55 protein-coding genes and 3 tRNA genes (2 of these 58 cut by a window edge) are annotated in these 57671 nt (G+C 38.0%); 22 read left to right on the plus strand and 36 right to left on the minus strand.

Going from position 1 to position 57671, the window contains the following annotated elements; all coding sequences use genetic code 11:
- A protein-coding gene (locus A7A69_RS02115; protein ID WP_152876110.1) for an AraC family transcriptional regulator crosses the window boundary here: on the plus strand, positions 1 to 602 show its 3' portion. The gene continues 286 nt to the left of window position 1, outside the view; 602 of the gene's 888 nt are visible here — the last part of the coding sequence; the start codon falls outside the window, past its left edge; it ends in the stop codon at positions 600 to 602.
- 345 nt (positions 603 to 947) lie between these two features.
- Here A7A69_RS02115 and glyA read toward each other — a convergent pair whose 3' ends face one another.
- On the minus strand, positions 948 to 2201 hold the full coding sequence (gene glyA / locus A7A69_RS02120) for a serine hydroxymethyltransferase (protein ID WP_120369570.1): 1254 nt from the start codon (positions 2199 to 2201) through the stop codon (positions 948 to 950).
- 154 nt (positions 2202 to 2355) lie between these two features.
- A complete protein-coding gene (locus A7A69_RS02125; protein ID WP_152876111.1) occupies positions 2356 to 3591 on the minus strand; it encodes an alpha/beta hydrolase in 1236 nt (411 codons plus the stop codon).
- Positions 3592 to 3791: 200 nt separating this feature from the next.
- Here A7A69_RS02125 and A7A69_RS02130 point away from each other — a divergent pair, with 200 nt between their 5' ends.
- The 3 genes from A7A69_RS02130 to gltP all read left to right on the plus strand — a co-directional run bounded on the left by A7A69_RS02130 (position 3792) and on the right by gltP (position 7730).
- Positions 3792 to 4481 carry a putative quorum-sensing-regulated virulence factor gene (locus tag A7A69_RS02130; protein WP_152876112.1) on the plus strand — a complete coding sequence of 230 codons (690 nt, stop codon included), beginning with the start codon at positions 3792 to 3794 and terminating at the stop codon, positions 4479 to 4481.
- Positions 4482 to 4571: 90 nt separating this feature from the next.
- Positions 4572 to 5192 (plus strand): hypothetical protein, encoded by a 621-nt coding sequence (locus A7A69_RS02135; RefSeq protein ID WP_152876113.1) that lies wholly within the window; start codon positions 4572 to 4574, stop codon positions 5190 to 5192.
- A 1245-nt stretch (positions 5193 to 6437) separates the two neighbouring features.
- The gene (gene gltP, locus A7A69_RS02140; RefSeq protein ID WP_152876114.1) at positions 6438 to 7730 is read left to right on the plus strand and encodes a glutamate/aspartate:proton symporter GltP; all 1293 of its coding nucleotides are present in this window, start codon (positions 6438 to 6440) and stop codon (positions 7728 to 7730) included.
- Between the two features lie 100 nt (positions 7731 to 7830).
- Here the strand turns inward: gltP and A7A69_RS02145 are convergent, their stop codons facing one another.
- The 5 genes from A7A69_RS02145 to A7A69_RS02165 all read right to left on the minus strand — a co-directional run bounded on the left by A7A69_RS02145 (position 7831) and on the right by A7A69_RS02165 (position 13021).
- On the minus strand, positions 7831 to 9171 hold the full coding sequence (locus A7A69_RS02145) for an alpha/beta hydrolase (protein WP_152876115.1): 1341 nt from the start codon (positions 9169 to 9171) through the stop codon (positions 7831 to 7833).
- Between the two features lie 168 nt (positions 9172 to 9339).
- Entirely contained in the window at positions 9340 to 10197 is an 858-nt protein-coding gene (locus A7A69_RS02150; RefSeq protein WP_152876116.1) for a hypothetical protein, read from the minus strand.
- Between the two features lie 116 nt (positions 10198 to 10313).
- Positions 10314 to 11483, minus strand: coding sequence for a helix-turn-helix transcriptional regulator (locus tag A7A69_RS02155; RefSeq protein ID WP_152876117.1), 1170 nt, complete (start codon positions 11481 to 11483; stop codon positions 10314 to 10316).
- A 149-nt stretch (positions 11484 to 11632) separates the two neighbouring features.
- Entirely contained in the window at positions 11633 to 12514 is an 882-nt protein-coding gene (gene ubiA / locus A7A69_RS02160; RefSeq protein ID WP_120369563.1) for a 4-hydroxybenzoate octaprenyltransferase, read from the minus strand.
- Between the two features lie 3 nt (positions 12515 to 12517).
- Entirely contained in the window at positions 12518 to 13021 is a 504-nt protein-coding gene (locus tag A7A69_RS02165) for a chorismate--pyruvate lyase family protein (protein WP_152876118.1), read from the minus strand.
- A gap of 171 nt (positions 13022 to 13192) precedes the next feature.
- Between A7A69_RS02165 and A7A69_RS02170 the strand changes: the two genes are divergently transcribed.
- On the plus strand, positions 13193 to 13405 hold the full coding sequence (locus A7A69_RS02170) for a hypothetical protein (protein ID WP_241675196.1): 213 nt from the start codon (positions 13193 to 13195) through the stop codon (positions 13403 to 13405).
- A gap of 66 nt (positions 13406 to 13471) precedes the next feature.
- On the opposite strand, the gene A7A69_RS02175 is transcribed toward A7A69_RS02170, so the two are convergent.
- The 10 genes from A7A69_RS02175 to A7A69_RS02220 all read right to left on the minus strand — a co-directional run bounded on the left by A7A69_RS02175 (position 13472) and on the right by A7A69_RS02220 (position 21336).
- Positions 13472 to 14134, minus strand: a complete 663-nt coding sequence (locus A7A69_RS02175) for a MiaE family protein (protein WP_120369560.1) — start codon at positions 14132 to 14134, stop codon at positions 13472 to 13474.
- Positions 14135 to 14144: 10 nt separating this feature from the next.
- Positions 14145 to 14870 carry a pyridoxine 5'-phosphate synthase gene (gene pdxJ, locus A7A69_RS02180; RefSeq protein ID WP_152876119.1) on the minus strand — a complete coding sequence of 242 codons (726 nt, stop codon included), beginning with the start codon at positions 14868 to 14870 and terminating at the stop codon, positions 14145 to 14147.
- Positions 14871 to 14893: 23 nt separating this feature from the next.
- Entirely contained in the window at positions 14894 to 15604 is a 711-nt protein-coding gene (gene recO, locus A7A69_RS02185; RefSeq protein ID WP_152876120.1) for a DNA repair protein RecO, read from the minus strand.
- 8 nt (positions 15605 to 15612) lie between these two features.
- On the minus strand, positions 15613 to 15810 hold the full coding sequence (locus A7A69_RS02190; protein WP_152876121.1) for an NF038104 family lipoprotein: 198 nt from the start codon (positions 15808 to 15810) through the stop codon (positions 15613 to 15615).
- A 24-nt stretch (positions 15811 to 15834) separates the two neighbouring features.
- Positions 15835 to 16878: a GTPase Era gene (gene era / locus A7A69_RS02195; protein ID WP_152876186.1), complete on the minus strand. Its 1044-nt coding sequence runs from the start codon at positions 16876 to 16878 to the stop codon at positions 15835 to 15837.
- An 11-nt stretch (positions 16879 to 16889) separates the two neighbouring features.
- A complete protein-coding gene (gene rnc / locus A7A69_RS02200; RefSeq protein WP_120369556.1) occupies positions 16890 to 17582 on the minus strand; it encodes a ribonuclease III in 693 nt (230 codons plus the stop codon).
- On the minus strand, positions 17554 to 17928 hold the full coding sequence (locus A7A69_RS02205) for a DUF4845 domain-containing protein (RefSeq protein ID WP_120369555.1): 375 nt from the start codon (positions 17926 to 17928) through the stop codon (positions 17554 to 17556). The genes rnc and A7A69_RS02205 overlap by 29 nt, the downstream gene beginning before the upstream one ends.
- A gap of 23 nt (positions 17929 to 17951) precedes the next feature.
- Positions 17952 to 18779: a signal peptidase I gene (gene lepB, locus A7A69_RS02210; protein WP_120369554.1), complete on the minus strand. Its 828-nt coding sequence runs from the start codon at positions 18777 to 18779 to the stop codon at positions 17952 to 17954.
- A 62-nt stretch (positions 18780 to 18841) separates the two neighbouring features.
- Positions 18842 to 20659, minus strand: coding sequence for a translation elongation factor 4 (lepA, locus tag A7A69_RS02215; RefSeq protein WP_120369553.1), 1818 nt, complete (start codon positions 20657 to 20659; stop codon positions 18842 to 18844).
- A gap of 227 nt (positions 20660 to 20886) precedes the next feature.
- Entirely contained in the window at positions 20887 to 21336 is a 450-nt protein-coding gene (locus A7A69_RS02220) for an acyl-CoA thioesterase (RefSeq protein WP_152876122.1), read from the minus strand.
- A gap of 105 nt (positions 21337 to 21441) precedes the next feature.
- Between A7A69_RS02220 and A7A69_RS02225 the strand changes: the two genes are divergently transcribed.
- Positions 21442 to 22869 (plus strand): glutamine synthetase family protein, encoded by a 1428-nt coding sequence (locus A7A69_RS02225; protein WP_171500763.1) that lies wholly within the window; start codon positions 21442 to 21444, stop codon positions 22867 to 22869.
- A gap of 92 nt (positions 22870 to 22961) precedes the next feature.
- Here A7A69_RS02225 and A7A69_RS02230 read toward each other — a convergent pair whose 3' ends face one another.
- Positions 22962 to 24344, minus strand: a complete 1383-nt coding sequence (locus A7A69_RS02230; protein WP_151981044.1) for a Do family serine endopeptidase — start codon at positions 24342 to 24344, stop codon at positions 22962 to 22964.
- Between the two features lie 256 nt (positions 24345 to 24600).
- On the opposite strand from A7A69_RS02230, the gene nadB reads away from it, so the two are divergent.
- Complete coding sequence (gene nadB, locus A7A69_RS02235) at positions 24601 to 26241, plus strand: L-aspartate oxidase (RefSeq protein ID WP_152876124.1); 1641 nt, start codon at positions 24601 to 24603, stop codon at positions 26239 to 26241.
- A gap of 70 nt (positions 26242 to 26311) precedes the next feature.
- Here the strand turns inward: nadB and tmk are convergent, their stop codons facing one another.
- The 3 genes from tmk to pabC are packed head-to-tail and all read right to left on the minus strand — an operon-like array spanning position 26312 to position 28805.
- On the minus strand, positions 26312 to 26911 hold the full coding sequence (gene tmk, locus A7A69_RS02240) for a dTMP kinase (RefSeq protein ID WP_152876125.1): 600 nt from the start codon (positions 26909 to 26911) through the stop codon (positions 26312 to 26314).
- 9 nt (positions 26912 to 26920) lie between these two features.
- Positions 26921 to 27991: an endolytic transglycosylase MltG gene (gene mltG, locus A7A69_RS02245; RefSeq protein WP_152876126.1), complete on the minus strand. Its 1071-nt coding sequence runs from the start codon at positions 27989 to 27991 to the stop codon at positions 26921 to 26923.
- A gap of 1 nt (position 27992) precedes the next feature.
- Positions 27993 to 28805: an aminodeoxychorismate lyase gene (gene pabC, locus A7A69_RS02250; protein ID WP_151981040.1), complete on the minus strand. Its 813-nt coding sequence runs from the start codon at positions 28803 to 28805 to the stop codon at positions 27993 to 27995.
- A 165-nt stretch (positions 28806 to 28970) separates the two neighbouring features.
- On the opposite strand from pabC, the gene A7A69_RS02255 reads away from it, so the two are divergent.
- From A7A69_RS02255 to A7A69_RS02280, 6 genes are all read left to right on the plus strand, one after another.
- Positions 28971 to 29972, plus strand: coding sequence for a sulfate ABC transporter substrate-binding protein (locus tag A7A69_RS02255; RefSeq protein ID WP_120369545.1), 1002 nt, complete (start codon positions 28971 to 28973; stop codon positions 29970 to 29972).
- 29 nt (positions 29973 to 30001) lie between these two features.
- Positions 30002 to 30607, plus strand: coding sequence for an alpha/beta hydrolase (locus A7A69_RS02260; protein ID WP_152876127.1), 606 nt, complete (start codon positions 30002 to 30004; stop codon positions 30605 to 30607).
- Between the two features lie 68 nt (positions 30608 to 30675).
- Complete coding sequence (gene cysT / locus A7A69_RS02265; RefSeq protein WP_120369543.1) at positions 30676 to 31509, plus strand: sulfate ABC transporter permease subunit CysT; 834 nt, start codon at positions 30676 to 30678, stop codon at positions 31507 to 31509.
- The gene (cysW, locus tag A7A69_RS02270; RefSeq protein ID WP_151981038.1) at positions 31506 to 32396 is read left to right on the plus strand and encodes a sulfate ABC transporter permease subunit CysW; all 891 of its coding nucleotides are present in this window, start codon (positions 31506 to 31508) and stop codon (positions 32394 to 32396) included. The genes cysT and cysW overlap by 4 nt, the downstream gene beginning before the upstream one ends.
- Positions 32397 to 32406: 10 nt before the next feature.
- On the plus strand, positions 32407 to 33468 hold the full coding sequence (locus A7A69_RS02275; protein WP_151981037.1) for a sulfate/molybdate ABC transporter ATP-binding protein: 1062 nt from the start codon (positions 32407 to 32409) through the stop codon (positions 33466 to 33468).
- Positions 33469 to 33514: 46 nt separating this feature from the next.
- Positions 33515 to 34438 (plus strand): CysB family HTH-type transcriptional regulator, encoded by a 924-nt coding sequence (locus tag A7A69_RS02280; protein WP_120369540.1) that lies wholly within the window; start codon positions 33515 to 33517, stop codon positions 34436 to 34438.
- Positions 34439 to 34544: 106 nt separating this feature from the next.
- Here A7A69_RS02280 and rpmE read toward each other — a convergent pair whose 3' ends face one another.
- The 3 genes from rpmE to A7A69_RS02295 all read right to left on the minus strand — a co-directional run bounded on the left by rpmE (position 34545) and on the right by A7A69_RS02295 (position 38444).
- Entirely contained in the window at positions 34545 to 34769 is a 225-nt protein-coding gene (gene rpmE, locus A7A69_RS02285; RefSeq protein ID WP_120369539.1) for a 50S ribosomal protein L31, read from the minus strand.
- A gap of 231 nt (positions 34770 to 35000) precedes the next feature.
- Complete coding sequence (locus tag A7A69_RS02290) at positions 35001 to 35999, minus strand: bile acid:sodium symporter family protein (protein ID WP_120369538.1); 999 nt, start codon at positions 35997 to 35999, stop codon at positions 35001 to 35003.
- Between the two features lie 255 nt (positions 36000 to 36254).
- Positions 36255 to 38444, minus strand: a complete 2190-nt coding sequence (locus A7A69_RS02295) for an AmpG family muropeptide MFS transporter (RefSeq protein ID WP_421721576.1) — start codon at positions 38442 to 38444, stop codon at positions 36255 to 36257.
- Between the two features lie 187 nt (positions 38445 to 38631).
- Here A7A69_RS02295 and A7A69_RS02300 point away from each other — a divergent pair, with 187 nt between their 5' ends.
- Positions 38632 to 41229, plus strand: a complete 2598-nt coding sequence (locus tag A7A69_RS02300) for a Lon protease family protein (RefSeq protein WP_152876188.1) — start codon at positions 38632 to 38634, stop codon at positions 41227 to 41229.
- Between the two features lie 52 nt (positions 41230 to 41281).
- On the opposite strand, the gene A7A69_RS02305 is transcribed toward A7A69_RS02300, so the two are convergent.
- Positions 41282 to 42466 (minus strand): trypsin-like peptidase domain-containing protein, encoded by a 1185-nt coding sequence (locus A7A69_RS02305; RefSeq protein WP_120369535.1) that lies wholly within the window; start codon positions 42464 to 42466, stop codon positions 41282 to 41284.
- A gap of 172 nt (positions 42467 to 42638) precedes the next feature.
- Between A7A69_RS02305 and A7A69_RS02310 the strand changes: the two genes are divergently transcribed.
- The 4 genes from A7A69_RS02310 (at position 42639) to A7A69_RS02325 (ending at position 44526) form a co-directional block, all read left to right on the plus strand.
- The gene (locus A7A69_RS02310; protein WP_152876129.1) at positions 42639 to 43397 is read left to right on the plus strand and encodes a Nif3-like dinuclear metal center hexameric protein; all 759 of its coding nucleotides are present in this window, start codon (positions 42639 to 42641) and stop codon (positions 43395 to 43397) included.
- Between the two features lie 145 nt (positions 43398 to 43542).
- Positions 43543 to 44169 carry a superoxide dismutase gene (locus tag A7A69_RS02315; RefSeq protein WP_151981032.1) on the plus strand — a complete coding sequence of 209 codons (627 nt, stop codon included), beginning with the start codon at positions 43543 to 43545 and terminating at the stop codon, positions 44167 to 44169.
- Between the two features lie 198 nt (positions 44170 to 44367).
- A tRNA-Asn gene (locus A7A69_RS02320) sits at positions 44368 to 44443 on the plus strand.
- Between the two features lie 7 nt (positions 44444 to 44450).
- Positions 44451 to 44526, plus strand: a tRNA-Asn gene (locus tag A7A69_RS02325).
- A gap of 127 nt (positions 44527 to 44653) precedes the next feature.
- Here A7A69_RS02325 and A7A69_RS02330 read toward each other — a convergent pair.
- Together A7A69_RS02330 and A7A69_RS02335 are read right to left on the minus strand one after the other, a co-directional pair.
- Positions 44654 to 45289, minus strand: coding sequence for a YitT family protein (locus A7A69_RS02330; protein WP_152876130.1), 636 nt, complete (start codon positions 45287 to 45289; stop codon positions 44654 to 44656).
- A complete protein-coding gene (locus A7A69_RS02335; protein WP_120369531.1) occupies positions 45282 to 45764 on the minus strand; it encodes an Lrp/AsnC family transcriptional regulator in 483 nt (160 codons plus the stop codon). The genes A7A69_RS02330 and A7A69_RS02335 overlap by 8 nt, the downstream gene beginning before the upstream one ends.
- A gap of 388 nt (positions 45765 to 46152) precedes the next feature.
- Here A7A69_RS02335 and A7A69_RS02340 point away from each other — a divergent pair.
- Positions 46153 to 46228 (plus strand) — tRNA-Asn (locus tag A7A69_RS02340).
- A gap of 50 nt (positions 46229 to 46278) precedes the next feature.
- Positions 46279 to 46722, plus strand: a complete 444-nt coding sequence (locus A7A69_RS02345; protein ID WP_187349148.1) for a DUF2726 domain-containing protein — start codon at positions 46279 to 46281, stop codon at positions 46720 to 46722.
- Positions 46723 to 46754: 32 nt separating this feature from the next.
- On the opposite strand, the gene A7A69_RS16520 is transcribed toward A7A69_RS02345, so the two are convergent.
- The 3 genes from A7A69_RS16520 to A7A69_RS02355 form a co-directional block, all read right to left on the minus strand.
- Positions 46755 to 46895, minus strand: coding sequence for a hypothetical protein (locus A7A69_RS16520; RefSeq protein ID WP_171500759.1), 141 nt, complete (start codon positions 46893 to 46895; stop codon positions 46755 to 46757).
- Between the two features lie 180 nt (positions 46896 to 47075).
- The gene (locus tag A7A69_RS02350; RefSeq protein WP_120369529.1) at positions 47076 to 47876 is read right to left on the minus strand and encodes an OmpW/AlkL family protein; all 801 of its coding nucleotides are present in this window, start codon (positions 47874 to 47876) and stop codon (positions 47076 to 47078) included.
- Positions 47877 to 48238: 362 nt separating this feature from the next.
- Positions 48239 to 48622 (minus strand): Mpo1-like protein, encoded by a 384-nt coding sequence (locus tag A7A69_RS02355; RefSeq protein WP_152876132.1) that lies wholly within the window; start codon positions 48620 to 48622, stop codon positions 48239 to 48241.
- A gap of 231 nt (positions 48623 to 48853) precedes the next feature.
- Here A7A69_RS02355 and A7A69_RS02360 point away from each other — a divergent pair, with 231 nt between their 5' ends.
- On the plus strand, positions 48854 to 50317 hold the full coding sequence (locus A7A69_RS02360; protein ID WP_152876133.1) for a CYTH and CHAD domain-containing protein: 1464 nt from the start codon (positions 48854 to 48856) through the stop codon (positions 50315 to 50317).
- Positions 50318 to 50363: 46 nt separating this feature from the next.
- Here the strand turns inward: A7A69_RS02360 and A7A69_RS02365 are convergent, their stop codons facing one another.
- Positions 50364 to 50996 carry a hypothetical protein gene (locus tag A7A69_RS02365; RefSeq protein ID WP_152876134.1) on the minus strand — a complete coding sequence of 211 codons (633 nt, stop codon included), beginning with the start codon at positions 50994 to 50996 and terminating at the stop codon, positions 50364 to 50366.
- Positions 50997 to 51105: 109 nt separating this feature from the next.
- Between A7A69_RS02365 and A7A69_RS02370 the strand changes: the two genes are divergently transcribed.
- Positions 51106 to 51507 (plus strand): DUF3144 domain-containing protein, encoded by a 402-nt coding sequence (locus tag A7A69_RS02370; protein ID WP_120369525.1) that lies wholly within the window; start codon positions 51106 to 51108, stop codon positions 51505 to 51507.
- 44 nt (positions 51508 to 51551) lie between these two features.
- Here A7A69_RS02370 and A7A69_RS02375 read toward each other — a convergent pair whose 3' ends face one another.
- The 5 genes from A7A69_RS02375 to A7A69_RS02395 all read right to left on the minus strand — a co-directional run.
- Complete coding sequence (locus tag A7A69_RS02375; RefSeq protein WP_152876135.1) at positions 51552 to 51869, minus strand: hypothetical protein; 318 nt, start codon at positions 51867 to 51869, stop codon at positions 51552 to 51554.
- Positions 51870 to 52009: 140 nt separating this feature from the next.
- On the minus strand, positions 52010 to 54781 hold the full coding sequence (locus A7A69_RS02380) for a M16 family metallopeptidase (RefSeq protein WP_152876136.1): 2772 nt from the start codon (positions 54779 to 54781) through the stop codon (positions 52010 to 52012).
- Positions 54782 to 54945: 164 nt separating this feature from the next.
- Positions 54946 to 56178, minus strand: a complete 1233-nt coding sequence (locus A7A69_RS02385; RefSeq protein ID WP_120369522.1) for a voltage-gated chloride channel family protein — start codon at positions 56176 to 56178, stop codon at positions 54946 to 54948.
- 125 nt (positions 56179 to 56303) lie between these two features.
- The gene (locus A7A69_RS02390) at positions 56304 to 57128 is read right to left on the minus strand and encodes a PhzF family phenazine biosynthesis protein (protein WP_152876137.1); all 825 of its coding nucleotides are present in this window, start codon (positions 57126 to 57128) and stop codon (positions 56304 to 56306) included.
- A gap of 32 nt (positions 57129 to 57160) precedes the next feature.
- Positions 57161 to 57671: the 3' portion of an L-cystine transporter gene (locus A7A69_RS02395; protein WP_152876138.1), read on the minus strand. It continues 881 nt past the right edge of the window; 511 of the gene's 1392 nt are visible here — the last part of the coding sequence; its start codon lies beyond the right edge, outside the window; it ends in the stop codon at positions 57161 to 57163.

The following is a 57671-nucleotide window of genomic DNA, read 5'->3' on the forward strand; positions in this document are numbered from 1 at the left end:
AAAAGCCTTATTTGGGCATCATCTTAAAACTAGATCCTTACGTATTAGCCAAGCTTATGCTTGAAGCGCATATCCCTTTTAAACACAGTACAGAAGATAAAAAAGGATTGGCCGTAGGTGAACTGCCTCACGAATTAACTGATGCTTTTGTACGTTTACTACAACTCATCCAAACACCAGATGATATCCCAATCTTGTCACCTTTAATTATTAAGGAGATTTTGTATCGCCTATTAATGAGCCCACAAGGAGATCGGCTTAAAAGAATCGCAGCGACAGGAACAAATGGACATCGGATTATCAAAGCAATTGAATGGCTCAAACAAAATTTTTTCAAACCTATGAGCATTGATGAATTAGCAAATTCTGTGGGCATGAGCTTATCCAGTTTTCATCAACATTTCCGCGATATTACATCGATGAGTCCGTTGCAGTATCAAAAAAGAATGCGTTTAACTGAAGCACGGCGTTTATTAATGACTGAAGATTTAGATGTGTCATCGGCCAGTGTTCAAGTAGGATATGAAAGTCTGTCGCAGTTTTCTCGTGAATATAAACGCTTCTTTGGCATGCCTCCGTCAGAAGATTTAAAAAGCTTTTGAATGTTGCTATTTAAGTGACATTAGACATCATCAAAAATCTTTAAAGTTTGCTCATGTGCGCTTTAACTACAATGCCATGTAGAGGTCACAACTTAGATCATGCTGTTCTGCAAAGCTTTGTTGGAAACTTAAAATTTCTAAATGTTTTGCGGGGAGCACTTTAAATCTATTGATGCTTGAGAACAAACCATTCAGGAATGTATTTATTATTACAACCATAATCAAACTAAGGTTAAATTAAAAAAGGACTGAGCTCTGTAGAATACAGAAATCAGTCCTTAACAGCTAGTCGATCCAACTGATTGGAGTCAGATCAATAAGCGCGCTTTTTCGCAAGCAATTTACTTAGTTAGCATATACAGGGAATTTTGCACACACTGCTTCAACTTTTGCTTTTACATCAGCGATGACGTTCTCATCACCTTTGCTATCCAATACATCAGCAATCCAGCCAGCCAAGTCACGTACTTCAGCTTCACCGAAACCGCGAGTTGTTACTGCTGGTGTACCAATACGAATACCAGAAGTCACAAATGGCGAACGTGGATCGTTTGGAACCGCATTTTTGTTTACAGTAATGTTAGCATTGCCTAACCATGCATCCGCATCTTTACCCGTGATGTCTTGTTTAATTAAAGACAATAGGAATAGATGGTTATCTGTGCCACCTGAAACGATATCATAGCCACGACCAATCAATACTTCAGCCATTGCCTGAGCATTTTTTACCACTTGTTGTTGGTAAGTTTTATATTCAGGTGCCATTGCTTCTTTAAAGCATATTGCTTTAGCTGCAATTGCATGTACCAATGGACCACCCTGATTACCAGGGAATACAGCAGATTGAAGTTTTTTCTCGATTTCTTCGTTTGCTTTAGCAAGAATCAAACCTGAACGTGGGCCACGAAGTGTTTTATGAGTTGTAGTCGTTGTTACATCCGCGATTTGAACTGGGCTCGGATATACACCCGCAGCAACCAAACCAGCCACGTGAGCCATATCAACAAACAGATACGCGCCAACTTTATCCGCGATATCACGGAAACGTTGCCAATCAACCACACGGCTATACGCAGAGAAACCAGCCACGATCATGCGTGGTTTATGTTCTAAAGCTAAACGCTCAACTTCTTCATAATCAATTTCACCAGTCTCAGGGTTTAAACCGTACTGAATGGCATTATAGGTTTTACCAGAGAAGTTAACTTTAGCGCCATGAGTTAAATGACCACCATGTGCAAGACTCATACCTAATACAGTATCGCCAGCATTTAATAAAGCTAAATACACAGCAGAGTTCGCTTGTGAACCCGCATGCGGCTGCACATTAGCATAATCAGCGCCAAAAAGTTCTTTAGCACGGTCGATTGCAAGTTGCTCAATCACGTCTACATATTCGCAACCGCCATAATAGCGTTTGCCAGGATAACCTTCTGCATATTTATTGGTTAGTTTTGATCCTTGCGCTTCCATCACCGCAGGAGAGCAATAGTTTTCAGATGCAATAAGCTCAATATGCGCTTCTTGACGCGCATCTTCAGCGTCAATTGCTTTGGCCAATTCAGGATCAAATTCAGAAAGAGAAATGTTGGCAAACATTAGCGAGGGTCCTATGAATTAGGGCTTTTAAGCCGTGCTAAGATTGGGCGCTATTGTAGCATGAACTTTGAGATTAAGCAGAATGAACTTTGTTCAGTTTTAAATAAAAATGGCTCATGCTATTTTCATGAGCCACATTTACTAAAAATAATGATTATTTGGAAAGCATCGTACCGACATCTTGCACTATGTTCGGAATATTCAACACGTAAGCAGTACCATGATCCCACTTCACTGCATTACCATCGTCGGTAATATATTGAATAGTTGTACCCTTTTTCTCGGCTGAATCGACCAGTATATTGGTCGCGATTCGTGGTACGGTGGTATCATTACTACCCTGATAAATTTTCAATGGTGTAGTCACCTTAACAGTCAAAGGCTGACCATCTTTAGAGGTAAAGTTTTTCACCACTGGAACATTCAGGAAATTATCTTGTGTACGACCATAACCATTCAGGCTTCCAATAGATTGAGCATATAACCCCATACTGCCAGCAAAGGCATTGCCAATATCACCTGCACATTCTGTTTCTGCATATTTTTCAGCGATCTGAGCAGTTGGATCTTTAAACACCTGAGTATATTTAAAATCTGGGTTTGGATTGCGCAATCCTGCGGTAATCAATGCAGTAAAAGTATCCAAACTTGCATATACAGGAATCTGTGTAGTTACAGGTTGATTAGCTACAGAGGCTTCACCCAAAGTTAAAATAACATCTAAATTAGATGCGGGTGCAACAGCAACAGTACCTTTATAATCGAGCTTGGCACGTGAAGCATATTCAGCAGCGCCCAATGCGGCCTGTCCACCTTGTGAATGTCCCACTGTCACCCATTTATTATTTACCTTACTACCCAAATAATTTCGTGTAGCAACGACCGCATCGGTTATAGAAAAAGCTTCACTTTTTACATTTAAAAACGGATGTAACTCCTGCCCGCTCGGTTCTCCCAAACCTTCATAATCAGGTGCGACCACAACGTAACCGTTCGCAAGCAATTGGGCAATCATCCCTTTAATATAATCATTCATTGCCGTGCGGCTTGGCGCGCATTTATCCGCCACACCCGTTGTACCATGTGCCCAAGCGACAATTGGCCAACCTCCAACCGGCGCAGCTCCTTTAGGCGTGAAAACTAGCGCTGTCGCCTGCACTTCTTTACTATTAATCCCCAACATTTTGTATGTCATGATCAGACTTTCACCAGCAACTGCACTCATATCGGTTAAGCTATAGCTATCCGTACGGACAACAGGGTTTTGAATGTTATTTTCTGGAATATCAGGTGGTGGATTAAAGCCATCATTCCAGTCATTATCATCATTACAGGCTGATAAAAACATGGTTAAGCTAACTGTACAGACCGTAAGCAACTTTTTTTTCATTTTTTCTTATCCTTAAAATATATTCAACATTCTTGTTGTATTGCACAATAATGCAACTTACAAATTATGCTTTTTTAACAATAGAAACAAGACACTTATACAAAGTGAAACATAACATTCATAGACTCAATTGAATCTTTTCATGATTTATCAGGAATGCTACATTTAGCGTTTGATGTAATATTGAGATCATTCATTTAATGACTGCAATTATTCTGGATACCGAAACACATACCCTCAATGGTTTACCTATCGAAATTGCATATGCACCTATAGAGGTTCGTGCGGGTAAACTTAGTCTGGATAAAAGTCAGCTATTTGACCAGTTGTATCAGGTCAATCAACCGATCTCTTATGCAGCAATGGCGGTACATCATATTTTAGAGTCCGATCTCGTCGATCAACCTTTATATACTTCTTTTGAGTTACCTGCCGATACCACTTATATTATTGGGCATAATGTTGATTATGACATGTCTGCCATTGCGCGTTGTGGCGTAGAAACACAAGATATTAAAGCCATTTGTACCCTTGCACTTGCGCGAAAAGTTTGGCCACAAGCAGATGCGCATAATATTTCTGCTTTAATCTATCTCATATCAAAAGGAAGTGATAAAGCACGAGAACTACTAAAAGGTGCGCATCGTGCAGATGCAGATATTATTTTGACTGCCAATATCCTGATGCATATTGTTCATCATCTGAATATCGAAGATATTGAAGGACTTTACCTCGCTTCTGAACAAGCACGGATTCCCACTAAAATTAACTTTGGTAAACACAAAGGTACTTTGATTTCTGATTTACCAAGTGACTATGTAAATTGGCTATTACGTCAGGATGATCTTGATCCTTATCTAAAAAAAGCGCTTGAAAATACCACAACCTAAAACTAAATTTCTGATTATTCAGTTATTTTCATATTAGTGTAATTTTACCGTTTTAAGGTATTCCCAATTTATAAAAGGGATAAATTGGGGATGTCTCATTATTATAAAACAGCGCAAGGTCATACTGCACTCGAAAACCGTCAGTTAAACTTAAACGTCAGACAGCGCCGATTATTGCTTTTAATTGGTACTGAGGATTTTAACAAGCTAAGTGATCAGTTCAGAGAAAAAATTGCTTCTGCTGAATTATTACAACAACTTGAAGAATTGGGACTGATTCAATTTCAAGCGCATTCGAAATCTATAGCTAAGCCAATAACTTCTCCCGATATTCGACTGACCGAAGTAGCAGAATTGAATGATGATCTTTCGATCATACATCAGCCTTCAATTGCTCAGGCTCCTGTCATCAAAAAAGATCAAACCGATAGTCAATCTCATGAAAAACCAAAAATTCATGTAGAACCCTTGTCCGTCATGGCTTTTGAAGAAATTAAAACTTTAATGGCAGAAACGTTATCTCGCTATTGTGGACTACTTGCAAGGCAGCTTTTAGATCAAATTAATAACGCATCGAACATTAAACAACTCAAAATTTGCCAAATGCAATGGATCACTCATTTACAAGAAACAAGGATCCCCCCACAACAACTCAACCAACAATTACAACAGGTTAATTTCGCCTTACAACAACTTCAGCTTGATCAATAAAAAGGATTTATTCAAAAACGATTAACTCAAAAATAAAAAAAGATCTTTTAAAATTTAATTTTTATACAGATGCGAATTGCATCGTTCAGAATTTTTCAGCGATTACAACTAGAAAACTAACTTTTTTCTCTAATCCAAAGTATTATAGATACATATAGTAAATATGATATATTTCTCTGCGTTATATCAATTTAGCCCTTTAGCTCACTTCGGTGGGCTTTTTTTTGTCCTTGAATCGGTCTTTGTGAAAACTTAAGTCCAAATGATCAAGCAATTTTAATTGAAAAATCTCCTATTTTTATAAAATCTAGCCTTCATAAAATATTTATAGTGCTCTGCGTAACTTGTTCAATATTTTTTTGCACTGCAATCTAGTCTCAAAAATTAGGGTGCATTACCCCACCTTAAATGCCAAATAAAGATTAATAAGAAATTATTAACAAAAGAGAAAGTTAAAACTCATACGTTTTTAATATCACAATATTATAAAAATACGAATTTACATATTAATTAAAATAAATTATTCTAATTAATAATAGGATTCCTACATCACAATATAATATGAAATTTTCTTAATAAGAAATGACGTACTTATCTAAAAATAAAAAGAGATTAAATTAGATTAATTTTCAATAAATAAATGATATACATAGAAAATTTAATTTATAGATTCGTCTTAAAAGCATTGATTTTTTATTTTTCCACACTAATATGTGTGTTGTTGGTGCAATTTTTCTTAAAATGCACTATTAAATGACAATCAATTTTCATATAAAAGGATTTATTTTATGAAAAACATAACATTTATATTTATTTATTTCAGAATACATAGCTAATTTAAATACATCTTCACACTATTAATTTTCTGGCTTGAATTTGGTTAATTTGGCATATTCATTGCAATAAAATTATTTAGTGATACTTAATTTTAGATTTTGGTATTTCAAATACTACATCTTCGTTAATCACATTTAACAATGATCCAAAGACAATTTTTGATGTCCGAACTTGCTTCTAGTCCCATTCGGACCAGATCAATCATGTTAGTTGGTGAATTAAGGCAAATTTTAGATTCATCGAGATGATGAAAACCAGAGAAACTCTTATTTAGCTTGGCAAATGAACGTTTTGATTGCGGTGTGATTCCCTTTAACACCAAAAGATAAATCGACTTGTCTTTTTTAATGATTTTTCTCGTTTTCTATGTCACCACGATCAGGATCTTTGCAAGATATTGAGATTGATATGAAACAAAAACGGATTAGCATTGCATGGCAAATTCTGATTGCACTTATTTTAGGTATTATTGCTGGTAGCATTCTGCACAATCAGCCTGAATATCAAGAGTATATTGTTAGTAATATTCTTAAACCAGCAGGTCAAATTTTCATTAGCCTGATCAAAATGATTGTGGTGCCTATTGTTATTTCGACCCTAATCTTAGGAATTGCAGGCATTGGTGATACCAAAAAACTTGGAAGTATTGGTCTAAAAACCATTATTTATTTTGAAGTCATCACCACCGTTGCAATTATTGTTGGGCTTCTTGCTGCAAATATTTTCCAACCGGGCGCTGGTGTAGACATGTCTATGCTGCACAAAGTAGACATTACCAAGTTTGAAGCCACTACACATGAATATCAATCTCATGCGCATGGTTTCCTGCAAACAATTTTAGGTCTTATTCCAACCAATATTATAGATTCTATGGCTAAAGCCCAGATGTTACCGATTATTTTCTTTTCGGTGATTTTTGGTGTTGGCTTGGCAGCATTACCCAACGAAACAAAACAACCTTTATTAGGTGTGTTTAATGCCATTGCAGAAACCATGTTCAAAGTCACTCACATGGTAATGTTGTATGCTCCAATTGGCGTATTCGCATTAATTGCAACGACAGTTGCAACATTCGGTTTTTCATCATTGGTGCCTTTGTTTAAGTTAGTGGTGTTGGTGTATACCGCAATCTTGTTCTTTGCATTTGTAGTTTTAGGTTCAGTTGCAAAATTTTGCGGTTTAAATATTTTTAGTATCATTAAATTGTTAAAAGACGAACTTATTTTGGCATTTTCAACTGCAAGCTCTGAAACAGTATTACCTCGTATCATTCAAAAAACTGAAGCCTATGGTGCACCTCGTGCGATTGCAAGTTTTGTAATTCCAACAGGCTATTCATTTAATCTGGATGGTTCGACGCTTTATCAAAGTATTGCAGCCATTTTTATTGCTCAGCTTTACGGAATCGATTTAACCCTTTCACAGCAGCTTATTTTAGTATTAACGCTCATGGTCACTTCAAAAGGTGTTGCTGGCGTTCCAGGTGCATCTTTTGTCGTATTACTTGCAACCTTAGGTGTGGTTGGTATTCCATTAGAAGGTCTGGCATTTATTGCAGGAGTAGATCGTATTTTAGATATGGCTCGAACTGCACTTAATGTGGTCGGTAATGCTTTGGCTGCATTAGTGATCAGTAAGTGGCAAAAACAATATGATGCTGAAAAAGCAGAAGCCTATATGTTGTCGCTGAAACAAGTCTAAACCGATATAAACTTATCCAAGTAAAAGAGTAACTGAGACTTTCAGTTACTCTTTTTTTACAACTCAACTTTTAGTTAGGTCTGCTTAAATATTCGCTTTTTTATAAACCGACACCTGTACAATGCGGACTACCACTTGCATCAACAGCCTTTGTATCAAGAGTTATACCCGTTTTTGCTGGCATTTCAGTCTGGATAAAAGTATAGACCTTGAGGTTGCGACAGACGATTGCCTGCGTATGTGTCGCATTGATAACAGGATCAAGTTCGACATTTGGTGAACCTAATTTATTTTTCAAATTTTCAACCAATGCTTGCGTTACAGGGTAAGGCACATTGGTATCTGCCGTACCTTGAACAATGTAAACTGGTTTATCTATACGTTTAGTCCCTGGTTGATTAGCAGCCAAAAACTTTTGAACCGTTTGATTGGTTTTAAAGTTGTTGGTATCTAGGCCAGGATAATCCATAACTTTTTTATCAGGATTATCGGTCATAAACTTGATAATGTCGGTTTTAAATTTATCAATCAAACTTAAGTTAGTATCATCGCTGTCTAAGCAAAGCCCATTTTCCCCTGTGGTGCCTTCTGCAAATTCAGCCAGTGGTTTCGCTCTTTCCTGAAAGATATCCCGATAATTAAACTGTGTTTCATATGCTTTGATTCCAACGCCTGTAAGCGCAGCATAAGCCAGTAAAGTCGCATAAGAATTCACTGACACACGGTTGGTTAATGGCACGTTCGCCGTTATTTCTTTTTGTTCAATTGCTGCCAATGCCGCTGGTGCAACATCTAAAATGATTGTACCCAAACTCGATGCGGGCGCGCCTGCTACTGCACCTTGATAGGTTGCATCAGCATTCGCATATTCTGCGGTGCCAAGTGATGCTTGTCCGCCTTGTGACTGACCGACAGACATCCATTCACCATTAAGCTGATTACCATAATGATCCTTAGCTGCCTTAATAGCAGCAATTGCAGACTTGGCTTCACTTGCTAAGTTGAGATAAGGATGAATTCCCGGTGTTCCTAACCCTTCATAGTCAGGTGCAATCACAACATAGCCTGCTGCCAAGAGAGTATCTGCCAAAATTTTAAACCGCGGATTGATCGTATTATTGCTAGGAGCACAGCTATCACCCACCCCAACCGTACCATGCTCCCATACCACAACACGATAACCATCTTTTGGTTGAGTAACCTTTGGAAACATTACCATAGCAGTCGCTTTGGCTGTTTTACCTTGGACATTGACCATATTATAGGTCATCACTTTAACAGATGCAGCGCTTGAAACTTGGTCCTTATTATAAGTCGTTTCTGAGATATAGGTTTGGTCTGGATTCACTCCAAAATAATCATCATGACTATCATTACAAGCGCTTAAAAACAGTGTGCTCGCTGAGAATGTAAGTGCTAACGCAATTTTTGACCGTTTCATAAAATATCCTTTTTATGTTTTGAATTTTAGTTTGCATGTTCTGATATGCAATATTATTTATGCACAAAAAAAGTGCTCTGCATAGAACACTTTTTAACTAAACGGTCAAAATTATATTTTAAAGTCAATTCGCTATTATTATGTATTATTAGATTTATCAATTCATTATTAGAATGCTAACAATTCAGACCATGCAATTGTCTTGTCAAACAACGTCGTATTATTTATTACAGCCTTGTATTGTGCACTAGTGCTATTCACTTTGGTGACTGTAATTGGGTTAATACTATTTGATGTATCGGTAATCGTCAGAGTTCCCGAATAAGGATACCCCGCAATGCCATCATCATTCGTTTTTAGAAAATATGGATCGTTAGCATTGGTGAAGGTCATGTCAAAATTACCCTCTTTCAATCCAGTTTGCTTAATATGTCCAGAGATAGTTATTTTGACATTAGTGATATCCTGATCTGCCCAGTTCAGAGCATAATCACTTAAATTATAAGTTGTTTTAGTAGCGTTCAAATCTGAAACCAAACTTAGATTTGATGTACTAAATGAGCCACTGGTATCATTATTATTGGTCTCTTTAATGTTCCCATTTAGTGTACGCGTTTCGCCTGTGGGAAAGCTTTCTACAAAATTAGTCAGTGTATAAGTACTGCCATCACCCAAATCAAGCGACCCACTCACTGACGCTTGATCGTCAGTTTCAAACAACCCCTTACATTGACTAAAACTAACGACACTCCCTGTACGTTGGTAACTTCCAGATGTGCAGGTTTTATTTTCTTTTAATTCATCTACACCATCAATAATACTGGCAATCACACCTTCGTATAGCGACTCTCTAACCGCAATCCCTGTTATTTTATCAACCAGTGTTACTGAAACAGATGCTCCATTACTATTTTCCCCTGAGCTCTGTGAACCAGAAGAATTAGAATTACTTCCTGATGTGTTACTTTGACCACTATCATCACTAGAACCACCACATCCAGTTAAAAATAAACTGCCAAACAACATCGTTGTTAATATTGAATATTTCATTGTTTTCCCCTTACTACAAGATTGTCTTAGTTTTAGGGAAAAATGATTTATCGTCTATTCCATAAATAGGGAATAAAATAAAATTATTTTAACTAGTATTTTTGCGCAGGCATATTTAAAAATAGTTTTACAAGTTCAGACTGCCGATTTGTCGCTGTTTTTTTAAATATAGATTGTATTTGTTTACGTATAGTATCTTCATTTACCTGATGTTTTTGAGCAATAACTTTCGGTGAATCACCTTCTAGTAATTTTAATGCAATTTTTGATTCAGCAGGTGACAGTCCAAATATTACATTTAACAAATGAGGATCAAGACTAACAGCATGTTTCGGAGAATAAAAAGTCAACATAACCATAGGCCTTATTCCAAAGGCTTTTATTTCCTGCTCTGAAACTAACAAAGTAATAAAAATATACAAAACCTCTCCATCTATCATCAATATTTTTATACAGCATTCTTCTGATGTTTGCTTATTAATCAATTGATTGCATCTAAAAAGATATTCAACATATTGAAGCTTTTGATTAAGTTGATTTAAATATGGATCAGGTATTTTTAAATATTTATCAATGATTTGAACAAACGGTATTTTTTCTACTAAATTATTCATTGCCTGATTTGTATGGGCAACTTCACCCGAAAGATTCAAAAGCATAATGGGTTGCATGAGCTTATCAATTAATGCAAAGCCAATAATTGCTTTATTTGAAAACTCATAGATGTGTTTTTGTAGTAGTGCAATACGCCGAAGATGTGGCAACAAACGATCTAAAAAAGAAAGTTCTTCGTCATTTAAGGGCTGACGTTGCTTGGATGTGTGTATACCGAACACCACGCATAAATCTTCATTCCAGAACAAATGATGTACGGACAAAAAATATAGCCCGATAGGCAATAAAATATTTTTATATAAATCAGAAGACTCAATATATATATCATTGATATGTGTGTGGCTCTGGTACCAACCTTGTCTTTGCGGATTCAAGATTTGAGGCCAACGCGGATCTTCTCGCACTGGATAATGAAGATGCATCACCTGCGCAACAGCCAGTAAATCATCAGGCATTGTACCTTTACCTACACAGTAGGACATCACCTGATATTTTAAATCTATGGCTGCAATTTGTACTAATGAAGTATCCAGAATCTGGTTGATTCTTTCAGCAAAATTATTCCAACTCTCTTGCCCCAGTGGAATTTTATAAATAAGTTCTACTAGCTCATCATAATAAATATTATAGTTTTGATTTTTATGCATAAAAATTTCTCATACATACTTAAAAATAAGTATATATGAAAAATAAAATTTAAGTAAATTACATTAATCTTAATTTAAAATAAAATCAACACAATATAAATTAAAATAAATAACTCACATAAAATTTCACATAATTATACTCGGCAAATTTATATAGTATAAGCCAAAAAAATACCTATAAATATAATGACACCAACCCAACGATTATGCCGAAATGCCCAAAAGCACATCTGCGGATCACGAGTTTTGGTTTTTGACCATTGATAAAAATAATCAGCTGCAACCAATAACAAAGCCACAAGCCCCCACGGAAACAGAATATCGGCAAGGTAAAAAGAAGTACCAATCAATGCAATACTTAAAAACTGCAATAAAGAAATAATTTCAATATCGTATTTACCAAAAAGAATTGCAGTAGATTTAACCCCTATTTTTAAATCATATTCACGATCGGTAATGGCATATTGTGTATCGAAAGCCACTGTCCAACATAAATTTCCAAAATATAATAACCAGCATGTCCAATCTAAAGGCTTACCCATTGCTGTAAACGCCATCGGAATGCCCCATGAAAATGCCATACCCAAAACCACTTGTGGTAAATGCGTATAACGCTTCATAAATGGGTAAATAAAAGCTAAACCCAAAGCACCAAAAGCACAATAAAATGTCGCTATTGGCAAAAAGAACAACATACAAGCACTGGCGGCAACCAAAATTAAAAATACAGCAATCGCTTCTTTGGGTTGAATAATGCCTGTAGCAAGTGGTCTGGTTTTAGTTCTCTCTACATAACCATCGACTTCACGATCAGCAAAATCATTAATTGCACAACCCGCTGCACGCATAAAAATTGTACCAAAAACAAAAGCCAATAAGACATGTAATGGAGGAATCCCTTCTGCTGCAATCCATAATGCCCACATCGTTGGCCAAAAAACCAACTCTGTCCCAATGGGTTTGTCAAATCGACATAAATAATAATAGGCTTCTAAACGTTGTCGCCATGTGATGGATTGCGCTATTGCCATGACTTACCCCTGTTCATTTTGTTTCTGAATAAAGTTTTCAAATGTGGTGAGAAATGTTTCTTGTACAATGAATTTACAGCCATGCCAAATATAACAACTTTGTCGAGTCCAGCCATCCTCTAGATAAATTACTCGGCGTTCACAGACTGGGGTTGTACGCTGAAATAAAAACTTTCCAATTGGTTTTGTTCCAATATGCTGAAAGATTCTGGCTTTTTTTTGTAAGCTTAAAATTGGGAAAATACTTTTTGCCTTAACCCATGCATGCTTTTCACATCCATAAAGTAAACTCTCTCGCACCCATGCACTATGTGTATGTGGCATGTTCATCCACTGACTATCAATAAAACTTAAACGCTGAAAGTGTTCTTTGGTGGGTTCAACCCGAAACTGACCAGACGCCAAATCTGTCAATTGCTGAGTCAGGGAGCCTGATGCATACAACCATTTTTTTAATTCAGGAGTTAAACTTTTTTCCTGCTTAAGTCTGGATTGTATGATTTGCATAACACGCTCGCTCCGATCAGAAAACCTAGTTTAACCGAATTTTTATCTTGAGAATGCTGCGATTTTAAGCAACGCTCTTTTTTCATAAATTTGTAATAAATTTCACTATCTGAGAATATTTTAATATATCATATAGGGCATTTATCACAGGCATAGCTTAAGACCATTATGATGAATGACAAATTCAGATTTATTTTGCTTTACGGTGGAATATTCTGGGGCTGTGGTTTTACTATTTTAATGTTGCTTTATCGCTATTTCTTTTTGAATCAACCAAGCTTACCTATTACTGCCTTTGGTGTCTATTTTAGTATTTGCTTTATTGCAGGGCTAGTATGGGGAAGTTTAGTTCATCATGATATTCAAAAGAAAATAGTGAGTTAATTACTGTTCAAAAAAGTGTAAAAGCCAGTTTTCAAACTGGCTTTTGTGTTTCTAAAATTAAATAAATCAAACAGATGCCGCTACTTTTGCAGGTATACCACTATGGAAACGAAATACATCATCAGGTGCCAAAATTAAGTTTTTTTCAACTTCACGAATATGTTCAATTCGCTGTTGAATATCTTCTTCTGGATTTTTCATTTTGGTCGTGGTTGCCACTTCCATGGCTAAAGCCAGATAATCTTCAAAATGCCGTGATTCTGATTTCAATAAATAACGATAGTAACGCCCAAGTTCTTCATCCACTAAAGGCGCGAGTGCATGAAAACGCTCACAAGAGCGCGCTTCTACAAATGCCCCAACAATCATGACATCAATCAATGCTTCAGGTTCATAAGTTCGAATTTCTTTACGCAAGCCACCGGCATAGCGTCCAGCACTGACTGCTTTCCATTCTTGACCACGCTTTTTCATAAACTCAAGTACTTGTTCGTAGTGCAACATTTCCTCACGAACCAGTTGAGCCAGTTTGACCTGTAAATCCGTAAAAAAACTATAACGGAACATCAGGTTCATCGCTGTTCCTGCAGCTTTTTTTTCACAATTTGCATGGTCTTGCATTAACAAATCAAGATTATTAACGGCTTCATCTAACCATGCCTGAGGAGTTTGACAGCCTAAAAATTTAATCACAGGCTGCATTAATTCATCATAGTTGGGATTTGACATTTATAAACTCTTATCTTGCTGCCTGAATAGCGGCTTTCATGTGTTGTACAGCCTGTGCTAAGCCGACAAAAATACTATCTGCGATAATCGAATGACCAATATTTAATTCATGAATCTGTGGAATTGCAGCGATAGGAGCAACATTTTCCAAATTAAGCCCATGTCCGGCATTAACAATCAAGCCTTTGCTGGCTGCATATTCTGCACCCTGAATGATTCGCGCAAGCTCAGCTTGTTGCTCTTCATCATTTATAGCATCGGCATAAGCACCTGTATGCAACTCAATTGTGGGCGCCCCACAGGCAATTGCAGCATCAATTTGGGCTAACTCAGCATCGATAAATAATGAAACTTCACAACCAATTTCAGCTAGGGCTTGAGTCGCTGCTTTGACTTTTTCCAATTGTCCGACGACATTTAAACCACCTTCAGTAGTTACTTCCTGACGACGTTCAGGTACAAAACACACATGATGCGGTTGAATCTCTTTAGCAAACTCTACCATTTCATCTGTGACAGCCATTTCCAAATTCATATGCGTTTTTAATAATGGGCGCATACGACGTACATCATCATCTTGGATATGTCGACGATCTTCACGCAAATGTAAAGTAATTCCTTGTGCTCCAGCCTGTTCACATACTAATGCCGCTTGAACTGGATCTGGATAAATCGTGCCCCGCGCTTGTCTTAACGTCGCAACATGATCGATATTCACACCAAGCAAAGCAGCCATAGATAATTCCTGAAAGCAAAAAATTAAGAATGTGATTGTGTACTTTGTATCCAAAGCTGACGACTTTTTAGAGGCCGATCACCCAACAAAGATGTAATCATTTGACGGTATAGTTTACCCAATAATTGCAATTGTTCGGCAGAAAATTCTTCACCATCTGCGTAACTATGCATACAACAAATCGACTCACCTGACAGGCTTGCAGAACTACGACTCGCAACAGGTAAAAACCCTTCCGTTGTCTGAAATTGATAAGACATAAGTGTGCTAATAGGCTGCTGATTACAATCTACATGAAAATCAACAGCATAACCTAGCTCTTGCAATAAAGCATGTTCAAACTGACGTAAAATTTGTCTTAAAAATAAAGCGGGCTGTGGATGCGAAGACAAAAGTTGTAACTGTGCCAATGTTTTCTGATATTGGCTAAATGATTGCGGCATCGCCTCTTCTAAAGGGCACAAGCGTAACAAGATTTCATTTAAATAAAATCCTGCAAAAAAAGCATCACCATGAAAAAAAACAGGGTGATTTAAAATTTCAAGTTTGGTGAAATTTTTCAAATCACCTTTGCCCGTTGCTTGTAACGTAATCGGTTGATATTGAGGTGGCGGTGTTTGCCTGAGAATACCATCCATACGACCATATTCTTCAGTAAACAAATGCACTATATGGCTTTTTTCCCGATATTTTCGATGATGAATCAGATAGCCATGAACGACTTCATTACGCATAAAAAAGATCAATCATCCTTTTTTTTCTGATCTTTTTCATCATCACCATCAGGAATCACCGCGCCTACTACAGCCGCAGTACCTTTAACTACGGCTTTCGTGGTTCCATAAGCAATTTCTACAGGTACAGTCACAATTTTGGTAATACAACCTTGCAGCATAAAAACACAGGTAAAAATTCCAACACATCGCATCATGACTGTCATTATTTCTTCTCTAACCCTGTTTGTTTAAATATCACTATAACCCAGACTTTTTAGCGCACGCTCGTCATCAGACCAGCCACCTTTGACTTTCACCCATAGTGTCAGCATGATTTTTTGCTCAAACATTTTTTCCATGTCTGTTCTTGCTTCCATACCAATACGTTTAAGTTTTGCACCTTTTTCACCAATGACAATGGCTTTTTGTCCAGCGCGTTCCACAAAAATCGTAGCATCAATATAGGTACAAGCAGGTTTTAAACGACCTGTTTTTTCGCTAATGGTTTCTTCTTCAGTTTTAAATGACTCGATTTGTACCGTTAGATCATACGGTAACTCTTCACCAAGTTGACGCATGATTTTTTCGCGAATAATCTCACTTGCCAGAAAACGCTCAGAACGATCGGTGATTTGATCCATTGAATAAAGCGGCGGCTGAAAAGGTAAATATTTTTCAATGGTGTCACGTAAGTGATCCAAATTCGCACCGCGCAATGCTGAAACAGGTACAATTTCAGCAAAATTCATCAATTTTGCACGTTCACGAATAAGTGGTAACGCTTCGTTTTTATTTTCAAAGGTGTCTAATTTATTAATCACCAAGATGACTGGCATTTCTGCATTTTTAAGCTTTTCCAAAACCAGTTCATCGTTTTGAGTCCACTTTTGTGCATCTACAACAAATAAAACCAGATTGACATCACGCAATGCAGAATGCGCCGCGCGGTTCATCATTTTATTGATGGCACGGACTTCTTTTTTGTGCATTCCAGGCGTATCTACAAATACTGCTTGCGATTTTTCGCGCGAATCGATACCCACAATTTTGTGACGTGTGGTTTGCGGTTTACGTGAAGTAATCGACAACTTTTGACCCAATAAATGGTTCATCAGTGTAGATTTGCCTACATTTGGTCGGCCAACAATCGCAACAAAGCCACTTCTAAAGTCAGCAGGAATAGTGACACCATTGTCACTAAAAAATTGATCAATCAGTTGATTGGCCTGATTTTCACTATGTTGAGTTTCAGGATTTTCATTTGAATCTGGATTGACTTGATCAGAATGCATGGACATGCAGGCTATTGCTCCAATAACTTTAATATTTCTGCCGCCGCTGCTTGTTCCGCAAAACGTCGACTTGAACCCTCACCTATAATATTCGGTAGTCCCGCTACAGAACATTGCACTTTAAAGTGCTGATGAGGTGCATCACCCTGAATATCTACAACCTCGTAAACAGGGAGAGGTTTTTTACGTGCTTGTAGATACTCTTGTAAACGTGATTTTGGGTCTTTGAGTTGATCACTTGGCTCAATATGATCCAAATACGGCGTATACCATTTTAACACAATACTTTTAAGCAGTTCTAAATCACCACTATCGACATAAATTGCACCAATAATGGCTTCTACTGTATCTGCCAGTATCGATTCACGATGATGACCACCCGATTTTAATTCACCTGTGCTTAATATTAAACACCGACTAAGTTTCAAATCGTTTGCAATCTTGCCTAAAGCTTCCTGACGTACCAGTGTAGCACGCATACGTGTAAGCCGACCCTCATTTTCATGTGGATAGGTCTGATATAAATAATTGGCAATGATCATGCCAAGTAATGAGTCGCCCAAAAACTCAAGACGTTCATAATTGTATTTGTGACTGACAGATCGGTGTGTTAAAGCAAGCTGAAGTAGCTCGGCTTGCTGAAACTGATAACCAATCCTGCTCGGTAATCGAGGATCACTTAGCTTGGACTGACCTTTGATCAAAATTTTTCTCGAATGTTAGAACTAAATCAATATTCAATAAGAACGGTTTTCTTATTTCATATTTTTTACTGACGTTTAGACCATCTTTGTTTGATACTTTGGCAATATCCTTGAAATGTAAATCACGAATATTATTCATATTCAGACGTTGTTCCATTTCTGTATCAAACTTTGTAGCTGTGATATCTGAAGGACTGTTTTTAACCAGTTCTTCAATCTGACTATCAATCACACGGTCATCCCAATATGCAGGCCAAATAACAACGGCAGCCTTGACTGCCAGTGCAAATAAGACCACCCCAAATAAAATAGCTAAATACGAAGCGCCTTGCTGAGACTTACGCATTTTGAATATTCCTAATTATGTTTTTAGTCAATTTTTCCGTTACGACTGAACGATGGAATCTTAAAGCCAGGTTCTTTATGCATCCATTTATAAAATGCTCGACCTGTTAAATTTTCCTCTGGAACGAATCCCCAAAAACGGCTATCAGCACTTTGGTCACGGTTATCACCCATCGCAAAATAATGCCCTTTCGGAACAGTCACTTCCCAATATAAACCATCTTGATTCGAATATTTACCATTTTCTATATAATTGATAAACGGAGCCTGTCGAGCAATATTGACGCCTTCTAGCTCTCGCATCGTAAAGGTATGATCACCGAGCGTTTCTTTATGATAAATCGACGTTGGTGTATCTAAAATATCTTTTTCACGATGAAATTCTGTCGCAACTTTAGGTACTTTTTGACCATTAATGCTCAACTGTCCATGATCATAAACGATATGATCTCCCGGTAAACCGACGACACGTTTAATATAACTAATTGTCGGTTGCGGTGGATAACGAAAAACAATCACATCCCCACGCTCTGGTTCACCAACATCAATCACTTTCTTATTAATAATGGGTAAACGCACACCATAGTCAAATTTATTGACCAAGATAAAATCACCAGTTTCCAATGTTGGTACCATTGAATCCGAAGGGATATTAAACGGCTCGTACAAAAAAGAACGCAGAATAAGGACAACAGCCAAAACAGGCCAGAAATCATATGCCCATGTAATGAGAAAATTTTCATTTTCACGCCCTTTGGATGCACGCTGTTTAAAAACCAACTTATCCAATAGCCACACAATAAAAAATATAAGTGTGACTGGAACGAGAATCAAATTAAAATCAAAATCCACAAAACCTCACTCGCAGCCAAGCTGCTCGTCTTTCGGCAGAGTAAAGCAATGCTTTCCCCACATTATCTATCGACTTTTAATACGGCTAGGAACGCTTCTTGTGGGATTTCAACACTACCCACCTGTTTCATGCGTTTCTTACCTTCTTTTTGTTTCGCAAGCAATTTCTTCTTACGCGATACGTCACCACCGTAACATTTCGCCAATACGTTTTTACGCATGGCTTTTACAGTAGAACGGGCAATAACCTGTGCACCAATGGCTGCCTGAATAGCGACATCGAACATTTGACGTGGAATCAAATCCTTCATCTTTTCAACCAGTGCGATCCCGCGATGACGTGCATCCTGACGGTGACAAATCATGGCCAAGGCATCGACCTTTTCACCATTAATTAACACGTCAACCTTAACCAAAGATGAACTTTCAAAACGCACGAAGTTATAATCCAGTGAAGCAAAGCCACGTGAACAAGACTTTAACTTATCAAAGAAATCCATCACGACTTCTGCCATCGGAATTTCAAACGTTAAGGAAACCTGATTTCCTAAAAATTTCATATCTTTTTGTACGCCGCGACGTTCAATACATAAAGTCATGACATTGCCTAAATACTCTTGAGGAACAAGAATATGACACTCAGCAATCGGTTCACGTAAATCCTCAACCAAACTGCCATCTGGCATTTTTGAAGGGCTATCGATATAAATCGTATCGCCTTTTTTAGTCACCGCTTCATAGATTACTGTCGGTGCAGAACTGATCAGATCCAGATCATACTCACGCTCTAAGCGCTCTTGTACGATTTCCATATGTAGCATACCCAAGAAGCCACATCGGAAACCAAAACCTAATGCATCAGAACTTTCAGGTTCAAAGAATAAAGCTGAGTCATTAATTTGCAGTTTTTGTAGAGCTTCACGGAATGGCTCAAAGTCGCTAGCATCAATTGGGAATAAGCCTGCATATACCTGTGGTTTTACTTTTTTAAACCCTGGCAATGTTGCTACTTCTGGTGTAGTCGATAAGGTAATGGTATCCCCGACTGGCGCACCAAAAATATCTTTAATCCCTGCAATGACAAAGCCAACTTCACCCGCTTCAAGAATATCAGTTTCAGTATGCTTAGGATTGAATACGCCAACTGAAGTCACAGGATGCGTTTGACCTGTGGATTTAACCAACATTTTGTCGCCTTTACGGATACGACCCTGTTTAATGCGGACTAAAGACACCACACCAAGATAATTATCAAACCAAGAGTCGATAATTAATGCTTGTAGCGGTGCTTCACGGTCACCTTCAGGGGCTGGAATCACATCCACCAAACGCTCTAATACACCTTCGACCCCTAAACCAGTTTTGGCTGAGCAAGTAGGTGCATCAGTTGCTTCAATCCCAATAATTTCTTCAATTTCATGAATCACCCGCTCAGGTTCTGCCTGCGGTAAATCAATTTTATTCAGAATAGGAAGAACTTCCAGACCTTGTTCAATTGCGGTATAACAGTTGGCAACAGACTGTGCTTCAACACCTTGTGCTGCATCCACGACCAACAATGCCCCTTCACAGGCTGCCAAAGATCGTGACACTTCGTAAGAAAAGTCAACGTGTCCAGGAGTATCAATAAAATTAAGCTGATATTCCTGACCATTTGGATGCGTATAATACAGTGTTACCGATGCTGCCTTGATGGTAATCCCGCGCTCACGCTCAAGCTCCATTGAATCCAGAACCTGAGCCTGCATTTCACGGTCCTGCAAACCACCGCACATTTGAATAAAACGGTCAGCCAATGTTGACTTACCGTGGTCAATGTGAGCGATAATCGAAAAGTTACGAATGTTTTTGATATCAACGGATTTTTTAGCCGACGCCATAGATTACTCTGAAAAAAAGTACATCTTTGGATGCAATACTTCACACAGTATGCAAGATGTAAAAGGACTGTCCTAAATTGCTGCACAGTATAAGCAACCGTACATTAAAAATATAGTGTGATCATTCTGCTTTTAAAACTATTCAGTGAATCACAACCAAAATTGTTGAATGCCGCGTGTTTTATACATACGACCTTGATCATGATTAAGCACTTATTTATAACGACTTATAAATAGTTCACTGTAAAATCAATCGGATTTACTTCTTTAGCTAAAGGCTGATAGGTTTGAGTAAATGTTGGAGACATACGTTTTGGTCGCCCAGTACTGATCTCAACACAGGCCCATTTTGTTTTGGCAACAAACAATACACTTTGATCTTTGGGTCGATAAAAAACATATTGTCGAGACAAATATAAACTATCAATCGCATCTAGCCATGTGCGCAGTATAATTTCTTCGCCCTCAAAAGCAGCTTTTCGATATTGCACATGATGCTCTATAGCAACCATGGCATGATTCAGCTCAAGATACTCTTTTAAACCAAGCCCTATTGCATCTACATGAGCTGTTGCAACGTCCTGCATCCATTGCACATAAATCACGTTGTTCACGTGCCCTAATTGATCAATATGTTCAGACGCTACTGTTCGCCTTAAATCAAAAATCGCACTCATCAGATTGAAACTATTTTTTTGCTAAAAAAGTTACGCACATTTTACGTTACTTCTAAATTTTATTCATCTAGGATTTACTTTATCCCATAAACAAAGGTTTTTATGATGAGTAGCCTTGGTATTTTAAGACAGCAACAAGATTATGTACCTTATAAAAATAAGGGCAGAAAATTTGATAACAACCGTATTTTTAAAAAAATAAATCTTGAGCCACAAGCTAATTTTGCAGATGAAGTAAAAAAATATTTAGAAAAATATCCTAATACTCAACACATCGACATTATACTACACGATCTAAATGGACATATTCGTGGCAAAAGAATTGACATTAACAGTTTAAAAAAACTGGATAAAGGCTGTTACTTCCCATTGTCCATTTATGCAATGGATTTAGACGGAAAAGTAATAGAAGAAACGGGTTTAGGTAAATACATCGGCGAACCTGATCGATTATGTCTCCCCATTTTGGGCAGTTTAAAGCCCAGTGCGATCCATCCAGAATACAATGCTCAAGTTTACCTCACTATGCAGCAAGAAGATGGTACATCATGTCCGTATGAACCACGCAATGTTTTAAACAAAGTACTGCAACAATGTAATGCGCATAAGTATTTTCCTGTAATTTCGGCTGAACTTGAATTTTATTTATACAAACAAGATCAACAAAGAGATGGACTATTTCGTCCAAACCAATGTTTTGATATGAACATTCCTGAAGACTACCAACTTATATTAGATGAAGTCGAACGAATCGCCGCTTTGCAAGATATTGAAATTATCTCAATTGTTTCAGAGTCAGCAGCAGGACAATATGAAATCAATATTCCACATCGTGCAAATGTTTTACAGTTATGCGATCAAATCATGTCTTTAAAACAGATCATTAAACAAGTCGCTAAGCAACATCATGTACATGCAAGTTTTCTGGCAAAACCTGATTTAGCGAAGGCAGGTAGTGGCATGCATTTTCATATGAGTCTTTGCGATGCATTGTTTAAGAATTATTTTAGTTCAGAAGATCTCAAGCAACCATCACAGAAAATGCTACAGGCGATCAGCGGAATGATTGAAATGATGCCTGCTTCTATGGCAATTTTAGCACCAAATATCAACTCTTATCGTCGTTTTCAATTAGGGCAGCACGTGCCTCTTGAAGCGAACTGGAATATCAACAATAGAAATGTGGCAATCCGCCTGCCTTGTTCAGATCAGGAAAATCAACGTTTTGAATATCGTGTAGCAGGTGCAGACTGTAACCCTTATTTATGTGTTGCTGTTATATTATCAGGCTTACTTTATGGATTAACACATCACATTGAAATCAAAAAACCTTCACACTTATTAAAATACCCAGATGATCATATATTTTTACCGACCAATCAAATTGAATCACTCACACAATTCAAAAAAAACTCATTTATAAAAGAAATATTAGGAAAAGAGTTTTGTGAAACTTGGTATACATTAAAATCAAGTGAACACCAATCCATTTATAATCAAATGACCATATTTGAAAAACAATGGGATATTTAATTATTTTCCATAAATCCTATTTTAAATGCCATCTATCCTTAAAATTTAAAAGGTATAGATGGCTTGATTTAAAACTGACTTTGCAATCAATATTATTTAATTCTTAAACCCAACATGGCACGCTGTCCTTGACGAACAATAGAGACACGTGCAACAGAGTTTTTAGGTAAAGTCGCAACCACTTTAGTAAAATCACTGGTATTTAAAATGGCTGTATTATTAATTTGAGTGATCACATCACCTGAAATAATATTCGACAGTGCTGCCAATCCACCTCGAGTGACATCTTCAACCAGAATACCACCACGAACATCCAAACGTGATTGTTCAGCTGCTGTCAGGTTGCGAATTGCCATTCCTAAAACAGGACCATTTTGCTGTGCAGAACGTTCTGAAGTTGCAGGCGTGTCATCTGGTGCAGTGGTTAAGGTTGCAGAAATACTGCGTGGCTTGCCATCACGTAAAATTTCTAATTGTATCGACTGCTTAGGCATAGTTCGATTGAGATAATTTAAAAGATCAGAGGTTCTTGAAATAGGTGAACCATTATATTTCATAATGATATCGCCTGCTTTTAATCCTGCTTTAGCAGCAGGAGAACCTGGCGCTACCTGATTAATCAATGAGCCTTCTGGGCGCGGCAAATTATAGGCATCAGCAAGGTTACGATCGATATCCTGTAACATTACGCCTAAATAAGAACGTGTGACTTTTCCTGTAGTTTTAAGCTGTTGTACCACATCCATCGCCACATCAATCGGAATGGAAAATGATAAGCCCATGTAACCACCCGTACCACTAAAAATACGAGAGTTAACGCCGACCACTTCACCACGCTGGTTAAACAATGGCCCGCCTGAATTGCCCGGATTTAGCGCGACATCGGTTTGAATAAATGGAACAGAAGTTTCACCCTGCATATTTCGTGATTTTGCGCTCACGATCCCTGCAGATGCTGAATAATCGAAACCGAATGGAGAACCAATTGCAAGCACAGGTTCACCCACTTTAAGTTGATCCACGTTACCAATTTTTAAAGCAGGATAAGTCGTACCGTCCACTTTAAGTAATGCCACATCGGTACGTTCATCGCTACCAATTACTTTTGCATCAATTTCACGTCGATCCTGCAAGGTAATGGTAATGCGAGAAGCATCTTCAACCACGTGGTGATTTGTCAATAAATAACCGTCATTACTGATGAAAAAGGCGCTGCCGTAGCCGACTTTTTCCTGTGGAGCCTGCTGTTGTGGAATCACCACTTGATTGCCAAAAAAACGGCGTAAAATTTCTGGTACTTGTTGCTGTAACAACTCTTCCTGAGTCATTTTTTTAACAACATTGACACTCACTACCGCTGGGCTAACTTGTTCTACCAAGCTTGAGAAATCAACAGGGGTTGCAGCATCCGCTTGTACAGCAGCCATAGTAAATACCATGGCGTACATTCCATTTTGTAAATAGCGACTATTCATGTAGCACAAACTCACACACTAGTTTTAGGTTAGACCCAATTGTTTTAACACAACTTTTTTCGTATTTCCGTAATAATATGTTTATTATTTCCAGAATTAAAAATTGTGATTATTCCATTAAATTTTCTATATTTTGATCATTCAGATTTTTAAAAATTGAAAGTTTATTGAAAATTTGACTTAGATTTAAGCATATAGAGTCTTGCCTTTTCTTAAAAAAAAGCGTGTTATTAGCAAACTTTTTGTAAATTAGCTGATGGACATGCCTGATTTAAACACAACTCATCATTTTGATGTGATCATTGTGGGCAGTGGCGGCGCTGGTTTAAGCCTTGCTTTGTCATTACCAAGTCATTACAACGTTGCTGTTTTAGCAAAATCCACATTGACTGAAGCCAGTACTTTTTATGCACAAGGTGGTGTTGCTGCGGTATTGGATGAAACAGATTCCATTCAACAGCATATTGATGACACTATGATTGCAGGGGCACATTTATGTGAACTTGATGCAGTCAAGCAAACGGTTCAAGGTGGTCGTCAATCGGTTGATTTTCTGTTAAATCATGGTGTTGAATTTACCCTTGATGAAGAAGATCAACTTCATCTCACCCGTGAAGGCGGTCATTCACAGCGCCGTATTATTCATGCGGCAGATGCAACAGGTAAAGCAATTTCTACCACATTGGTACAACGTGCCAGAGAACAAAAAAATCTGACAATTTTTGAAAATTATGTCGCGATTGATGTCATTACATTACATAAATTAGGTCATACAGATCAGAACAATCGTGCAGTAGGTCTTTATGTTCTTGATGAAAAAACAGAGAAAGTTCATACCTTTTTGGCACCATTTACAGCCTTAGCCTGTGGCGGTGCGATGAAAGCTTATCTTTATACGTCAAATCCAGATATTGCAACAGGCGATGGTATTGCCATGGCTTATCGTGCTGGTTGTCGTGTAGCGAATATGGAATTTAACCAGTTTCATCCGACCTGCTTATATCACCCACAAGCGCGTTCTTTTTTAATTACAGAAGCCATGCGTGGTGAAGGTGCTTATTTACGCTTGCCAGATGGCGAACGTTTCATGTTACGTTTTGATGAACGCGCGGAACTTGCACCACGAGATATCGTGGCACGTACCATTGACCATGAAATCAAACGATTGGGTATTCGCCATGTTTGGCTCGATATCACGCATAAACCTGCTGAGTTCATTCAGGAACATTTTCCAACACTTTATACGCGACTGCTTGAGTTAGGTATTGATATCACCAAAGATATGATTCCCGTAGTTCCAGCTGCCCATTACACGTGTGGTGGTGTGGTCGTGGATGAACATAGTCAAACCGACATTGAAGGTTTATATGCGATTGGTGAAACTTCCTATACAGGATTGCATGGTGCAAACCGTATGGCCAGTAATTCGCTACTCGAATGTTTTGTTTATGGCATGAGTGCTGCACAGGATATCCAGAACAAATTTAACTCAAGTTTTAAATTGCCTAATGTACCAACGTGGGATGAATCTCAGGTCACAGATGCAGATGAAGATGTGGTAATTTTGCAAAATTGGGATGAATTACGTTCGACTATGTGGAACTATGTCGGTATCGTGCGCACCACTAAACGTCTTGAACGTGCCCTACACCGCATTGAAATGTTAAAACGTGAAATTACCGAATACTATCAGGGCTATCGGGTCAGTAAAAATTTGATTGAACTGCGAAATCTGGTATTGGTTTCAGAAATGATTGTGCGCTGCGCCATGCAACGTAAGGAGTCGCGTGGTTTACATTATACGCTTGATTATCCTGAACTCGGAACTGAACTACGAAAAACGGTACTTTCGCCACCGAATTTTGAAGTAGAACAACCTTTAGTGAATGTCGTTTAAGTTCAAAATTTCAATAAAAAAACGCCCGAAAGTTTTATGCTTTTCGCGCGTTTTTTTATATTAAAATGATTTATTGTAGATGACTTAATGCTTGCTCTAATACGACTTCAGGGGCTTGAGTCGCATCTAAACGTTTGATCCGTTCTGGATACAAATCATGCAAATCTTGATAACCCTGACGCACCTGCTGAAAAAAATCTACTTTTTCCTGTTCAAAACGGTCTAAAGCACCACGTTCACGCGCACGTGACATGCCTAGTTCAATCGGGGCATCTAACCAAAAGGTAATATCAGGCATTTGCGAGACAAAAGTTTGATTGAGAATATTCAGTTTTTCTTTACTTAAACCACGTCCCGCACATTGGTATGCATAACTAGCATCGGTAAAACGATCACTGAGCACTGTTTTACCTTCATTTAATGCGGGAACAATCACTTGTTCTAAATGCTGCGCGCGCGCTGCATAAATCAATAAAAGCTCTGTATCATGTGCCATTTTTTCTTCATGATTCACCGCGAGCAGCAAATCACGCACTCTTTCAGCCAAAGGCGTACCACCTGGTTCACGGGTCAGTACAATTTGCTCACCTTGTCTTTCAAAATGCTCATAAATCTTTCGAATTAATGTGGTTTTGCCTACACCTTCCGTGCCTTCAAAGCTAATGAACATATCGTCTCCCTAGTTTTTTGATCTTAACACGGATAAATAATCCTGAACTGCCTGATTGTGCTGTTGCAAGGTTTCACTGAACTTGTGTCCACCATTGCCCGTCGCAACAAAGTAAATATTTTTTGATTGGTCAGGATGCATTGCCGCTTCAATGGCTTTTTTGCCCGGCATAGCAATTGGTGTTGGCGGTAAACCAGACATGGTATAAGTGTTATAAGCGGTAGGAGTACGTAAATCCTCTCGGCTAATTCTGCCTTGATATTTATCCCCCATGCCATAAATCACGGTTGGATCAGTCTGTAAACGCATTCCCAATTTTAAACGGCGTACAAACACCCCAGACACTTGCTCAAGCTCACGATCCAGACTGGTTTCTTTTTCAATAATAGACGCCATAATCAAGGCTTCATATTTATTTTGATAAGGTAAATCTGCCGCACGATTTTGCCATGCCTGATCTAAAGCTTTCATTTGATAATGGTATAAATCAGTCAGAATTTTTTTATCGCTTTCACCTTTTGAAAAGAAATAAGTATTTGGCGCAAATAAACCTTCAGGATGCGAATAAGGTAATCCTAATTCTTTTGTTATTTGTTCTTCAGGCAAATTTACAACGGATTTTGTCACATAAGGATCTTTTTTCAGATTGGCAATTAACTGTTTAAAAGTGGTTCCTTCAATGACTTGAACTCGAATCATTTGTGCATTTTCAGCATTAGACAACATCACTAAAACTTGTCGAATACTCATCCCTTGAGGGACTTCATACACCCCTGCTTTCATGGTGTCATGAATAAAAAATTTCTGATAAATTTTTAAAATCAAAGGAATAGAAACTTGATTTTCTTTGGCCATACGTTCGATAAAATGCGAGTAAGTGTCGCCATTGGCAACCACCAGTAACTCTTTTTTTCCTTTAATAGGATAATCCTTAAAAAGATTCATCCATAAGACACTTACCACTGCAATGACTAAAATAAAAAATGCCGCAAGCCATTTTCGATTTTTTGTAAAAAAGCTGCTCTTACTTGGCGGCTTTTTTTTGTTCTTTGCTTTAGGCTTATTTGAAGGTTTTGACATATCAGTGAATCTGGTTCAGTTGAAGTGTATGAAAAAGCTCTACACAAACTTGGGAGTCTAAGGGTTTTCCATCAAGGTGTGTCACGGCTTTCATCGGATTGAGTGCATTACAAAAAAACAATGCCTGAATATTTGGAATTTCATCCATATCGATAAAACCATGCGCCACAGGTACATCAAACTTTTCCATTCTGGATAAAATTTCTGCCCGCATCACACCGTGCACGCCATTATAACGAAGTTCAGGTGTAATCCACGTATCATTTAAATAAATAAAGCAATTACTGCTTACACCTTCCACAATCAAACCTTGTACATCAGTCACCAGCGCTTCTGCCCATTGCTGTTGATCTGCCTCTTGTTTGAGTAAAACCTGCTCCAGTCGATTTAAAGTTTTTAAACCAACCAAGTGCGGCATGCTCATACCCACAACTTGATTCAAAACTCCAGTTTGTATCAATTGGGGGCTAAATTCAGTTTGAATCTGTGGATAAAACCAGACATACACATCTGCGGTTTGTGCGGGCAAGCTATAGCCGCGCTGACCTATACCACGACTAATCATAATTTTAAGCGTACCATCCAAAACATCCAATTGACTTTGCAATTGTTCCAGACTTTTTTCAATAAGTGATAAATCTGCCTTGAGATACAAATACTGGCAACTATTTTTTAAACGCAGCATATGACGTGCTTTTAATTCAAAATGCCCCTGATAAATGCGAGCTGTGGTAAAACATCCATCACCATAATGAAATGCTCGATCCTGTAAATCCAGTGCTTCCACTTGTTCTGCATTCTTAAAACACCACATTCCCAAACATCCCGTTGATTTCTCAGCTTAGTTTAAAAACACATAAGCTTTTTCTATTTCTTTTTTATTCATATAAAATTCATTTTTTATTATTTTTTATGGATAACAACTCGCAGTATGCTGCACGCATGTTCAAAACATTTCTATATATTTGAGGGAAAAAACATGCGCTTAGCACAATTAAAGGTGGGGATTCTGGCTGCATTGGTTTCAGTTTCGTCTTTTGCAGCAACAGATTTTTTAAACGTTTCATATGATCCAACCCGTGAACTCTATGAAAACTTTAACAAAGAATTTGGTTCTTACTGGAAACAGCGTACAGGTCAGGATGTCAACTTTAAACAATCACATGGTGGTTCGGGTAAACAAGCTCGTGCTGTGATTGATGGCCTACAAGCCGATGTAGTGACTTTGGCTTTGGCAGCAGATATTGATGAAATTGCTGAAAAAGCCAAACTATTACCTGCTGACTGGCAAAAGAAATTTCCACAAAACTCTACCCCTTATACATCAACTATCGTATTCCTTGTGCGTAAAGGAAACCCAAAAGGCATTAAAGATTGGGCGGATATTGTAAAACCAGGTGTAGAAATTATCACACCAAATCCTAAAACATCGGGCGGTGCGCGCTGGAACTATTTAGCAGCATGGGCTTGGGCAAAACATCAATATGGTTCTGATGCTAAAGCACGTGAATTTGTACGTCAGATTTATAAACAAACCAAAGTTTTGGATTCAGGCGCACGTGGAGCAACCACTACTTTTGCTGAACGCGGTATTGGAGATGTATTACTGGCTTGGGAAAATGAAGCATATCTAGCACAGCGTGAACAACCGGGTAAGTTTGAAATCATTACCCCATCGCTTTCAATTTTGGCTGAACCACCTGTTGCGATTGTAGAAAAAAATGTGAAGAAAGACGGCAATGAAAACTTAGCAAAAGCGTATCTAAACTTCCTGTATTCACCAAAAGGACAAGATATTGCTGCGAAAAATTTCTACCGCCCACGTAATGCAGACATTTTAAAACGCTATAGCAGCACCTTTAAGCCATTGAAACTGGTCACCATTGATAAAGAGTTTGGTGGCTGGACAAAAGTTCAAAAACAGCACTTTGACAATGGTGGAGTTTTTGACCAAATCGTAAAAGAAAACAATGCTAAATAATATTTAGCATTCGATAAGGGAGCAGCGTCATGGTACATACAGTCATCGTTCCGGGTGTTGGAGGTAGTGAACCTCAACACTGGCAATCTTGGTTACAACGTGAACTTGTACATTGCTCTCGTGTGCAGCAAAAAGACTGGAATCATCCAATCTTGAATGAGTGGGTCGAGCAACTACTTGCAACTGTTCAATTCATTGAACAACCCATTCAAATCGTTGCACATAGTTTTGGTTGTTTAACCAGTGTTGCGGCATTGGCTGAACATCCAGAGCTACGAAAAAAAGTAAAGCATTTAACATTGGTTGCACCAGCTAATCCTGCTCGTTTTGGAGAAGCAGGATTTGCCCGAAACAGTGTTTATGATTACGCAGACTACTTTCATCAGTTAAAAATCGTTGTGCCGACACAACTCATCATGAGTGAAAATGATCCTTGGTTACACTTTGATGATGCCATGCGTCTGGCTCAGGCTTGGCAGATCAAACCTGTCAATCTTGGGCAAGTTGGTCATATCAATGTTGCATCAGGCTTTGGTCCTTTTCCCGAAATATTTGACTATATTCTTCAAGAAAGTCATCCAGATCGGCTGATGCAATATAGCGATCAAGATTCTTTGTTCAGATACGCGATCTAATATTTTTTTATTTATATATTGTTTAGATTTGCCTGCTATTTGTCAGGCGTACTCTTTTAGGAGTTCTCATGTCGCAGCGATCCCGAGTGCTGCCAGGATTTGGTCTTTCACTAGGTTTTACCCTAGCGTATTTATCACTCATTGTTCTTATTCCACTGTCTGCTGTTTTTATTAAATCAATTGGTGTTGGTTGGGATGGGTTATGGGAAATATTGAGTTCAGAACGAATCCTCAAGTCTTTGCAGCTTAGTTTTGGTACTGCACTGATTGCAGCTTTAATCAATGTGGTCTTTGGTTCTTTACTGGCATGGTGTCTGGTGCGCTATACCTTTCCTGGTAAACGCTTAATGGATGCACTTGTTGATTTGCCATTTGCGCTACCAACCGCAGTTGCTGGTATTGCCCTTACCTCGTTATATGCACCTACAGGTTGGATTGGTCAATATCTAACACCGCTTGGTATTCAAGTGGCTTATACCCCTATTGGGATTACCATTGCCTTAATTTTTATTGGCATTCCATTTGTAGTGCGTACAGTACAACCTGTGCTTTCCGATATCGAAACTGAGCTAGAAGAAGCGGCTTCTGCGCTTGGTGCAAACCGTTGGCAAATTGTCACTAAGATCATTTTTCCAATTTTACTTCCTGCTTTGTTGACTGGTTTCGCATTGGCATTTGCACGAGGCGTTGGTGAATATGGGTCGGTCATTTTCATTGCAGGTAATCAGCCTTTTAAAACTGAAATTGCACCTTTAATGATTATTTCGCGTCTTGAAGAATATGACTATCCAGCTGCAACAACCATTGCGGTCTTAATGTTGGTCATTTCATTTGTAATCTTACTCTTGATTAATCTAATTCAAGCATGGGCAAGCCGTCGTACTGGGAGAACCGTGAAATGAGCTTAGTGACCAGCAGCAATGCACTTGCAATCAAATTACAATCACGTGATTCAACCCGTGAACCGACTTGGGTACGTTATACCCTACTGACTGTCGCTTCGATCTTTTTTCTTAGTTGTCTGATCTTGCCATTGGTTTTGGTATTTGTAGAAGCTTTTCGACAAGGGATCGATGTCTATGTCAATGCATTAATTAATCCAGATACTTTATCTGCGGTCAAACTTACCCTACTGACTGCTGCAGTCGCTGTTCCTTTAAATGTCGTGTTTGGTGTTGCGGCAGCTTGGGCGGTAGCGAAATTTCAGTTTCGCGGTAAATCGGTTTTAACCACCCTGATCGATTTACCATTTTCAGTTTCACCTGTTATTGCAGGTTTAATGTTAGTACTCATTTTTGGTATGCAAGGCTGGTTTGGGCCGTGGTTGATGGATCATGATATTAAAATCCTGTATGCCGTACCTGCTATTGTGCTTGCAACCGTGTTTATTACTGTTCCTTTTGTCGCGCGTGAATTGATCCCTTTAATGGAAGCGCAAGGTACTGAAGAAGAAGAAGCCGCCATTGTGCTTGGCGCTTCGGGCTGGCAAACCTTCTGGAAAGTCACTTTACCTAATATCAAATGGGGACTGCTGTATGGTGTGATTCTGTGTAATGCCCGCGCAATGGGCGAGTTTGGTGCGGTTTCTGTCGTTTCAGGGCATATTCGTGGTGAAACCAATACATTGCCTTTACATGTAGAAATTCTCTACAACGAATACACCTACAGCGCAGCTTTTGCCGTCGCGTCCTTATTGGCATTTTTGGCGATTATTACCTTGATATTAAAAACATGGGTAGAAATTCGTCAGGAAAAACAGAACAACCGAAATGATTCAGCAGCTTCTTGAGGAATGATCAATGAGTATTCAAGTTAAAAATATTGAAAAACACTTTGGTGCATTCCACGCACTCAAAGATATTTCTCTGGATTTTCCAGAAGGACAACTGGTTGCCCTACTTGGCCCATCTGGCTGCGGAAAAACCACCCTGTTACGCATTATTGCAGGTTTAGAGTCAGCAGATTCTGGTCAAGTTTTGCTAGAAGGCAATGATGCAACTAATGTGCATGTGCGTGAACGTCAAGTTGGCTTTGTATTTCAGCATTATGCGCTGTTTCGCCATATGACTGTATTTGACAACATTGCATTTGGTTTACGTGTTCGCCCTCGTAACACTCGCCCGAATGAAGCAGAAATTAAAAAACGAGTGACCCGCTTACTGGATCTGGTTCAACTTGGATTTTTGGCAGATCGTTATCCTGCGCAACTTTCTGGTGGGCAACGCCAACGTATTGCACTTGCTCGTGCATTGGCTGTTGAACCTCGTGTATTACTTTTAGATGAACCATTTGGTGCATTAGATGCCAAAGTACGCAAAGAACTTCGCCGCTGGTTAAGAACATTACACGACGAATTGCATATTACCTCTATTTTTGTCACGCATGATCAGGAAGAAGCACTTGAGGTAGCCGATCAAATTATTGTCATGAATAAAGGCAATGTTGAACAAATTGGTTCTCCACGTGAAGTTTATGAAAAGCCAGCAACACCTTTTGTGTTTGACTTTTTAGGTCAAGCCAATCGTTTTGATGGTGAATATCGTGATGGAATCGTACATATTGGTGAAAATAAAATCATTTTACCCTCTACTGCGCAAGCTCCTCAGGGTAAAGTCATTGCTTTTGCTCGTCCAGATGAGTTACATATTCATGCCCAACCCCACGACAACAGTATCGAAGCTGTTTTTGTACGTGAAGTATGGATTGCAGGAAAAGTGATTGCCGAATTACAAGATAGTCAAGGTCGCTTGATTGAAATCGCATTAAGCCCCGAAGAAGCACGACAGCATCAGTTCAGACCCAATCAAAGTGTCTGGGTCAGTGCATCACAACTTCACTTATTTGCCGATCAAGTCGCCTAGATTCAATTTGGGAATGCGATACATCCCAAAAGAGAGATAAAAAATTATGAATTTTCAACAATTAAGAATCATACGAGAAACTGTCCGTCAAAACTTTAATTTGACCGAAGCATCGGCTGCACTTTATACCTCTCAATCAGGTGTGAGTAAGCACATTAAAGATCTGGAAGATGAACTCGGCGTTCAACTCTTTATCCGTAAAGGTAAACGTCTGCTTGGTCTAACCGAACCTGGTCAGTCACTATTGGGTATTGTAGAAAGAATGCTGGTGGATGCTGAAAATATTAAACGTCTTGCCGATGACTTTAATAAAGTGGATGAAGGAACACTGACCATTGCAACCACGCATACTCAGGCGCGTTACGTGCTTCCCCCTATCGTAAATCAATTTAAAAAACTTTTTCCAAAAGTTCATCTGATTTTACAACAAGCCAGTCCGACTGAAATTGCAGAAATGTTGCTTCAGGGCGAAGCAGATATTGGCATTGCAACGGAATCCTTGACGACCGAAGAAAATCTAGCGAGTGTGCCTTACTACCAATGGGAACACAGTATTATTGTTCCCCAAAATCATCCTTTAGGGCAGGAAAAAGAAATTACCCTTGAGGCATTATCACAATTTCCAATTATTACTTATCATGGTGGATTTACTGGTCGCTCTAAAATCGACAAAGCTTTTGAAGATGCAGGGATTGATGTTGATCTAGTGATGTCTGCACTAGATGCAGATGTAATCAAAACCTATGTGGAGCTTGGCATGGGGGTAGGAATTGTCAATGATGTCGCCTATGACCGCGAACGTGACTATCGTCTAAAACAAATTAAAACTGATATTTTTGGGCTAAACACCACATGGATTGCTGTACGTAAAGGTCATTTACTGCGGGGTTATGGCTATGAGTTTATTTCGCTATGTTCACCAGAAGCAGATATTAAAGCACTGAAAAAAGTGGCTTATCCAGAGGAATAAGAGTATGCCTATTTGCTTGTTCCTCTAAAATAAAAAAGAACCGCAAAAGCGGTTCTTTTTTTGAGAACTAAAACCAAATAAATGCTTGGTTTTAGACTTTCTCGTATTAACGTTTGATAGAACGTGACATACCAGCAAAACGTTGTTTGAATTTGTCGATACGACCACCAGTGTCCACATTCTTCTGTTTACCAGTATAGAATGGGTGGCAAGCTGAACATACGTCAAGATAAAGAGTGTCTTTACCAAGAGCAGAACGAGTTTCGATTACGTTACCGCAAGAACAGGTTGCAACTAGTGTTTCATATTTTGGGTGAATATCGGCGCGCATGGTCGATTACTCCTAATTAAAGAAAGGCTTAAGCTGTTATCGCAATTGATCACTCTCAACTGATAATCCAAAGATCAATCAAAACTGAGGAAAGGCTGGTCAACTAAAAATAGACAACACAGCAGATCAACACCACAACAGACCATTTCTCTTGGCCCACCGAGACGAATCCGTCAGAGCTAAGCACAACAAGTGGACGTTATTATACGCTAAAAAAATCCAGATAGCGAATTATTGCGTGACCGTTTTATCATTGAGTGTAGTTTGCTCATTTTTTTTCGACCAGTAATTTGCAATGACACCACACACCATTAACTGAATCTGATGAAAAATCATAATTGGTAAAACAATCATACCCAATGGTTGGCCGCTAAACAGAATTTGTGCCATCGGCACCCCACTTGCCAGTGTCTTTTTCGAGCCACAAAAGAAGATGGTGATTTGATCTGCCCGATTAAAGCCAAGCCAGACGGGTACAAATAATCCCAAAAGCATAATAATGGTAAGTAAAACTGAACATGCCAACACTAAGTAAAACAATGTCAGTAAGTTAACCTGATGCCAAAGACCTGCAACGACTGCACTACTGAAAGCTCCATATACCACCATCAAAATTGTGCCCTGATCAAAGGCTTTTACAATGCTTGGTACTTTCTTCATATAAGGAAAAATCCATGAACGAAGTACCTGCCCCAAAATAAATGGCACAAGTAGTAGCAAGGTAATTTGGATAATCGAAGCAGTTGGATCGTAATTATGCTTTGACTGACCAAAAATAAAAAAACTGACCAATACAGGTGTAATAAACATGCCAATTAAATTTGAAAATGAGGCACTGCACACTGCCGCAGCAACATTGCCTTTAGCCACAGAAGTAAATGCAATAGAAGACTGCACGGTCGATGGCAAAAAGCACATAAACAAAAAGCCCCAGTAAAGCTCTTGTCCTAATATTGGGAGTAAAATTGGTTTAGCCATCAAACCAAGAATTGGAAACACCACAAAAGTAAAGGCAAAAACCAGAACATGTAATTTCCAATGCAGAATACCCTCAACGATCGCTTCTCTTGAAAGCTTAGCGCCATGCAAGAAAAATAAAATTGCAATCGCAATATTGGTCACCACTTCAAAAATACTGGCAGCATGTCCTGACACAGGAATAAAACTCGCCAGAATAACCATGCTAATCAATAAAACAGTAAAACGATCCAGAGCCAGTAATTTCAGCATTGCATTACATCCTGTTGGTCATTCATAACAAAGCCCGATAAATGAAATTTACCGAGAAGTAAATTTTCATGTTACCGAGCTTGCTTAATAAAGCCAGTTTTCAAATAAAATGTTCAGTATTTATTTAAAAACTTAACTTTTAAATCAATAACATACTTATCGTTATTATAAGCATTTTCACGCGAATAAAATACATTAAGCTTGAGATAAAACTATTCATTTGGGCTTAAAGTAAAGCACAGAAAATACAAAGCTTTATTGATTTGTATTCTCTGGCTCAAGTGCCTGATGCTCTTTTAACAGTTTAGCGACCCATACCACCAAAATTAAAATTGGAATGCCAATGAATGTGGTCATCAGGAAAAATTTTGGATAACCAATATGCGTCACGATTGTTCCCGAATATCCACCTAACAATTTAGGTGTCAATGTCATCAGTGAGCTAAAAATCGCATATTGAACGGCGGTAAATGAAACACTGGTCAAACTTGATAAAAATGCAATAAATGCTGCACCTGCTAGCCCAGACGCCAGATTATCCATAATAATCGCAAAGTATAGCCAGAGTGAACTGTAAGGCTTCACCACTTTACCCTTTAAGACAGTTTCAGAATTTGGCTCAAATTTAACTGGTGCTATTGGATCAAGCTCAACATCCAAAAGCTGAGTTTGATTGGTTTGCGCAAGCGTATAGCTTCGTTGATTATGAATCAGCGATTGTTCTTGTACCGAAATCGCATCTACTGAAATGGTTTTACTCTGTGAATTTTGTAATGCCTGATGATCAATAATTCCACTAAATGTTCCAGTAGCATCAAGCTTGGTAGGAAAAATTTTTCCATCTAGTTTTAACAAGATGGGGTGATCTGCTTGAAGCTGTTTAGCATCCAATCCTGAAATTTGACCTTTGACCACAACACTTTGTTTAAGTTCAGCAGGAGATAACTGATCATCACTGGTAATAGGTAATAATTGAATCTGAGGTTGATGCAAATCATGATTTAAATAAGGTAGATTCACTGAAATTGGATCTGCCTCACCTTGTGCAAACTGAGATTGAACCGTAATTTGATGAGCTTCTGCTAAAATTTGATTTGGAATCGACAGCTTAAAATATCCAACTTCATCCGTTTTCGCAGTATAGTGATGCGACCCAATCTGAATCTGTACATCGGCGAGAGGCTGACCCGATTTGACCAATCCGATAAAAATCAGATTTGTGGAACTGGCAAGCACTGCACCAACAAACATCAGCTTCATGATATTCATGCGCTGTGCCAGTAAACCGCCCAGAAAACCACCAATCAAGCTAAAAATAACACCATAAATTTTAACTGCTTCTGCAATTTGTTCTTTACTAAAATTTAAGTCCTGATAAAAAACATTGGAAATAACACCTGCAATAATGTCTGAAATCCGATAAAAACCAATTAAAAGTAACAGTACTAATGCCAGTTTGACCCCATAGCGTTTAAAGAAATCTAGAATTGGGGCAACCCATGTTTCTAGCGCCATTTGCTTGTTCACAACACCTGCATGTACCAACAAATAACCAACAAACAAAGCGCATGCACCAGCTGTTAAAAAGCGTAAAGCTTCCAGACCAAACAAGGCAGCGGTATCGCTAATGTTGGCAGCGCTAGCGATGAGATCCGTCACATTTCCCGAATAAATATAAGTCACAACAAAAGTTGCTACTGCCACAAAGAACACAAACACCAAACGATAATAATCACTGCGTTTATAATCTTTATACACTCGGTTGACCTGCGGCTCACGTACAACCAGTGTGGTGATTATCCCGACCACCATCACTGCTGCCATGGTTAAATAGGTGTATTTCCAAGCTTCATAAATATAGTTGCCTTTAGAGGTTCCTAAGTAAGCTGCTAAAAATAATGCACCTGCACCCGCCACAATCATCCCAATACGGTAACCAGCATTATAAGTCGATGCCAAAACGGTCTGCATTTGGGTTTCTGCAAGTTCAATACGATAAGCATCAATTACAATATCTTGTGTTGCTGCTGAAAAACCAAGCAGTACTGCACCAACTGCCATCTGGATCAGATAACCATGACCAAGTGATGGATCTGAAAACGCCATGATACAAATTGAAGTGACAATCAAAATTTGTGCAACCAATAACCATGCACGACGCCTTCCCAATATTTTAGTCAATAATGGAACAGGCAATTCATCGACCAATGGTGCCCACACAAATTTAAATGAATAACCAAGTGCAGCCCAACTAAAAAAAGTGACCGCGCTTTTATCAATACCCGCTTCCCCCAACCACAATGACAAGCTTGAAAAAATCAGTAGAATCGGGATACCCGCAGAAAATCCCAAAAACAACATAATCAGGGCACGGCGATCAAGAAAGGCTTCAAAAGCAGCTTTCCATCCAGTAGTTTGTGTGGTCATTCGGTTATTATTTTCCAAAGATTTTATAAAACAGCCTATTCAATCGTGTTATGTCCAAGCTTTCAATATTGTTTATGAAAAGCCAGGCATTTTAATTGAGAAAAAATGCGATGAAGCTTGATATTTTGCCCTAAACCTGTATACCTTTAAATCTTACCTCTAGTTTATTTTTTGGATTTCACCTGTGACCCAAAGACACGATCAAATGGCTTCAACATTATCTTCAACTTCAACCACAGCGACAACTCTAAAAAGCAATAATCTACCATCGGTATTTGAGCAAACTGAGATTAAAACGACATTAGAAAAGACAAGTTTAAAATCTGAACAACTCACCCACATAACCAATTTGGAAAAAATTCCATCGTCAACTCGACGTATCAAACCCCTCAATAATTTTCTGGGACAAGATCGTGCCCGCGCTTCTGTAGAAGCAGGGATTTCGCTACCATATTCAGGTTATAACATTTTTGCAGTCGGTACCGCAGGTCTAGGTAAACGCACCATGATCAAGCGGTTGTTGCAGCAACATGCCAAAAATATGCCAACACCTGATGACTGGGTGTATGTCAATAATTTTAAAAATGCACGTCAACCGCTTGCATTAAGGTTTCCAGCGGGTCAGGGTCCAAAATTTCAAAATGCCTTACATCAGGCATGGCAAACCATATTGAAACAACTGGAAAGACGCTTCACTGCCGAGACCTATCACAACCGCATTGAGCAAATTCGTCAGGAAACAGGCGATGAACAACAAGAAGCTTTGGTTGAATTGACCAAAGAAGGTGAAACGCTTGATCTAAAACTGATTTCCCGTAACGAAGAGCATTGCTTTGTACCCATTCATCTCAAAGATGATCAGGTACAGGAATTAACTCAAAATGAAATCAATGCGCTCAGCACCAAACAACGTGCTGAAATCGCAGCCAATATGCGTTATATGGATAAAAAACTGGAACGCTTGGGGCTACATCTGGGTGACCTTGAAGATGATGCTCGTGATCAAGTGTCCGAGTTAAATCGTGATATTGCAAAACAAGTGGTTTTGCCTCGAATTGACGTATTGATTAAAAAAAATCAGAGCGTTGTTGGTCTTGAAGATTATTTACAACGTTACGCAGAAGATATTATCCAGAATGTTGAAACAATTTTGGCACAGGAAGAAGATGATTTCTCCCCTGCACTATTTAATCGGGTTCCAGCGCGCTATCAAGCCAATGCCATCGTTAGTAATAAGCCAAACACGGGCGCTCCGGTTATTTTTGAAGACTTTCCGACTCATTATAATTTGCTTGGACATGTCGAACAACTCACTCAAAATGGAACAATTACCACCGATTTTACATTGATTCGCCCAGGTTCCTTACATAAAGCCATCGGTGGTTTTTTGATGCTTGAAGCCGAACAACTGCTTGAGCAACCCTATGCATGGCAAGGGCTTAAACGTGCGCTTAAATCTGGACAGTTAAAATTATCTTCACTTGAGCATATGCTCACATTAACAGGTAGTATTTCCATTGAACCTGCGGCAATTCCGCTTGAAATTAAAGTGGTTTTGTTAGCAGAACCTGAAATTTATTATGAAATTTTAGAAGTTGAACCTGAACTTGGAAGTGTGTTCAAAATTCGAGCTGACTTCACTGATACATTACAACGTAATGACAGCAATGAGCAGGCTTATATGCAACTCATTGCCGATTATGTACAGGTCGATAAATTATTACCTTTTGATCGTTCAGCATTATCTGCACTTTTAACAGATTCAAGCCGTCAGGCTGAAGACCAAAGCTCTCTGTCTTTGCATGCATCTACATTGGGCGATTTAATTCGTGAAGCCCATCATCATGCATTTACCGCAGGTGATAAAACGGTTTCCGACAAACATGTCAATCAAGCCTTACATCATCGTCAATACCGTCTAGGTTATTTACGTGAACTGTATTGGCAAGATTTATCGCGCGGTACACAATTGATTGAAACGCAAGGTCATCGTTTAGGTCAGATCAATGCGCTATCAGTCATTCATTATGCAGATGTAGAGTTTGGTTTACCTTCAAGATTAACTGCCTCAGTCTATCAAGGCGGCGGTGATATTTTGGATATTGAACGTAGCGTAGAGCTAGGTGGATCATTGCATGCCAAAGGTGTTTTGCTGATGGCTAGCTTTTTAAAAGCACATTTTGGTCGTTCACAAATTCTGCATTTTTCTGCTGCACTCGCGTTTGAACAAAGCTACGGGCAAGTCGATGGTGACAGCGCCACGGTTGCAGAACTCTCTGCATTAATTTCTGCCATTAGCCAGATTCCAATTGATCAATCTTGGGCAATTACAGGATCGATGAACCAATTGGGACAAGTTCAACCGATTGGTGGGGTCAATGCCAAAATCGAAGGTTTCTATGATGCATGTAAATTGCAAGGTTTGACAGGCAAACAAGGTGTGATTATTCCTCGTCAGAATATGCAGCATCTCATGTTGCGTCAGGATGTGATTGAGGCAGTCGAAGCAGGTCAATTCCATGTCCATGCGATTGAAACGATTGATCAAGCTTTAGAAATACTCATGGCTCGCCCTGTTGGCGTACTGGATAAAAAAGGACGTTATAGTAAAGGTTCTATTTATGCAGCAGTCATGGAACAACTCGAGTATTGGCAAGCCATTGAAGATGGTGATGAAGTTGAGGATGAGCCAAAGAAAAAGAAAAAAAAGAAGAAAAAGTCAAAAAATGAGGATCTAGAAAATGAAACTGTGACAGAAGAAGCAGCAGTTCTACATCCTGTGTTTAGACGCCGTAAGAAATAATAGCATCCATAAAAATAAGCCTCATGTTGAGGCTTATTTTTTATTGTCAAATTTAACGTTTTGGTAAAGGAATATATTGTGAACTTTGGTTTTGGCTCTTACGTTCACCTACTTTGACATCTAGTGTCGCAGTTTGACCATTACGTTCAACTTCCAGTTTTACCGTTGTACTAGGTGCTTGTAGAGCCACATAATTAATTAAATGCGATGCAGAATTAATCACTTCGTCATTCACTTTTAAAATTTTGTCACCTACTTTAACACCAGCCTGATCCGAAGGGCCACCGCGCAATACGTCAGCAACCACAACACCTGTTTGACGTTGGGCTAAAACATCATCTTGATCTTGATTTGGTGCAACCAGACTAATACCCAACCAACCACGAATGACACGACCATCTTTTAAAATCGAATTTAGAACTTGCTGACACACCTGTGCAGGAATCGCAAATCCAATCCCTAAAGAGCCGCCAGATTGAGAGAAAATTGCGGTATTGACCCCAATCAAATTTCCTGCAACATCAATCAACGCACCACCAGAATTACCCGGATTAATTGCTGCATCAGTCTGAATAAAGTCTTCATAAGTGTTGATACCCAAATCTGATCGCCCTGTTGCAGAAATAATCCCTTGTGTCACTGTTTGACCTACACCAAATGGATTACCAATTGCTAAAACCACATCCCCCACTTCATTGCCACTTAACTTAAAAGGCAACACAGGAAGTTGATCAAGCTCGATCTTAATGACTGCTAAATCTGTATCAGGATCTGTTCCAATCACTTTTGCAACAGCACGGCGACCATCATTGAGTCCAACTACAATTTGATCTGCCTGTGCAATAACATGGTTATTCGTCAAAATATAACCATCAGGACGTACAATTACGCCAGAACCTAGACTATTTTCATTCTCCTGATTCGGCTGCTTTGGTAATTGATTACCAAAAAATTCACGAAAAACAGGATCATTAAGTAAAGGATTAGCCGCTTGTTTTATTTTTTGGGTCGTAAAAATATTGACAACTGCAGGTGCAGCCACTTTTACAGCAGCACTATAAGACACTACACCACCTGCACGTGAAGTATCCACTAAAGGTTTTACATTTTCGGCGGGCATTTTTACGCCATCGGCGGCTACAGGCGCTTTAGGCTGATTTAATTTTTGCCATGAAAGAAAACTAATAATGACAATGATGAGAAGTATCCACGGTAACCATGTAAAAGCACGACGCACGTTTACATCCTCTAAGTTTGATTTAATTTATTGAAGAAAAAAGAGTTTACTTATTGTAAAGCATAAGCTTATCGATAGCTGAAAAAGATAATAAAGATTTGTCTAGCTTTAGTTACAATTAAAAATATGTTTTGATGTGAGTTCACTGGATTGATTCAGAGTTAGATGATTCATGGCAAATTTACATGACATTATAAAATGGTGTGATCAAACACTCAGTAGCAGCGAATTTAAAGATTATGCGCCAAACGGCTTACAGATTGAAGGAAAAGAAAGCGTCAAACGCATTGTATCTGCGGTGACAGCTTCTGAAACAGCAATTGATGCTGCAATTGAACTTAATGCCGATTTATTGTTGGTTCATCATGGCTATTTCTGGAAAGGCGAACCCTACCCGATTACAGGAATGCGTGGTAATCGAATTAAAAAACTGATTCAAAATGATATTTCCTTAGTTGCCTACCATCTGCCATTAGATGCTCATCCTATTTTAGGCAATAATGCTGCAATTGCTGAACTTTTAGAACTTCATGAAATAGAAGCTTTGGACAGTAGCGAGCGTTACCCTATCGGAAATATTGGTTATCTAAGACAAGCCTTAACACCTGAGGACTTTAAATTAAAATTGCAACATTGTTTTGATTTTAATATTGTCCATTTGCCTGCCCATAAAACTCGCATTCAAAAAGTCGGCTTTTGCACAGGCGGCGCTCAGGATTTTATCAATAAAGCTGCGCTGCTCGATTGTGATGCGTATATATCTGGTGAAGTCAGCGAACGTACATTTTATGAAGCACAAGAACTAAATGTACATTATTTTGCCTGTGGCCATCATGCAACTGAAAGTTATGGCGTTCAACGTTTAGCAAAGGCGTTGTCAGATCATTTTTCGCTCGAACACCATTATGTAGAGTTGAATAATCCGATTTAAGACGTATTTATTACAAGTCTTTATATATGTATTAATTAAGGTTTTATTGTGTATTGTTATTTAAAACGATGCGCTTTTGCGTAAATAATCATTTACAATAGAGCCACTTAATCCTACTACCCCAGCTAACGCAAGGAATTGGAACATGACAACCATTACTTTACCTGCATTACCTTACGCTTATGATGCACTTGAGCCACATATTTCTAAAGAAACTTTAGAATTCCATCATGACAAGCATCATCAAACTTATGTTACTAATCTAAATAACTTGATCAAAGGTACTGATCTTGAAGGTAAAACTTTAGAAGAAATCATCAAAGCATCTGCTGGTGATGCCTCTAAAGCAGGTATCTTTAATAATGCTGCACAAGTTTGGAATCACACTTTTTACTGGAATTCTATTGCTCCAAATGGTGGTGGTAAACCTACAGGTGCAATTGCAGCAAAAATTGATGAAGCATTTGGTTCTTACGAAAAATTTGCTGAAGAATTTGCCAATGCAGCAACAACTCAATTCGGTTCGGGTTGGGCATGGTTAGTTGCCGATCAAGTGAACGGTAAACTTTCTATTACTAAAACTTCAAATGCTGATACTCCGCTTGCACACGGTCAAGTTGCTGTATTAACAATTGACGTTTGGGAACATGCTTACTATATCGACTACCGCAATGCACGTCCTAAATACATCTCTACCTTCCTTGAGAGTCTGGTCAATTGGGATTATGCAAATGCAAAACTTGCAGGCCAACCAGCAGGCGTAGAAAAATAAGTTTTATTTTTTTAAAGGCCGTCCATTTATGGACGGTTTTTTTTGACTTGCAGTAAAATAAATACGATTAAAAACATTAATTTTTGATGAATAAAACAGCATAAGCTTCTGTTTTGATGATAAATAAATCATTTAACGCCTGTTTTAAGTAATTACCCTTGACCTAATCCCAAGATGTGCCTAGAATGCGCATCAGATTCTCCAATAGCTCAGTCGGTAGAGCGACGGACTGTTAATCCGCAGGTCCCTGGTTCGAGCCCAGGTTGGAGAGCCAAAACTAATCTCCCATAGCTCAGTCGGTAGAGCGACGGACTGTTAATCCGCAGGTCCCTGGTTCGAGCCCAGGTGGGAGAGCCAAGATTCAAAAACCCACATATTTTATGTGGGTTTTTTTATTTTTATTATCTTACTTCTATAAAATCTAAAATATTAAAACAGCGTGGAATTTCCTTGCTGTCTTAACATCTCATTTTCTCACTTAATTCTAAACCACATAACGGTCAGGGCGGTGATTTAACGCCAATATCAAATTGAGTATAACTGCACCTAAAATAGAGATTACCAATAATGTCCAGCTCACAAATGCAATAGAAGCCAGTAAAATACAAATATCTAAACCCATTTGAATCTTACCCGCTGGAATCTTGTAACGTTCCTGAATAAATAATACCAATAAATTAAAACCACCCAAGCTTGAACGATGGCGAAACAAAATCAGAAAACCAAGTCCCATTAATACATTGGCTAAAATTGTGGCATACAAAGGCGTTAAACCATCCACATGAATAAAATAAGGATGTAACTCAGTCAATATTGAAAGAAGCCCCACAGCAACAAAAGTTTTAAGCACCATAGGTATACCTAAACGCTTATAAGCCAAGTAATAAAATGGGATATTCATCAGAAAAAAAACCAGACCAAATTTTAGCCCTGTCGCATAATGGATAAGTAAAGATAAACCTGCTGTACCCCCCGTAAGCGTTCCCGCTTGCTGCATGAGCATCATGCCAAAAGAGATAATAAAAGTTGCAATGATCATCGCAAGACCATCTTCAATATACGAATGATGCCGAGTTTTGATCTCTTGATTTACATTTAAATCAGCAGTGATATTAGCCATGCGATTGATCTACACTCATCATTTGATAATTTTCTTTGATACGCTCAAGCACAATAGAGGTATGGCAATTACTTACGCCAATTTTAAGTGTGGTCAATTTATTGATCAGTTGACTCATTTCATTTAAATCACGCACCATGACTTTTAATAGATAATCAAAATTTCCTGTGAGCTTATAAACTTCCCGAATCATATTTTCATGCTGCACAAAATCCAGAAACCGATTCAATACTTCATCGCTATATTGAAGTAATTTGATTTCTATCATCCCCATAATTGGTTGCAATTCTGCCTCAGGATGCAACTGTGCATAGTAGCCCTGAATCATGCCATTTTGCTCTAAAGCAATTCGTCGACGAGAACACTGAGAAGTCGATAGACCAATAATTTCGGCCAACTCTTGATTGCTTAAGCGACCATTACATTGCAATTGCTGTAAAATTTTAAAATCATATTCATCAAGTGAATCATTCATATCAGGTCATTACCTAATTGAAATCCTTTGTTTTTTCCATTAAATTAAAAAATGTTTAATGGAAAAAAACGAGAATTGGTTGATACGAAAATTAAGTTGGAATAATAAACGTTTTAATCCAAAAAATGCAATAAAAGTGCATTAAAAACAAATAAACGCAATAAAAAATCATTTATAATTACTTTTCACTTATAAATTGCATATTAATGCCATTTTATATCAAAATTTTTCCCATACAAAACCATCAGAATAGACAGACTAAAATTTGAATGCCATTTAATAGAATAACCAACTTGTCTAATTTTAAATCATTCAAACTTTTTTTAATAATTTCAGCTTATTAAGCCTTGACCAAAAACCAAATGCCTTTTAGAATCTTAGCCCAGATTCTCCCATAGCTCAGTCGGTAGAGCGACGGACTGTTAATCCGCAGGTCCCTGGTTCGAGCCCAGGTGGGAGAGCCAAATTTTTAACCCACTCTAATGAGTGGGTTTTCTTTTGAGAATGGGAAAGCGTGTTGAGTTCATCTCAAATATTCTTTTTAAGTTTAGGCTGTTTATCCAGCTTATTTCTTATATTTACCTGTTTAAAGTCTTTTATCTTTACCAGACAACAGTTTTTTGCCCGTGCCCCTATTACCCCTTTGGAAACAAAGATGTTTCGCCGTTTGAAAAGTGCCTTTCCCGACCATCATGTCTTAGCTCAAGTTGCTTTTAGTGCATTAATTACGAGTGATAACTATAAAATTAGACGTAAATTTAATCGAAAAGTGACAGATTTTGTAATTCTAAATGATGCCCTTGAAGTCATTGCTATCATTGAACTTGATGATTCAAGTCATTTAGAAAAATTTAAAGAAGACCAATTACGTGACAGTATGTTTAAAGAAGCTGGATATTGCGTCTTTCGATATTCCGAAATTCCAAATATCCGCCAGTTACAAAAGGATATTTTGTAAAATCTCAAGATGTTAGTCTTCAGAAGATCAAATTATTCCGCCCCAGATTGATTATACTTTTTTGCAATTTCTTCATGCTGTAGCTTATATTGACGCTGATTTTCTTTATCACTTTTTGCAGCTAAAAAAGCCATTCCAATAAGAAAAAAAAGAAAACATAACCCTAATGCCATAAAAAAGAATGCTTTACGATGATGAGCTAACGACATTTAATTACTCGTTTCTATCTAATAAAATTTGCATCAATATAACAAAAATAATGATTAAAAAACGATATATTTAAGCTTATTTTAATATTTATATCTGCATAAAAAAACCTCGATTAATCGAGGTTTTTTTACTATCTGATTAAATTAGAAACGGTAACCAATACCAACATATGTCACGATTGGGTTAATTTCAATTTTAGTAGAGCCTTTAAGAGCTGTCTCTTTCAAAGTATTTGAATAAAGATCTAAAGTCGCTTTAGTATTTAATTGTGCATATGTAACAGAGGCAGTAGCAAACCAATCTTTATTGAAATTGTAATCTGCACCTACTGTAACTACTGGAGCAACTGCATCTTTGATTTCTACATTGCGTACTTCAGGTTGAATAAGTTTTGTAACAGCATTTGAGTTTGCAATTGCCTCATTTACCCCACCTTCTAGTTTAAAATCACTAAAGTGTGCGTACATAATACCAGCACCCACGTATGGACGGAATTTACTATCTACCGTACCAAACTGATATTTACCAAGAACAACTGGAGTGTAGGCATCTACTTCACCAACTTTACCTACAGAGCTTAGATTAATACCGCCAGCTTCTTTTAAAATTATACCCTTACCGTCAATTTCCATTTTTGGTGGAACACCAGCAACTAACTCAAGAACAACATTATCATTTACATAATAATCAAATAATAAGCCGCCTGTATCAGCATCATCAATTTCAAAACCAGCATCACCAGCATAAACTGAGTTAGTTTTTAGCGCACCTTGTACTGTTTTGCTTGTAATATCCCCAGTTACTCCCTGTTTTTCACCTTGCGGCATAATATGTAACCAGCCTGCAGTAACACTAAAAGTTTTACCGTCAGAAGTTGCTGCATGTGTTGCAAAGCTTGTCGCAAGTAATGCTACCGGTAGGAGTACTGTTGTTAATTTTCTCATGGGAAATCCTATCAATTTGTCGTATATACGATAAGGCCTAAGGTATCCAAACCTCATTGTTTGACAATTATTAGAATAAATACTTAAAAGATCAATACAGATTTATAACTTAGTAAGTTCATTTTTTATAATTGTATGAATTTTATTATAATTATTTTTATAAATATCAACATAACACCTCAAATTTTATACATTAAAAAGGCAAGTAATAATCAATTACAACTTACCTATATTTAAAAAAATAGTTACCTTAAAAATAAATTAAATAATCAAAATTTAACTTTATAAAATAGTAATGAATATATCTAAATTTGCTTGATTCAAAGCATCATCATTTTACTGATTGTTAAGCTTTTAAAAAGTCAACTCCTAATTTTATCAAACTTACGATCTTTTAAGCTGATTCTTCCACGCACAACATCTGAAAACATTTTCCAGTCTGAAATAAAACTATAAAGTGGCTGCTTAAAACTTGCAGGTTTGTTTTTTTCAAAAGTGAAATGCCCTATCCATGCGCATGCGTAACCTGAAAGTAATCCATAAGCAATGTATTTGGGTTTGCGTTTTCGGATTGCTTTACTTAGGAAGTAAATACCCAGACTACTCCCTGCGATATGTAAACGACGGCTTAAAATATTGCGATGTTCAGTGAGATAGAAGTGATAAAATTCCTGATAATTTTTAATGGGTAGTTGAGTTGTTTGATCGCTGGCTGAGTTTTTTTGAAATTTTACTGGCGCATTCATGGTCATCATCCTGAGACTATTTAATCATCACTTTACCTGAAACTTTATTGTTTAAAAAGCCTGTTTTAATTTATGGGAAATGGATTGAGTAGACCTTTATCATTGAATTTGAATCGCATGTACATTTATCAAATCAATCATAGATAAATCACACAATCACAAGCAAGTTTTAGTGTTATGCTTGAATAAGATTAAATCCTTAAAATCTAAAGAAGTTTTAGGAGTCATCTTATGGTCGAAATTGAACTAAAATTTCAGCTTTCAGAACGAAAGAAAAAGAGTGTATTACAAGCACTAAAGGCAAAAACTGCCCAGAAAATTCGCTTACAAGCTAAATATTATGATACAGCAGATCGTGTACTTGCGAAAAATCATATGGCCATTCGCTTACGTCAGGAAGGTGATCATTGGGTACAAACCTTTAAGGCATCGGGTAAAAGCCACCTTGAGCGTATTGAAAATGAAGTTCAACTTGGGCAATGTGAGGTTGAACCAGAATTAAATCTCGATCTATTCTCTGAAAATAAAATTGTTAAGGACTTACTTGATCAAGTATTAGCTGATCAGCGGCACCAATTGACACTTCAGTTTCAAACTGATGTCCACCGTACTTTTAGAATTATCACCATCGATGGAACTGATATTGAAGTTTGTTTGGATGATGGTGTCGTTTCAACGACTGAACAATCAGAAAAAATTTGTGAAGTTGAATTCGAATTAAAGCAAGGCTCACCTGAACAATTGATTTTATTTACACAAGACTGGGTCAATAAATATCAACTTTGGCTGGATGTTCGTAGTAAAGCTGAACGTGGCAATTTATTATCAGTCAAACAAAAAGCATCTCCTGCGGTTAAGGCTAAGACGCTGATTTTACATAAAGAAGATTCAACTGACGTCGCTATTCGTAAAATGGTTGCAAATGCATTACAACAATTGTTACCTAATGCCGCAGTCATTGCCGATGGCGTTGCAAATCCTGAACATATCCATCAGGCTCGTATTGCAATTCGCCGTATTCGTAGCATTTTTAAAAGTTTTCAGTCATGGTCAGATGATATTGATCCTTCATGGGAAAATCAGCTTAAACAGATTTTTCAGGCTTTGGGAACAACACGTGATTTAGATGTATTCTCTGATGAAATATTTCCTGAACTCTTAAAAGCAGAGGCGCCTTTTTCAACTTTGCCTAAGTCAGTGGCAATCGATAATCAGATTCATCTGCTCTTTCAAAAATCAGAAACAGTATGTTTACTTTTGCAACTTCTAGCATTTAGTTATCATGAACAATCGAATCATCAGAAATCATCCAAACTTAAGAAAGAAAGCAAAGCGTTGTTAAGTCAGTTACACCAAAAAATTATTCATGACGCTGATCATTTTAGTCAGCTTGAAATTGAGGAAAGGCATCGTACCCGTAAACGGTGTAAACGCTTACGCTATTGTATTGAATTTATCTCAAGTTTATATGACCCAAAAGCAGTAAAAAAATACTTAAATCGATTACAAGCCGTGCAAGAAAAACTGGGTTTATATAACGATTTGCATGTGGCTGAGCATGTCTTTCGTGAATCTGCACATAAGCAAGCTGAATTCTGGTTTGCGGTCGGTTGGAGTAAAGCAAAACAAGAACAACTTTTACTTGAGTCTGAACAAGAATTAAAAAAATTTGCAGATGCTAAGGTATTTTGGTAAATCCTATAGATCTAAGTTATTTTAAGCTTAGATCTCAATTTATACCTTAACGATGTTTGGCAAATACTTTCCAGACCCCATTGTCCGCAATCGGGTCTTGATAGCTGTCACTACGTTGTTTACGAGGTTTGTCGCGAGCATCGATAAGTTTAAAATGTGGCTCAACTCCAAGAATAATACCATTTACATAAAATCGAGTTCGACTATAGTCGCTTTGTCCATGCTGAAAGACATAAGTTCTTAAATCAATAAATTCACGATGTGCCACTAAAGCTGACGTGTCATCACTTTCAAGCCATTGTTGCATGGCAAAAATCTGATCTGTGTCAAATTGCCCACATTTTTCGATTAAGCTGGCAACCCCTCTAAAAGTTTTAGATTCTTTCGCACGAGTTTTGTTAATCCGAATACGATCAACATGAAAGAAAAAAAGCGGTAGATTTAAATGACTGGGTAAGTGAATCGCATCTAATGTTTCATCTTGCATAAAAGGTTGAGATAGCGATTGTGCCCTTTCAATCAATTCTCTCCATTCAAGATAATATTGTTCAACTTCTGATTGTAACCCGTAATAAATAGGTAGACCTTCAACATGCTCTAAATGTTCAGGTGGCCAATGATGTTGGCGCAATACAGCAATATCCGTTTTTAAACGTTGAATAGCAATTGCATCTTGCATAAAACACCTGCTTTAAATTTACTTAGGCTATTTTAAGCCTAGATCAAAGGTTTAGTTTATGCAAGGCTTTAACGTATAATACGTGCATTCGTTTGTGTTGGAAAAAGTCATGTCTCAAAAAATTGATGCCACTGATATCACTGAAGAAGAAGCTTTAAATGCAGTTTTTTTTGAGCGTGCTGATGAGTTTATTAAACTTGCCAATGAGTTCTGTCGTCCCAAAAAAGGTGATAAGCCTGATCCTGCGGCTGTACGTGGTCAAGTGAGCGCGGCCATGTTATTTGGTACAGCGCGTTTTAACACTTGGGTTGCTGCAAATAACTTTAAAGATGGCAATGAAATGCGTGATGCTAAAGAACAAGTGATGTCTTATGTATTACAACAGTTTCAGATGATGCTAGAAGATAATTACGACGAGTATTGCGAACAGTTCGATAATTATTTGCGCTTTCGGGAAAATGAAGAATTTCATACTCACAAGCATGATCATAAACACGACCACAATCATTAAAAAAGCCCATACGGGCTTTTTTAATGATTTTGTAAAATTCATGCTTAAATCTTGCGATCCCAGACAATTTTTTTCACCACATTATTTACCACAGTTACCGTATAATAAGTGTTATCAATCAAATAAATATAATCTACAGCCGTTAATTTCTTTCGATTTTCTTCCCATTCATAACTGCGCTGTGAAACAGGTGCTTGCTGCATTTTTTGCATCAAATTGACATAGCTATCTCCAATATAGACCAAGCTGCCTGTTTGACTCCGCACAGAACTGGTTTCAGAACCAGCAAAAGATATTGTTGGACTAATCAGCATTACCATCAATGCGATGGAAGCGAATCTTTTTCTGGTTTTAATTGACATGTTTTTACCTTTATTTTTGGTCTTTCATATTTCAAAACAACTTAATAACATAGACCCTTTTTTACTATTGAGTCAAATCTTCAAACAACAATTGTAAAAAAGACTGCCAAATGAAGCAGTCTTTAATTTAGATAAAAATGTTACTGTTTCTTTGCGGCTTGACCATATTGATCTGCCATTACTTCGACAAAATGATCTAGTTTGATATATTTCTTAATCACAGTGTCAATATCAGCTTTACTGAGTTTGGCAATATCACGATCACGTTGCCCACGATCAAGCATATTCTTACCACGTTCGAGCTGACTGTTCAGCATACGGTGAATGCTTCGTTCATCTTCAAGCGTTGTCACTCGTTTTTTCAAAATATCTGCTTTGGCAGATTCTAGTTCCTGTTCAGTTACACCACTTTGCAATAACTTTTGCAAAACATGATGCACGGTTTGAGAAACTTGCTCACCACGCCCTGCGGTATAATTTGCTTCAATGGTAAGCGCGCCCACATTGGTATCACTGTCTAGTTGTAAATCACTACCAAAACCGTAGACCAATGCATTTTTTTCACGAAGCTCCTGCCCCAGACGTGAAGACAATTGTGATTGACCTAAAATATTGGTAAAGACAATTAAGGCAGGTGCATCAGGATGATCCACACCCACAGGAAAAGTCAAAATACTTTGATAATTACCAAATTCGCGTTGTTCAGACAATGCATGTACTTTTTGAGCAGGATAGTCGGTATCTGTCGATAAGATCTTCTGATAAGGCTGTGCACTTGACCAAGAACCAAATGATTGAGCAATAAATTGCTGCATTTTTTGTGGATCAAAATCACCTGTAATCGCAATTTGAGCATGGTTCATGGCAATGAATTGATCATAAAGCTGTTTGACTTGTGCCTGAGTCGCTTGGTTAAGCTGTTTTTTAGCAAATTCAGGCTCAAAATGATAACGTAAATCGCCAGGTTGATAAATTTCGATGAGTCTTGCCAGATTTAAAGCAGCAACAGTTTCAGGTTCAGTATATGGACGATCCAGACTGGCAAGACTTTGTGATTTAATCAAATCAAACTGAGTTTGTTCAAAGCTTGGGTGCTTCATCACATCCACTACAAATTTAAAAAATTCCTCAAATTTATCCTTACGTGCCTGAATATTAATCGTCATCCCATTGTCTGAACTGCTAGCAGTTGCAGCCCCGCCTGCTTCAATTGATTTATCGGCAACGTCCTGCAAACTATATTTATTTGAGCCACGCAGTAATAAATACGAAGTTAAATCTAATACAGTTCCTTTATCAAACATAGATTTTTCTGTACCAAAATCGAGTGTAATCGTTGCATAAACACGGTCATCTCGAGTTTGTGTTGGGAACAACGCATATTGCATACCGTTTTTAAGTTTGCCACGTTGGATTTTTTTCTCGGTATTTTGTAAATAATTTGCCGATGATTTTACATATTGACTAACTTCCTGCTTATAGATACTGGCATCTTTCAATGGTTCTTCAGCAGTTTTTTGCTGATCCAGTGTTTTCGGTTTTTCTTGCTGATTTTTTTGTTCCAGTGCTTTTTTTTGTGCTTCTGGGGTTGGTTTAATATCGCCCGAAATACGATGTTCAGGAGTTAAAAACTGTTTTAAAGTTTGATTAACCTCATTTATATTGAGTTTCTGCACCGCATCTAAATCATTAAAATATTGCCCCCAATTGCCTTTAGAAGACACAATATAATCACTCAAACGTGAACCCAAAGCAGTCGCATCATTCATAATAAGATCAGACTGATTTTGCATCAGCGTTTTGACACGTTTTAATTCAGTGTCATCAAAAGCTTTGCCATTTTCAACTTGAGAAATTAGAGTCGATTCGACTTTTTTCTCATCATTGTTAGGTGCATAAATTGCGCCTAAAAAGACAAGATTAAAGTCCTGATCTAACCAAGTGGTCGACTGTACAGCGGTACTAAGTCCTGTTTCAACGATCCCCTGATATAGATGACCACTTGGTTGCATCGTATAAAGCAACGGCGAAAGTGCCAACGCAGGCTGAATCTTTTGATTTTGCCCATTCATGTAAATATGGAATTTGGCTAAATCACTGCCCTTTTGGACTAAAAAATTACGTGGATTAATCTTGCTTGAATCCAGTCTTGGCACTTGTACACTAGCAGGAATCGTACGCGCAGCAATTGAACTAAAGTTTTTATCGATATTCTTCAATACTTCTGCTTTATCAAACTTTCCTGAAATAACCATTACCGCATTATTTGGTGCATACCATGTCCGATAAAACTTATTCACTTCATCGAGTTGAATGGATTTAAGTTCAGGTAAATCTCCAATCGGTAAACGACCTAAATATTGATTACCATAGGCAGCTTTAAACATTTGATCCATCAACACTGAAAATGGCTGATCCATACGAATTTCACGTTCACGTTTAACGATTTCAATCTCTGAAGGAACAAACTTTTTCTGCAATACCAGTTTATCCATGCGCTGAGATTCCAAATACAAAATCTCATTCAATGCCTGTGGTTCGGGACGAACAATGTTGGTATAACGCGTAGAATAGTACTCTGTACTGGCATTGGTCATGAGCGTGTATTGATCTAGACGGCGCTGAAACTCATCACCTTTTACATCTTGAGTTCCTTTAAATGCTAGATGCTCCAACAAATGTGCAAGTCCACCCTTACCTTTCGGATCATTTAAAGAACCCGTAAAATAAATCGTATTTACAAAGACTTTATTTTCTTTATTGTTGGGTGCAAGCACCACCCGAAAACCATTATCCAGTTTGTATTCTTCAATATTCTTTTCGCTTTTGACCAATACGGTTTGTGACCAAGCACTTGCACTTAAACCAAGAAAACACAATGAAAGAGTAAGTTGTTTAAACCGCATTAACATAAAAATTCCAAAATTAATTAAGTAATATGAATTATTTGAACGTGGTTATAGTATGAAAATACTCAATTTTTTTATAGTGAAGTTTTGAAACGAAAATCACATTTGACTGGATTTAATTTTGCAAAAAATAAGACGAAAAGATGTGATCAATATCACATCCATGTTTAATCCTCATCACGCAATTTAAGGTTTTGATGCGTATATAAACCACAATTACCTGAAAAAAGATAAGCCAATAAACAAGTAATCACAGCATATTGAGCGATATCTGCTCCAAATAGTTCAATTGCCAAGACAATTGAAGTCAAGGGCGCTTTACTGGCTCCAGCAAATAAACTCACCAAACCCAAACCCGCTAACAATGAAATAGGTAAAGGCAAGAACTGACCTAATGCATTACCAAAAGTTGTACCGACAAAAAATAGCGGTGTAATCTCACCACCTTTAAACCCTGAACCAAGCGTAGTTGCAGTAAAAATAATTTTTCCGAGAAAATCAGTTACGGGTAAATCAATATAAAACGACGAGATAATACTGCCAACACCCAATCCATTAAATTTTTGATGCCCTACAAGAATGGTCATAAGCATTATTACGATCCCCCCAATCATCGGTCGAAATGGCATAAAACGAACACGCTGACTGAGCTGTTTACTCACAAACAGAATAGACGCAATAAAAATTCGGGCTACAAATCCGAATAACAACCCTGCCACAATTAAACTTGAGATTGTGGTGAAATTTAAATCAGGGAAACTCGAAACGACATAATACTGATGAGGATGACTAATATGAAATAACTCAGGAATCTGAGACGCGACCAGCGCTGAAACAAAGCAAGGAAACACAGCAGAATAACGTAATTTACCCAACGCAGTAATTTCTAAACCATATATTGCCCCCGCCAATGGTAGCCCAAAGATAGCCGCAAAACCTGAACCAATACTGGCGATTAGAAATATTTTGCGGTTATCTCCTGGCACCTTAAAGACTTGAGTCATATGGTCTGTCAATGCGCCAGAAAGCTGTACTGCGGGAGCTTCACGACCAGCAGAACCCCCAAAAATCTGGGTTAAAATTGCACTGAAAAATACCAAAGGTGTCATACGTTTAGGAATAAATGCTCTGGGTTGATGAATTTCATCAATCAGCAAATGTGTCCCTTTTTCAATTGGCGTTCCATAATAATAAAACAAATACCCCATGAATAAACCAATAAATGGCAAAAAATAAACCAACCATGGGTAAGCAATTCGAGTCTGATTCGCAAGATCAAAACACACAAAAATAAGGCTTGAGGATAATCCTGAAATCAACCCGATCAATACAGAAGCCACAACCCAGTAGGCAGTGTAACGAAAAATCTGCGTGTATTCAGAAGACGGGAAAACTTTCATAAATACTGGAAGCTATAAGTTTATTAAAATGGAAATCTATCGCTATTATTATCATGACGATATGAAAACAAGCTTAACGCTTTAAAGCGATTTATGCCACATAAAAACCAATAGCTTGGCAGATTTTATGTTGTTATTTCCAGATTACTTTGCATATACAGCACCCCATACCCAGCAATTTCGATTCGTTCATTTGCTAAAATACGAAAATATAACTCACCACCACGCTTTGAAGCTTGATAAGCAATAAGTTCAGTTTTATTCAATTTATCTGCCCATAAGGGCACGATTGCCGTATGAATTGAACCTGTGACTGGATCTTCGTCAATTCCAATCGCAGGTGCAAAATAACGTGATACACAATCATATTTAGCACCATTCGATGCTGTAATGGCAACATCAAGCGTTGAACTGGTAATGGCAGTGCGTTGTTTGCCCAGAGTTTTAAGTTTGACTAAATCTGGCTGCTCATCCAAAACATCTTGTACACTTTCATATTCGACGATATATCCCTGTTGGTTGGCATATACCGCTTTAAATGGTTTAGACAATGCTTCATCTAAAATAGCAGGATATTCATTTAACTTTTCAGCACGGCGAATTGGAAAATTCATCAAAATTTTGCCATCTTCTGCCTGAGTGATAATAAAAACACCTAATTCCTCAACATGAAAATGAAGTGTTTTGGCAGTGGTATAATCTTTGAACAAAACAAAAGCACTGGCTAAAGTCGCATGTCCACAAAAAGCCACTTCATCCGTCGGTGAAAACCAGCGAATAGCATAGTTTTCACCATCAAGTTTTTTCACAAATGCTGTTTCAGATAGATTATTTTCAAAAGCAATCGATTGCATTAATGCATCTTCTAACCAATCCTCTACAACCAAAACCGCAGCAGGATTTCCTTTAAATAATTGCTGAGTAAAAGCATCAACCTGATACATTTTCATTTTTTACTTTTTCCTTATTTGAAATAACAAATTTAACCGTGACTCAGTTCAGAATCATCGTCACTGTTTAAAATATTTTTATCAGTTTGCAGCATCAATTGACTGGTAATTGTACCTGCGGTCATCGAGCCATTTACATTCAATGCGGTACGCCCCATATCGATCAGAGGTTCAATTGAAATCAACAGAGCCACCAAAGTCACTGGCAACCCCATTGCAGGCAAAACAATAAGTGCAGCAAAAGTTGCTCCTCCACCGACACCCGCAACACCAATCGAACTTAAAGTGACGACTAAAATCAGCGTTGCAATCCATAATGGATCAAAAGTATTGATACCTAAAGTTGGCGCGACCATAACTGCAAGCATAGCAGGATATAAACCAGCGCAACCATTTTGACCAATAGTCGCACCAAAGGACGCTGAAAAACTGGCAATCGACTCAGGCACACCCAAACGCTGAGTTTGTGCTTCGATATTTAAAGGAATACTTGCCGCACTGGAACGACTGGTAAATGCAAAAGTTAAAACAGGCCAGACTTTT

Origin of the sequence: Acinetobacter guerrae (genome assembly GCF_009372255.1) — a bacterium.
Classification (GTDB): domain Bacteria; phylum Pseudomonadota; class Gammaproteobacteria; order Pseudomonadales; family Moraxellaceae; genus Acinetobacter; species Acinetobacter guerrae.

Bases quoted from the DNA above. Each gene is read 5' to 3' on its own strand.
- glyA (WP_120369570.1), bottom strand. From the start codon at position 2,201: ATGTTTGCCAACATTTCTCTTTCTGAATTTGATCCTGAATTGGCCAAA.
- A7A69_RS02125 (WP_152876111.1), bottom strand. From the start codon at position 3,591: ATGAAAAAAAAGTTGCTTACGGTCTGTACAGTTAGCTTAACCATGTTT.
- A7A69_RS02130 (WP_152876112.1), top strand. From the start codon at position 3,792: ATGACTGCAATTATTCTGGATACCGAAACACATACCCTCAATGGTTTA.
- A7A69_RS02135 (WP_152876113.1), top strand. From the start codon at position 4,572: ATGTCTCATTATTATAAAACAGCGCAAGGTCATACTGCACTCGAAAAC.
- gltP (WP_152876114.1), top strand. From the start codon at position 6,438: ATGAAACAAAAACGGATTAGCATTGCATGGCAAATTCTGATTGCACTT.
- A7A69_RS02145 (WP_152876115.1), bottom strand. From the start codon at position 9,171: ATGAAACGGTCAAAAATTGCGTTAGCACTTACATTCTCAGCGAGCACA.
- A7A69_RS02150 (WP_152876116.1), bottom strand. From the start codon at position 10,197: ATGTTGTTTGGCAGTTTATTTTTAACTGGATGTGGTGGTTCTAGTGAT.
- A7A69_RS02155 (WP_152876117.1), bottom strand. From the start codon at position 11,483: ATGCATAAAAATCAAAACTATAATATTTATTATGATGAGCTAGTAGAA.
- ubiA (WP_120369563.1), bottom strand. From the start codon at position 12,514: ATGGCAATAGCGCAATCCATCACATGGCGACAACGTTTAGAAGCCTAT.
- A7A69_RS02165 (WP_152876118.1), bottom strand. From the start codon at position 13,021: ATGCAAATCATACAATCCAGACTTAAGCAGGAAAAAAGTTTAACTCCT.
- A7A69_RS02170 (WP_241675196.1), top strand. From the start codon at position 13,193: ATGAATGACAAATTCAGATTTATTTTGCTTTACGGTGGAATATTCTGG.
- A7A69_RS02175 (WP_120369560.1), bottom strand. From the start codon at position 14,134: ATGTCAAATCCCAACTATGATGAATTAATGCAGCCTGTGATTAAATTT.
- pdxJ (WP_152876119.1), bottom strand. From the start codon at position 14,870: ATGGCTGCTTTGCTTGGTGTGAATATCGATCATGTTGCGACGTTAAGA.
- recO (WP_152876120.1), bottom strand. From the start codon at position 15,604: ATGCGTAATGAAGTCGTTCATGGCTATCTGATTCATCATCGAAAATAT.
- A7A69_RS02190 (WP_152876121.1), bottom strand. From the start codon at position 15,810: ATGACAGTCATGATGCGATGTGTTGGAATTTTTACCTGTGTTTTTATG.
- era (WP_152876186.1), bottom strand. From the start codon at position 16,878: ATGCATTCTGATCAAGTCAATCCAGATTCAAATGAAAATCCTGAAACT.
- A7A69_RS02205 (WP_120369555.1), bottom strand. From the start codon at position 17,928: ATGCGTAAGTCTCAGCAAGGCGCTTCGTATTTAGCTATTTTATTTGGG.
- lepA (WP_120369553.1), bottom strand. From the start codon at position 20,659: ATGGCGTCGGCTAAAAAATCCGTTGATATCAAAAACATTCGTAACTTT.
- A7A69_RS02220 (WP_152876122.1), bottom strand. From the start codon at position 21,336: ATGAGTGCGATTTTTGATTTAAGGCGAACAGTAGCGTCTGAACATATT.
- A7A69_RS02225 (WP_171500763.1), top strand. From the start codon at position 21,442: ATGAGTAGCCTTGGTATTTTAAGACAGCAACAAGATTATGTACCTTAT.
- A7A69_RS02230 (WP_151981044.1), bottom strand. From the start codon at position 24,344: ATGAATAGTCGCTATTTACAAAATGGAATGTACGCCATGGTATTTACT.
- nadB (WP_152876124.1), top strand. From the start codon at position 24,601: ATGGACATGCCTGATTTAAACACAACTCATCATTTTGATGTGATCATT.
- tmk (WP_152876125.1), bottom strand. From the start codon at position 26,911: ATGTTCATTAGCTTTGAAGGCACGGAAGGTGTAGGCAAAACCACATTA.
- mltG (WP_152876126.1), bottom strand. From the start codon at position 27,991: ATGTCAAAACCTTCAAATAAGCCTAAAGCAAAGAACAAAAAAAAGCCG.
- pabC (WP_151981040.1), bottom strand. From the start codon at position 28,805: ATGTGGTGTTTTAAGAATGCAGAACAAGTGGAAGCACTGGATTTACAG.
- A7A69_RS02255 (WP_120369545.1), top strand. From the start codon at position 28,971: ATGCGCTTAGCACAATTAAAGGTGGGGATTCTGGCTGCATTGGTTTCA.
- A7A69_RS02260 (WP_152876127.1), top strand. From the start codon at position 30,002: ATGGTACATACAGTCATCGTTCCGGGTGTTGGAGGTAGTGAACCTCAA.
- cysT (WP_120369543.1), top strand. From the start codon at position 30,676: ATGTCGCAGCGATCCCGAGTGCTGCCAGGATTTGGTCTTTCACTAGGT.
- cysW (WP_151981038.1), top strand. From the start codon at position 31,506: ATGAGCTTAGTGACCAGCAGCAATGCACTTGCAATCAAATTACAATCA.
- A7A69_RS02275 (WP_151981037.1), top strand. From the start codon at position 32,407: ATGAGTATTCAAGTTAAAAATATTGAAAAACACTTTGGTGCATTCCAC.
- A7A69_RS02280 (WP_120369540.1), top strand. From the start codon at position 33,515: ATGAATTTTCAACAATTAAGAATCATACGAGAAACTGTCCGTCAAAAC.
- rpmE (WP_120369539.1), bottom strand. From the start codon at position 34,769: ATGCGCGCCGATATTCACCCAAAATATGAAACACTAGTTGCAACCTGT.
- A7A69_RS02290 (WP_120369538.1), bottom strand. From the start codon at position 35,999: ATGCTGAAATTACTGGCTCTGGATCGTTTTACTGTTTTATTGATTAGC.
- A7A69_RS02300 (WP_152876188.1), top strand. From the start codon at position 38,632: ATGGCTTCAACATTATCTTCAACTTCAACCACAGCGACAACTCTAAAA.
- A7A69_RS02310 (WP_152876129.1), top strand. From the start codon at position 42,639: ATGGCAAATTTACATGACATTATAAAATGGTGTGATCAAACACTCAGT.
- A7A69_RS02315 (WP_151981032.1), top strand. From the start codon at position 43,543: ATGACAACCATTACTTTACCTGCATTACCTTACGCTTATGATGCACTT.
- A7A69_RS02330 (WP_152876130.1), bottom strand. From the start codon at position 45,289: ATGGCTAATATCACTGCTGATTTAAATGTAAATCAAGAGATCAAAACT.
- A7A69_RS02335 (WP_120369531.1), bottom strand. From the start codon at position 45,764: ATGAATGATTCACTTGATGAATATGATTTTAAAATTTTACAGCAATTG.
- A7A69_RS16520 (WP_171500759.1), bottom strand. From the start codon at position 46,895: ATGGCATTAGGGTTATGTTTTCTTTTTTTTCTTATTGGAATGGCTTTT.
- A7A69_RS02350 (WP_120369529.1), bottom strand. From the start codon at position 47,876: ATGAGAAAATTAACAACAGTACTCCTACCGGTAGCATTACTTGCGACA.
- A7A69_RS02355 (WP_152876132.1), bottom strand. From the start codon at position 48,622: ATGAATGCGCCAGTAAAATTTCAAAAAAACTCAGCCAGCGATCAAACA.
- A7A69_RS02360 (WP_152876133.1), top strand. From the start codon at position 48,854: ATGGTCGAAATTGAACTAAAATTTCAGCTTTCAGAACGAAAGAAAAAG.
- A7A69_RS02365 (WP_152876134.1), bottom strand. From the start codon at position 50,996: ATGCAAGATGCAATTGCTATTCAACGTTTAAAAACGGATATTGCTGTA.
- A7A69_RS02370 (WP_120369525.1), top strand. From the start codon at position 51,106: ATGTCTCAAAAAATTGATGCCACTGATATCACTGAAGAAGAAGCTTTA.
- A7A69_RS02375 (WP_152876135.1), bottom strand. From the start codon at position 51,869: ATGTCAATTAAAACCAGAAAAAGATTCGCTTCCATCGCATTGATGGTA.
- A7A69_RS02380 (WP_152876136.1), bottom strand. From the start codon at position 54,781: ATGTTAATGCGGTTTAAACAACTTACTCTTTCATTGTGTTTTCTTGGT.
- A7A69_RS02385 (WP_120369522.1), bottom strand. From the start codon at position 56,178: ATGAAAGTTTTCCCGTCTTCTGAATACACGCAGATTTTTCGTTACACT.
- A7A69_RS02390 (WP_152876137.1), bottom strand. From the start codon at position 57,128: ATGAAAATGTATCAGGTTGATGCTTTTACTCAGCAATTATTTAAAGGA.